General features: G+C 72.9%; 35 protein-coding genes (1 of these 35 running past the window's edge). 14 read left to right on the plus strand and 21 right to left on the minus strand.

The genetic code is table 11. The features are described 5' to 3' along the window. A protein-coding gene (locus tag Q1B24_RS18020) for a maleylpyruvate isomerase family mycothiol-dependent enzyme (protein WP_299931396.1) crosses the window boundary here: on the plus strand, positions 1 to 433 show its 3' portion. 404 nt of this gene lie to the left of the window's left edge; 433 of the gene's 837 nt are visible here — the last part of the coding sequence; its start codon lies off the left edge, out of view; the stop codon is at positions 431 to 433. Further along, a complete protein-coding gene (locus Q1B24_RS18025) occupies positions 430 to 1,356 on the plus strand; it encodes an oxidoreductase (protein WP_299931397.1) in 927 nt (308 codons plus the stop codon). Before Q1B24_RS18020 ends, Q1B24_RS18025 begins: the two co-directional genes overlap by 4 nt. Here Q1B24_RS18025 and Q1B24_RS18030 read toward each other — a convergent pair. The 4 genes from Q1B24_RS18030 to Q1B24_RS18045 all read right to left on the minus strand — a co-directional run bounded on the left by Q1B24_RS18030 (position 1,353) and on the right by Q1B24_RS18045 (position 6,292). Next, positions 1,353 to 2,855, minus strand: a complete 1,503-nt coding sequence (locus Q1B24_RS18030; RefSeq protein ID WP_299931398.1) for a hypothetical protein — start codon at positions 2,853 to 2,855, stop codon at positions 1,353 to 1,355. The genes Q1B24_RS18025 and Q1B24_RS18030 overlap by 4 nt on opposite strands. A gap of 75 nt (positions 2,856 to 2,930) precedes the next feature. After that, a complete protein-coding gene (locus tag Q1B24_RS18035) occupies positions 2,931 to 3,194 on the minus strand; it encodes a hypothetical protein (protein ID WP_299931399.1) in 264 nt (87 codons plus the stop codon). A 700-nt stretch (positions 3,195 to 3,894) separates the two neighbouring features. Beyond that, complete coding sequence (locus tag Q1B24_RS18040) at positions 3,895 to 5,127, minus strand: acyl-CoA desaturase (RefSeq protein WP_299931400.1); 1,233 nt, start codon at positions 5,125 to 5,127, stop codon at positions 3,895 to 3,897. Between the two features lie 34 nt (positions 5,128 to 5,161). After that, positions 5,162 to 6,292: a ferredoxin reductase gene (locus Q1B24_RS18045; RefSeq protein ID WP_299931401.1), complete on the minus strand. Its 1,131-nt coding sequence runs from the start codon at positions 6,290 to 6,292 to the stop codon at positions 5,162 to 5,164. A 103-nt stretch (positions 6,293 to 6,395) separates the two neighbouring features. On the opposite strand from Q1B24_RS18045, the gene Q1B24_RS18050 reads away from it, so the two are divergent. Continuing rightward, the gene (locus tag Q1B24_RS18050) at positions 6,396 to 7,577 is read left to right on the plus strand and encodes a helix-turn-helix domain-containing protein (protein WP_299931402.1); all 1,182 of its coding nucleotides are present in this window, start codon (positions 6,396 to 6,398) and stop codon (positions 7,575 to 7,577) included. 171 nt (positions 7,578 to 7,748) lie between these two features. On the opposite strand, the gene Q1B24_RS18055 is transcribed toward Q1B24_RS18050, so the two are convergent. After that, entirely contained in the window at positions 7,749 to 9,236 is a 1,488-nt protein-coding gene (locus tag Q1B24_RS18055) for an amidohydrolase family protein (RefSeq protein WP_299931403.1), read from the minus strand. Between the two features lie 32 nt (positions 9,237 to 9,268). After that, positions 9,269 to 10,507 (minus strand): amidohydrolase family protein, encoded by a 1,239-nt coding sequence (locus Q1B24_RS18060; protein ID WP_299931404.1) that lies wholly within the window; start codon positions 10,505 to 10,507, stop codon positions 9,269 to 9,271. Positions 10,508 to 10,592: 85 nt separating this feature from the next. Here Q1B24_RS18060 and Q1B24_RS18065 point away from each other — a divergent pair, with 85 nt between their 5' ends. Both Q1B24_RS18065 and Q1B24_RS18070 read left to right on the plus strand, forming a co-directional pair. Further along, positions 10,593 to 11,246, plus strand: coding sequence for a hypothetical protein (locus tag Q1B24_RS18065; RefSeq protein ID WP_299931405.1), 654 nt, complete (start codon positions 10,593 to 10,595; stop codon positions 11,244 to 11,246). 28 nt (positions 11,247 to 11,274) lie between these two features. Then, positions 11,275 to 11,904, plus strand: coding sequence for a hypothetical protein (locus tag Q1B24_RS18070; RefSeq protein ID WP_299931406.1), 630 nt, complete (start codon positions 11,275 to 11,277; stop codon positions 11,902 to 11,904). A 13-nt stretch (positions 11,905 to 11,917) separates the two neighbouring features. Here the strand turns inward: Q1B24_RS18070 and Q1B24_RS18075 are convergent, their stop codons facing one another. Further along, positions 11,918 to 13,369, minus strand: a complete 1,452-nt coding sequence (locus tag Q1B24_RS18075; protein ID WP_299931407.1) for a serine/threonine-protein kinase — start codon at positions 13,367 to 13,369, stop codon at positions 11,918 to 11,920. Between the two features lie 20 nt (positions 13,370 to 13,389). Between Q1B24_RS18075 and Q1B24_RS18080 the strand changes: the two genes are divergently transcribed. Genes Q1B24_RS18080 through Q1B24_RS18090 form a run of 3 tightly spaced genes read left to right on the plus strand, consistent with a single transcriptional unit; the run spans position 13,390 to position 16,997 of the window. After that, the gene (locus tag Q1B24_RS18080; RefSeq protein ID WP_299931408.1) at positions 13,390 to 13,968 is read left to right on the plus strand and encodes an RNA polymerase sigma factor; all 579 of its coding nucleotides are present in this window, start codon (positions 13,390 to 13,392) and stop codon (positions 13,966 to 13,968) included. A gap of 11 nt (positions 13,969 to 13,979) precedes the next feature. Next, the gene (locus Q1B24_RS18085) at positions 13,980 to 15,506 is read left to right on the plus strand and encodes a M1 family metallopeptidase (protein WP_299931409.1); all 1,527 of its coding nucleotides are present in this window, start codon (positions 13,980 to 13,982) and stop codon (positions 15,504 to 15,506) included. Positions 15,507 to 15,524: 18 nt separating this feature from the next. Next, entirely contained in the window at positions 15,525 to 16,997 is a 1,473-nt protein-coding gene (locus tag Q1B24_RS18090) for a carboxyl transferase domain-containing protein (RefSeq protein WP_299931410.1), read from the plus strand. Between the two features lie 117 nt (positions 16,998 to 17,114). On the opposite strand, the gene Q1B24_RS18095 is transcribed toward Q1B24_RS18090, so the two are convergent. Further along, positions 17,115 to 18,185: a hypothetical protein gene (locus Q1B24_RS18095; protein WP_299931411.1), complete on the minus strand. Its 1,071-nt coding sequence runs from the start codon at positions 18,183 to 18,185 to the stop codon at positions 17,115 to 17,117. Beyond that, complete coding sequence (locus Q1B24_RS18100) at positions 18,178 to 19,659, minus strand: hypothetical protein (RefSeq protein ID WP_299931412.1); 1,482 nt, start codon at positions 19,657 to 19,659, stop codon at positions 18,178 to 18,180. The genes Q1B24_RS18095 and Q1B24_RS18100 overlap by 8 nt, the downstream gene beginning before the upstream one ends. Before the next feature lie 135 nt (positions 19,660 to 19,794). Here Q1B24_RS18100 and Q1B24_RS18105 point away from each other — a divergent pair, with 135 nt between their 5' ends. After that, positions 19,795 to 20,745: an NAD-dependent epimerase/dehydratase family protein gene (locus Q1B24_RS18105; RefSeq protein WP_299931413.1), complete on the plus strand. Its 951-nt coding sequence runs from the start codon at positions 19,795 to 19,797 to the stop codon at positions 20,743 to 20,745. A gap of 113 nt (positions 20,746 to 20,858) precedes the next feature. Here the strand turns inward: Q1B24_RS18105 and Q1B24_RS18110 are convergent, their stop codons facing one another. The 8 genes from Q1B24_RS18110 to Q1B24_RS18145 form a co-directional block, all read right to left on the minus strand. Next, complete coding sequence (locus tag Q1B24_RS18110) at positions 20,859 to 22,394, minus strand: 2-oxo acid dehydrogenase subunit E2 (protein WP_299931414.1); 1,536 nt, start codon at positions 22,392 to 22,394, stop codon at positions 20,859 to 20,861. A gap of 11 nt (positions 22,395 to 22,405) precedes the next feature. After that, positions 22,406 to 23,392: an alpha-ketoacid dehydrogenase subunit beta gene (locus Q1B24_RS18115; RefSeq protein WP_299931415.1), complete on the minus strand. Its 987-nt coding sequence runs from the start codon at positions 23,390 to 23,392 to the stop codon at positions 22,406 to 22,408. Beyond that, entirely contained in the window at positions 23,389 to 24,546 is a 1,158-nt protein-coding gene (gene pdhA / locus Q1B24_RS18120; protein ID WP_299931416.1) for a pyruvate dehydrogenase (acetyl-transferring) E1 component subunit alpha, read from the minus strand. The genes Q1B24_RS18115 and pdhA overlap by 4 nt, the downstream gene beginning before the upstream one ends. Before the next feature lie 261 nt (positions 24,547 to 24,807). Continuing rightward, on the minus strand, positions 24,808 to 29,232 hold the full coding sequence (locus Q1B24_RS18125) for a prealbumin-like fold domain-containing protein (RefSeq protein WP_299931417.1): 4,425 nt from the start codon (positions 29,230 to 29,232) through the stop codon (positions 24,808 to 24,810). 337 nt (positions 29,233 to 29,569) lie between these two features. After that, complete coding sequence (locus Q1B24_RS18130; RefSeq protein ID WP_299931418.1) at positions 29,570 to 31,039, minus strand: hypothetical protein; 1,470 nt, start codon at positions 31,037 to 31,039, stop codon at positions 29,570 to 29,572. 267 nt (positions 31,040 to 31,306) lie between these two features. Next, positions 31,307 to 32,296, minus strand: coding sequence for a glutathione S-transferase C-terminal domain-containing protein (locus tag Q1B24_RS18135; protein WP_299931419.1), 990 nt, complete (start codon positions 32,294 to 32,296; stop codon positions 31,307 to 31,309). Positions 32,297 to 32,311: 15 nt separating this feature from the next. After that, positions 32,312 to 33,382, minus strand: coding sequence for a histidinol-phosphate transaminase (hisC, locus tag Q1B24_RS18140; protein ID WP_299931420.1), 1,071 nt, complete (start codon positions 33,380 to 33,382; stop codon positions 32,312 to 32,314). Positions 33,383 to 33,391: 9 nt separating this feature from the next. Continuing rightward, positions 33,392 to 33,979: a VanZ family protein gene (locus Q1B24_RS18145; RefSeq protein ID WP_299931421.1), complete on the minus strand. Its 588-nt coding sequence runs from the start codon at positions 33,977 to 33,979 to the stop codon at positions 33,392 to 33,394. Positions 33,980 to 34,156: 177 nt separating this feature from the next. Between Q1B24_RS18145 and Q1B24_RS18150 the strand changes: the two genes are divergently transcribed. From Q1B24_RS18150 to Q1B24_RS18170, 5 genes are all read left to right on the plus strand, one after another. Continuing rightward, positions 34,157 to 34,543, plus strand: a complete 387-nt coding sequence (locus Q1B24_RS18150; RefSeq protein ID WP_299931422.1) for a phage holin family protein — start codon at positions 34,157 to 34,159, stop codon at positions 34,541 to 34,543. A gap of 17 nt (positions 34,544 to 34,560) precedes the next feature. Next, a complete protein-coding gene (locus tag Q1B24_RS18155; RefSeq protein ID WP_299931423.1) occupies positions 34,561 to 35,061 on the plus strand; it encodes a low molecular weight protein-tyrosine-phosphatase in 501 nt (166 codons plus the stop codon). Continuing rightward, positions 35,061 to 35,924, plus strand: a complete 864-nt coding sequence (locus Q1B24_RS18160; protein ID WP_299931424.1) for a fructosamine kinase family protein — start codon at positions 35,061 to 35,063, stop codon at positions 35,922 to 35,924. The genes Q1B24_RS18155 and Q1B24_RS18160 overlap by 1 nt, the downstream gene beginning before the upstream one ends. 93 nt (positions 35,925 to 36,017) lie before the next feature. Then, positions 36,018 to 36,713, plus strand: a complete 696-nt coding sequence (locus tag Q1B24_RS18165; protein WP_299931425.1) for a response regulator transcription factor — start codon at positions 36,018 to 36,020, stop codon at positions 36,711 to 36,713. Positions 36,714 to 36,732: 19 nt separating this feature from the next. After that, a complete protein-coding gene (locus Q1B24_RS18170) occupies positions 36,733 to 38,121 on the plus strand; it encodes a HAMP domain-containing sensor histidine kinase (RefSeq protein WP_299931426.1) in 1,389 nt (462 codons plus the stop codon). Here Q1B24_RS18170 and Q1B24_RS18175 read toward each other — a convergent pair. The 4 genes from Q1B24_RS18175 to Q1B24_RS18190 form a co-directional block, all read right to left on the minus strand. After that, positions 38,118 to 39,413, minus strand: a complete 1,296-nt coding sequence (locus tag Q1B24_RS18175; protein WP_299931427.1) for an anthranilate synthase component I family protein — start codon at positions 39,411 to 39,413, stop codon at positions 38,118 to 38,120. The two genes, Q1B24_RS18170 and Q1B24_RS18175, sit on opposite strands and share 4 nt — an antisense overlap. Beyond that, complete coding sequence (locus Q1B24_RS18180) at positions 39,410 to 39,970, minus strand: aminodeoxychorismate/anthranilate synthase component II (RefSeq protein WP_299931428.1); 561 nt, start codon at positions 39,968 to 39,970, stop codon at positions 39,410 to 39,412. Before Q1B24_RS18180 ends, Q1B24_RS18175 begins: the two co-directional genes overlap by 4 nt. Before the next feature lie 25 nt (positions 39,971 to 39,995). Then, positions 39,996 to 41,726, minus strand: coding sequence for a sulfatase-like hydrolase/transferase (locus Q1B24_RS18185; RefSeq protein WP_299931429.1), 1,731 nt, complete (start codon positions 41,724 to 41,726; stop codon positions 39,996 to 39,998). A 201-nt stretch (positions 41,727 to 41,927) separates the two neighbouring features. Continuing rightward, the coding region (locus tag Q1B24_RS18190; protein ID WP_299931430.1) for a chorismate-binding protein at positions 41,928 to 43,814 on the minus strand (1,887 nt) is incomplete at its 5' end.

Raw genomic sequence — 43,814 nt, forward strand, 5'->3', positions numbered from 1 at the left:
CGGCGCGATCGGCTGGACGACCGGCCTGCTGCTGCGCAACCGTCCGCTCGACGTGTGGATGCACGAGCAGGACGTGCGCCGCGCGCTGGCGATGCCGGGCAACCTCGACTCGGCAGCGGCGATCCACACGGCCGACTACCTCATGGAGAGCCTGCCCTACGTCGTCGCCAAGCGCGCGCAGGCGCCGGTCGGGTCCGTCGTACGCCTCGAGGTGGCCGACCACGCGCCGGTGACCGTGACCGTCGGCGAGGACGGTCGTGGTCGTCGCGCCGAGCCCGAGGACGGCGAGCCGACCACCATCCTCTCCATGGAGCGCGAGACCTTCGTCCTGCTCGCCGGCGGGCGGCGCACCGCCGCCGCGGACGACGTACGCCTCACCGGTGACACCGAGCTCGGCGAGCGCGTCGTCGCCTCGCTCGGCGTGACGCCGTGAGCGGCGCCTGGACTCCTGCCGACATCGGCGACCTGACCGGTCGCACGGCCGTCGTCACCGGGCCGACGCTGGGCGGGCTCGGCTTCCACACCGCGCTCGAGCTCGCCCGTCACGGCGCCCGCGTGGTGCTCGCCGGTCGTACGCCGGACAAGCTGGAGGCCGCGGCCTCGGCGCTCGCGGCCGAAGTTCCCGGCGCGGCGACGGAGGCACTGGTCGTCGACCTGTCCGACCTCTCGTCCGTACGGGCGGCGGGCGCTGCGGCCACGCGCTTCGGGCCGATCCACCTGCTCGTCAACAACGCCGGTGTCATGGCTCCGCCGCTGAGCCGCACGACCGACGGGTTGGAGTCGCAGATGGCGACCAACCACTTCGGGCCGTTCCTCCTCACCGGGCTGCTGCTCGACCAGCTGGCCGCATCGGGCGACGGTCGCGTCGTGACGCTGTCCTCGCAGATGCACCGCGTCGCACGGTCCGCCCCGGTCGGCGATCCGCGGACGCCGCGCCGCCACAGCAGGTGGCACACCTACGGCCAGACCAAGCTCGCCAACCTGCTCTTCACCTTCGAGCTCGACCGCCGGCTCCGGCAGACCGGGACACCGGTGCGTGCGCTGGCCGCGCACCCGGGCTTCGCCGGCACCCACCTCGCCGTCAACGGCCAGCTCGGCACCACCCGCGGGCGTCGGGCGGCGATCCTGGACGGCGCGGTCAAGATGGTCTCCCAGTCCGCCGAGGCGGGCGCCCGGCCGACGCTGATGGCCGCGACGGCCGACCTCCCGGGATCGACCTACGTCGGGCCGAGCGGTCCCGGTGAGGCGTCCGGCCCGCCCCAGGTCGTCGGCACGGCACGGCTGGCGCGCGACGAGGTGGCGCAGCGGCGGCTGTGGGAGACCAGCGAGGAGACCGTCGGGCTGGCCTGGCCCTAGCGGCGGTCGTGCACCCGCACCAGGCCGGCCCTCGTGCCGAGGTAGGCCGAGCCGTCCCGGCCGAGCACGACGGACGAGCGACCGCTCCCGGCGAGCAGCCCGGTGCCGGCGCGCACGCCCCAGCGCCTGCGGCCGGAGTCGGCGTCGATCGCCGTGAGGTACCACGCGCTGACGCCGGTGACCGACGGCCGCTTGGCCCAGGCGTAGATCAGCCCGTTGGGGCGGCTGACCACGGCACCCGACGACGGGGACACCGCGTCGCTGGTCCAGGTCACCGCGCACCCGTCGTCGACGAGGTCCACGCGGGCGACGCCCGCCCCCGCCGTGAAGCCGAGCACCGAGCGGCGCGACGACGCGTAGCCGGCGTCGTTGGCGACCACGACCCCCGCGCCGAGGTCGGCCAACGTGCTGCGGGTGGCGCCCTCCCCCTTCTCGAACACGGACTGGCGACACACCGTCCGCCCGTCGTCGCGGGCGAGGAACCGCACCCCCAGCCGGTCGTCGACCTCGTCGGTGATCGCGACCGTCCCGCGGTCGAGAAGGACCGGCGCCGAGCCGCTCACGCCGTCGTACTCACTGCGCCAGGTGGGCTGCGGCGTGCCGTCGCCGCCGACCACGAGGCGGTGCACGGCCTCGTCGGTGACGACGTACGCCGCCCCCGCGTCGACCGCGACCTCCTGACCGACCTCCTCGCCCAGGTCGACGACGCCGACCTGGCCGGTCGCGGGGTCGATCGTCCCGACGAGCCCGGCGTGGGAGGCCCACCAGATGCGGCCGGAGAAGTCGGGCGCGACCGAGACGAGGCAGTCGCCGTAGGGCACGTAGGGCTTGAGGTCCCACGTGGCGTTGATCCCGAGGTCGGGCTCGCCCTCGTGGGACGTCCGCACGGCCAGCACCTCGCGGTCACCGGTGGGGACCACGGCCCGTTCGGCGTCGTCGAGGTAGAGGGACTCCCCGTCGCAGGGTGAGCCCTCGCGCAGGTCGGGCAGGTCCTGCGACGCCACCGGCCGCAGGGTCTGGGGGTCGACGACACGCAGCGTGCGGCTGTCGCCGGCGGCGCAGAGCGCGACGAGGAACCCGGGCGTGGTCTGCTCGAGCCGGCCGCACCGCTCGAGGCCGAACCACGCCGTGTCGACCTCGGGCTGCAGGCCGAGCGGCCCCGGACGGTCCGCCGGCTCGCCCGCGGAGCGATGGGGGTTGGGCGGGGCCTCCTCGGCCGCCACCGGGTGGGGCGAGGCCGGGCGGCCGACGTACGACGGGCCGGCCCAGGCTCCGGGGGCTGGTGGGATCGGCAGCCATCCGTCGGGGACGACCACGGCCGCGAGGCCGAGGGCCGCGACCACACCGGCCGTCCAGGCCATCACGCGGCGACTGACCTGGAGGTTGTCCTGCACCCACCAGCGGATGCGGGGGACGACGAGGAGAGCCGCGGCGAGGACCAGGACGACCGGTCCCTGCGCGAGCCACAGCAGCAGCACCGCGCCGACCAGCCAGACCACCGGGCGACTGTAGGTGAGTCACACGCGTCCCACCGGGAGGCGCATCGGGGACCACCCCGATGCGTGCGTCACACGTCAGTCAGCAGGAGGGCGGGGCAGGGGCGCGGTCACGGTGAGCTCGGCGAAGAAGCCCTGGCCGCCACCGCTGCGCAGGAACACCCGGGAGCGCCGGGGTGCTCGCCCGCGGGCGTGCGGAGCCTCGTGGATCGGGATGACGTCGGCGTCGTGGCCCTCGTCGGCCTCGGCCGCGGGCCGGGCGACCAACGAACCGGTGAACTGCTCGAGCGACTTGATGCGGCCGGTGAGATCGATCCCCTGGGTGTCTCGGTCGTGCTTCATCGGCGGACTCCTTCTGTCTCCACCTGACGGCCCCCCACGGGCCGCCTGAGAAGCACAGTAGGAGCGGCACCGACGCACTTCCTTTACTCATGGAAGTCTGCGCGAAGCCTTCGGGAGACGGTCCAGACCAGGCATGTCGAGTCCTCGGGATCCTTGACCGGCGCTCCGGTCAGGGCGCCGCCCGACACCCTGCAGGCAGTTCGCGCGCCAGCACCCGAGCCTCACGCTCAGCCGTGCGCGGCGAGCCACGGACTGCCTACATGGTGCTCATGCAAAGGACTCGCGTCGAGCGCTACGGTCCCGGACGCACGAGAGCCGGAGGCCGTGCGACGCATGTCGTACGACCTCCGGCCCGGACCGGCACTCCCCTGTGCTGTCGGTCTGGCGTTCTCAGGAGACCGGCTGGCGCACCGTGGACCCCACGTCCACGGCGCCGCGCGGCCGCGGCACCGACGGTCGCGCCTCAGCGCTGACGTCGTGGCCGGGCTCTCCCACGGAGCCGATGCGGATCATCGGGCCACACCCGATGCGCCGGTCATCCTGATGGTGGTGCTCGTGGTCATCTCGTCCTCCCCGTGTCGAGTGCTCACGACAAGAAGGATGCTCCCGGCGCCGATCTGATACATCCGTGTTTCTACCGAGGTCCAGACCAGTCGCCGGGCACGGCCGAGGGTGGCCGCGCCACGGCGCCACGCCAGCCTCAGGCAGCCGCCCGGGCCTCGCTCTCGAGCTTGCGGCCGAGCAGGCGGCGGGTGCGGCGGTCGCCGGTGGCCATCTTGTAGAGGATGGCCAGCTGCTGGGGCGCGTTCTTCTTGTTGGTCGTCGCGAGCCAGCCGTTGGGCAGCGAGAGGCGGACGACCTTGTGCCAGGCGGAGTAGACCTGCTGCGGCATCGGGCGCGCGCAGTAGGTCAGGTCGTACTTCTCGAAGAGGGCCTGCACCTTGGGCGCGACCTCGGCGTAGCGGTTGGACGGCAGGTCCGGGAAGAGGTGGTGCTCGATCTGGTGCGACAGGTTGCCGGTCATCAGGTGGAGGAACTTCGAGCCGGAGATGTTGGCGCTGCCGAGCATCTGGCGGACGTACCACTCGCCCTTGGTCTCGCCCTCGATCGAGCGCTTCTCGAAGGTCTCGACGCCCTCGGGGAAGTGGCCGCAGAGGATGACGGAGTTGGACCACAGGTTCCGCACGACGTTGGCGGTGAAGTTGGCCGCGAGGGTCGGGAGGAAGGAGCCGGTCGGGATCGACAGCGCCGGGTGGACGACGTAGTCCTTCGTCGCCTGCTTGCGGATCTTGCCGAGGACGGCCTTCACGCGGCGGCGGAACTCGGGGTCCTTGGTCTGCTTCTTCTTGATCACCGCGCCGAGCTCGAGGTCGTAGGCGGCGATGCCGTACTCGAAGAAGACGGCGTTGATGAAGCAGAAGACCGGCTGGGCGAGCGACGCAGGGGTCCAGGTCTGGTCCTCGTCGACGCGCATGATGCCGTAGCCGAGGTCGTTGTCCTTGCCGATCACGTTGGTGTAGGTGTGGTGGAGCTCGTTGTGGCTGTGCTTCCACTGCTCGGCCGGCGAGGCCATGTCCCACTCCCACGTCGAGGAGTGGATCTTGGGGTCGCGCATCCAGTCCCACTGGCCGTGGAGGATGTTGTGGCCGATCTCCATGTTGTCGAGGATCTTGGAGATGCTCAGGCCTGCGGTGCCGAGCACCCAGGCGGGCGGGAACGCGCTGAAGAGCAGCACGGCGCGCGAGCCGAGCTCGATCTTGCGCTGGGTGTCGATGACACGCCGGATGTACGCCGCGTCGCTGGCGCCGCGGCTGTCGATGACGTCCTGGCGGATGGCGTCGAGCTCGATGCCGATCTGCTCGATGTCGGCCTCGGTGAGGTGGGCGATCGGGTTGGTCTGGCCGAGCACGGCCTTCTTCTGCACGGTGGTCATGGCGCTCTCCTGGGGGTGTCGGGGAGGTCGGGGGTCAGTGGTCGATGTGGCACGGGCCGGCGGCGGCGTTGATGCAGGTCTGCACCTTGAGGTCGCCGGTCTCGCCGGGCACGGCGGTGGTGATCGCGCCGTTGCGGAGGTCGCGCACGCTGCCCTCGCGCAGGGGGATGACACAGCCCATGCAGATGCCCATCCGGCATCCGCTCGGCATCAGCATCCCGGCGTCCTCGGCGGCGTCGAGGATGGGCGTCGCACCGTCGAGCTCGAGGGTGGTGCCCGAGCTGAAGGTGACGGTGCCGCCGTCGCCGGGCTCGACGCGGGCGGTGCGGAACTGCTCGGTCGTCAGGCTCAGGCCGGCCTCGTCGTGGTGGGCGGCGAGGGCGTCGAGCAGGCCGGCCGGCCCGCAGGCGAGCGTCGCCCGCTCGGCGAGGTCGGGGACCAGGTCGGCCAGGTCGGCGACGTCGAGGACGCCGTGCTCGTCGTCGTAGCGCGCGACGAGGCGGATGGCGCCGGCGGCGTCGAGCGCCTCGAGGTCGCGGATGAAGATCGAGTGGGGGTGGCTGGGTGCGACGTGGACGACGACGATGTCGTGCACCTCGCTGCGGGGCAGCCGGAGGACGCCCTCGTCGGTGCTCGGGAAGAGGTTGCGGAGCATGCCGATGACCGGCGTGATGCCCGAGCCGGCGGTGACCATGAGGAACTTGCCGCCCTCGGGCGGGAGCACGAACTCGCCGGCCGCCTGCTCGAGGTGGACCAGCGTGCCGGGCCGCGCCTCGTGGACGAGGTGGTTGCTGACCAGGCCGTCGGGGACGGCCTTGACGGTGATCGAGATGCGACCGTCGCGACGCGGGCCGTGGGTGAGCGAGTAGGCGCGCCACTGGCGTACGCCGTCGACGTCGATGCCGATGCGGAGGTACTGGCCGGGCACGTGGCCGGCCCAGTCGGCACCGGGACGGATGACGATGGTGGCCGCGTCCGCGGTCTCCGGGTGGACCGACTCGATGCGTCCGCGGAGGTCGGCGCCGGAGCGCAGGGGCGCGAAGAGGTCCATGAAGTCGGCCGGCAGGTAGGGCGTGGTGGCGGCCTCGGCGACCCGGACGAGCTGGTCGCCCAGTCGCCTGGTGCGCGTGGCGCCGCGTGCCGGCGGCTCGAGAGTCGTGCTCATGACACCAAATCTCGCTGATCTCCAGCAGATCTTCCTGCTCCCCGCACGTGAATCGGGGTTAGACTCTTGTTCGCAGCGAACAAAACCGACCTCAGGAGTCCCGATGGTCACTCGCCCTGTGCGCCCCGCCACACAAATACAGACGATTGTCGGTCTAGACCCGAAAGTAGCGGCCGCGCTCCGGTCGCACCTCGCCGAGGTCGCCGACAGCGCCGTGCTCACGATCGTCGACGAGGTGCCCAGCTATGCCGGCGCGTGGAGCGGCCGGATGGGCGAGGTGATCCGCAACGCGGTGCAGCTCGCGCTCGGGGGCTTCCTGACCCTTGCCACCCGCCAGGACGCGGACGCACCCAAGGCGCCGGCCATCGAGGGTGCCTACCAGCTCGGTCGCGGCGAGGCGCGCAGCGGCCGGACGGTCGAGGCGCTGCTCGCGGCGTACCGGATCGGCGCCCGCGCCTCGTGGCGCGACATGTCGGGCGTGGCCGTGGAGGCGGGGGTCGACTCCGGGCAGCTCGCGAAGTTCGCCGAGCTGGTCTTCGCCTACATCGACGAGCTGTCGGCGGCCTCGGTCGCCGGGCACACCGACGAGCTGGAGAGCAGCGGCCGCGTGCGCCAGCGCAACCTCGAACGCCTGGCGCGGGCCCTGCTGACCGACGCGCCCGCCGACGCCGTCGCGGCTGCGGCCGAGCGCGCGGGCTGGGAGCCGCCCGGGTCGCTGACCGCTCTCGTGCTCCCGGAGTCGCAGGTCTCCCACGCCCTGACCACCCTCGACCCGGGCACCCTCCAGCCCAGCGACGACGTCCCGGGGCTGCCGGAGGGCCACGCCTCGTTGCTCGTGCCCGGCACCGGATCGACCGCGGCGCGACGTACGTTGCTCCGCGCGCTGCGAGGCACCGACGCGGTCGTCGGCCCGGGCGTGCCCTGGCTGGAGGCAGCGGCGTCGTACCGCCGGGCCCTGCGCTGCGCCGCACTCGACCTCGACGGGCTCGTCGACTCCGACGAGCACCTCGCCTCGCTGGTGCTCGCCGCCGACGCTTCCGCCCGGGAGGACCTGCGCGCGCGGGTGCTCGCCCCGCTCGCCGACCTGCGCCCCTCGACGGTCGAGAAGCTCACCGACACGCTCCGCAGCTGGCTGCTCCACCACGGCCGCCGCGACGCCGTCGCCGAGGAGCTCTTCGTCCACGCCCAGACGGTGCGCTACCGCGTCGGCCAGCTCCGGGAGATCTACGGCGACCGGCTCGAGGACCCGGCCTTCGTCCTCGACGCGACCCTCGCGCTCGCCTGACCGCCGCCGACGACGAGCGGTGCGTGGCGCAGGTTCTGGGCGCTGAGAACCTGCCTCACCCACCGCTCGTACGACGCCCGCCGAGGAGCGGTGCGTGGCGCAGGTTCCGGCCGTGCAGAAGCTGTCTCACGCACCGCTCACGGTGTGGCGGACGCGGTCTGACCGCCGACCTCAGTCCCTGACGTACGCCGTCTCCCCGGCGACCCAGGTCACCGCGACGCGGTCGGCGAAGGACCGGAGGCGGGCGGCGTGCTCACGATCGGAGGGGCCGTCGAGGGGGTCGGCGTCGAGGAGGACCAGGTCGGCGGGGTGACCGGCGGCCACCGTTCCCCAGCCGTCGGTGGACGCGGCGAGCGCCTCGCGGGCGGTGATCGACTGCTCGGGGTGCCACGGCTCGCGGTCGTCGCCGGAGCGGTGCACGGCCGACGCGATCGCCAGCCACGGGTCGAGCGGGGAGACCGGGGCGTCGGAGCCGAGCACGACGTCGACGCCGTCGTCGAGCATCCACCGCAGCGGGAAGCACCGCTCCGCGCGACCGGGCCAGAGCCGCTCGGTCACGTCGCGGTCGTCGAGGAGGTGGGCGGGCTGGACGCTGGCGCGCACGCCGAGCCGCGCCATGCGGCGTACGTCGTCGCGGGTGGTCAGCTGCACGTGCTCGATGCCGCCGCGGGCGCCGGTCTCCTCGAAGGCGTCGAGGGCCTCGGTGACCGCGCGGTCGCCGATGGCGTGGACCGCCACGTCGAGCCCACCGGCCGCCGCCCGGGCCAGCAGGGCGCGCAGCTCCTCGGGGGTCTGGTTGGGCTGTCCCTCCTCGAAGCCGGGGACCGCCTTGTCCGCGTAGGGCTCGCAGCACCAGGCGGTGCGGGTGTTGAGCGACCCGTCGCTGATGATCTTCAGCGGCCCCATCGTCAGGCGCGGGTCGTCGGCCAGCGGGTCACCCGAGCGCAGCCCGCGGGAGAGCACGTCGTCGAGGCCGTCGGCGTAGCAGGCGTGGCGGATCCGCAGGAGGTCCGCGCCGCCCGCCCAGCGAGCCGCCCAGTCCGCGACCCCGCCGCTGAACTCGAGGTCGACCAGCCCGACCACGCCCTGCGCGGCCGCCGCCTCCATCGACCGGCGGTAGGCGTCGGGGCCGGTGCCGTCCTGACCCAGCACCGATGCCAGCCGGCCGTAGGCCATGAACCACTCCGCCTCGCTGACGACGCTGTCGCGGATCGGCAGGGCGAGGGCGTAGAGCGCGACCGTGTTGAGCCAGCCGTGGTGGCCGTCGCCGGCGATCAGCACGATCGGCTGCTCGGTGTCGAGGGCGTCGAGGTCCGACACGGTCGGCATGTCGGGCCACGCGGTCGGCCGGTGCCCCCAGCCGATGACGGGCAGGTCGGGCCACTCCTCGAGCCGCTCCCGGACGAGAGCCACCGCCTCCGCGCTCGACCGTGCCCCGCCGAGGTCGAGGCGCGCGGAGGCCAGGGTCCACTGACCCAGGTGGACGTGCTGGTCCCACAGCCCCGGCATCAGCCAGCGACCGCCGGCGTCGTACGACGTCTCGTCCCCGCCGGCCAACGTCGGTCCGACCTCGACCACGCGGGCGCCGTCGAGGCGCATGTCGACAGGACCGGGGACGGCCTCGGTGACCGCGACGAGGCGGGCGTTGCGGATCAGCATGGCGTCACGGTAGGACGTGGCGGCGGTCGCGGTCAGGACTGGGGCAGGTCGACCGCCACGCCACCCACCCAGACGGAGGTGGGCCGCCCCAGCGCCGTCACGTCTGCGGCCACGTCGCCGTCGACCACCAGCAGGTCGGCGAGGCGCCCGGCGGCGAGCCGCCCGGCGTCGACACCGCAGTCCTCGGCGGCCACAGAGGTGGCGGTCGCGAGCGCCTCGTCCACCGGCCAGCCGCCGCGGACCAGCTCGGCGATCGAGCGCCACAGGTGACCGTGCGGCTTGGCGGGCATCGCCCCGGCGTCGAGCCCCGACACCACCCGGATCCCGTGGTCGCGCAGCTTGACGGAGTTGGCCGCGGCGCGGGCGAGGTGCTCGTCGCGGTCGGTGATGCCGATGCGCTCGAGCATCTCGAGGACGTGCGGCGGCATCGCCGACACGGGCGGGAAGCGCGAGGCGTCGTTGCCGAGCGTGGGGCACACGGTCACCCCCGCGGCCGCGACCCGGTCGAGCAGGGCCACGGGCGGGTCCGTTGCGCCCTCGGCCATGCAGGTGAAGTGCTCCAGCCCGTCGACCCCCGCGTCCAGGGCGACCTCCGCGCCGATGACGGAGTGCGCGTGGGCGACGACCCGCAGCCCGGCCGCGTGGGCCGCCTCGGCCATGCGGCGCAGCGGGACCACGTCGAACTGGGCGCCGAGCTGGTCGCTGCCGGGCGTCAGGAAGCCGCCGCTCGCCATCACCTTCACCAGGTCGACGCCGCGGCCGGCCCGCTCGACCACCGCACGGTGCAGCGCGCCGGCCTCGTCCGGATCCACGTCGCCGCCGAGGAACCAGCAGTGCCCCAGGGGGATCGTGATCGGCGGCCCCGAGGCCACCACCCGGGGCAGCCCCTCGCCCTCCCGCCCGCGGTGGTCGAGCACGCGGTAGGCCACGTCGCCGAGGTCGCGGACGCTGGTCACGCCGGCCACGACCTGGGCCCGCAGGCTGCCGGTGATCACCTCGTCCACCGCGGCGGCGGCCGCCGTGCCGGCCCACTCGAGGCTCCCCGGCGTACCCGGGAAGGCGCCCGAGGAGACGAGGTGCACGTGGCAGTCGACCAGCCCCGGCAGCAGCGTGCCGGGGACCTCGGTGACGGGTACGTCGTCCGCTGGCCGGAAGGCGGCCGCTTCCACACCGACGACCCGGTCGCCCTCGACCAGCACCGTCGCACCGCCCGGCAGGAACCGCTCGCCGTCGAACGCCCGTGCTGCCCGGACGGCCCACCGCGTGACCATCCCCCGATGGTGCGCCCCGGGGTCGGCCGGCGCACCTCGCGCGGCTGGTGGACCAGACCACCCGGCCGGCTGACATGATGGAAGCGTGGAGTGGCGGGGGCCTGTAGCACTGGTCGCGCTCCTGGCGATCGGCGTCGGGGGCGGTTTCGCCGCGTCCGCACAGACCCGGGGCGGCTCGATCGGCGCCGGCGTCCCGTCCCCGGTGCCCGCGCAGGCACCGGAGATGCCGGTCGAGGCCCCGAAGCCCCCGACCCCCGACCCGGACGACCCGGCCCTCGAGCCCGACATCGCGATGAAGCCGGCCACGCTCGGCACCGGCAAGTTCGAGATCACCTTCCCCGCCCCCGTCGGCTGGACGACCAACGCCAGCGCCAGCAACGAGTGGAAGTGGAAGAAGCCGGGCACGTCCAACAACACGTACGTGATGCGGATCGAGCAGATCAACAGCCAGGACATCACGATCGAGGACGCCATCAACATCCGGATCGAGCGCCTCCGCGAGGAGCAGGACGACGTCTTCATCGTCGACCGCGGCGCCGAGACGCTCGAGTACACCTACCGCAGCAACGAGGGCAACGCCCGGCACAGCTTCATGCGCTGGCTCGACCTCGACGCCAGCGGCCAGGCCGACGTCGAGATCGTCGTCCACGGCCGCGAGCGCGACGTGGCCGGCACGCAGGACCTCATCCGCCGGGTGGGCGACGGCATGCAGGGGGCGGGCGGCGGGCCTGTCGGCTGAGCCCACCCCCACGGGCTAGATTGCGCCCGTGAACTGGCGGGGGACGGCAGTGCTCGCGCTGCTGCTCGCCATCGGGGTCGCGGCGGGGTTCGGCGCGTCTCTGACCCTGGGCGAGAACCCGTCGGGCGGCCTCCGGGCCTCGCCCGTGCAGGCGTCCCCGAGCCTCCCGGTCGACCCGGTCCCCGAGCTGCTCCCCGACCCGGACATCCCGCCGCTCGCCACTGGGCTCCCGCTCGTGCGCCAGACGGTCGGTGCGGGCGACTTCCGGATGACCCTTCCGGTGCCGAAGGGATGGACCTTCTCCGAGAACTCGCTCAATGAGTGGCAGTGGCGACCACCGGGCCAGCCCGACTTCGGCTACGTCCTGCGCGTCGAGCAGGTGCTGAGCAACCGCCGCTCGATCGAGTGGACCCTCGACCGGCGCATCGGCGAGCTGCGCGAGGACGAGAGCAACGTCGAGGTGCTCGAGGAGACGAGGGACAGCCTGCACTTCTCCTTCGTCACCGCCAACCACCTCCGGCACGGCCACCTGCGCTGGCTCGACCTCACCGGGTCCGACAACGCCCAGGTGGAGATCGCCGTGACCGGGCGCGAGGTGGACGACCCGGGCATGGCCGAGCTCATCGCGCGCGTCGGGTCCGGCGTACGACTCGGCTGACCGCGGGAGCGGTTCAGACCCCCTTCGCCACCACGGAGTCGAGCACACTGTTCGCGACCCCGCGGTCGTCGGTGCGGATCTGGATCCACATCAGCTGGTTCTGGTTGACCTGGACGACACGCTCGACCGTGAGGTCCACGCCCGGGCACCCGCTGAAGAAGACGGTCATGATGTCGTCGCCGTCCTTCTCGTCGAAGTAGGGACCGCGCTGGACCGGGCAGGCGGCGTGGCCCGGCACGCGCGAGGGCAGCTCCTCACCGGGCAGGATGCCGACGAAGACACCCTCGCCCGGGTCGTCGTCGGAGTTCCAGCCCGACCCCGTGCCGGCCGCGACCGCCGGCTGCTCGGAGCGCCCGTCGAACGGCACCCACTGCTCGCGATCCACCTGGCCTGTCCACGCCTCGGGGACGGTGACGAAAAGCGTGCCGGTCGAGTCCTCGACCGTGCGCTCGGAGGCGGCGGTGCGCTCCAGCGCCCAGCCCGCGCCGGTGCCGGCGACCAGGGCGAGGACGGCGGCCGCGACCCACGGCCAGCGTCGGTGGCGTCGCCGGGGTGCCGGCTGGTCGCTGACCACCCCGGTGCCGTCCGGCCGGGACGCCGTGCGGGTCAGCGCGGGGTCGATCGGCACCCAGGCCGCAGGGGTCTCGTCGGCCGGCTCGCCGAGCGCCTCGACCAGCGCGGAGGTGAAGGACTCGACGTCGGGGAAACGGTCCTCGCGGTCCCGGGCCAGGCCGCGCAGGACCACGGCCTCGGCGGCGGGGTCGTCGAGGCCCATCGGCGCAGGCGGTGAGGGGTTCTCGGCGGCGGCGAGGCTCGCGTGGGAGTAGGGCTGGCGCCCGGTCAGGAGGAAGTAGCTCAGGGCCGCGAGCGAGAACTGGTCGGCCCGCGCGTCCAGCCCCTCGCCGAGGGCCTGCTCCGGGGCGACGTAGGAGGGGGTGCCGCCGGCCATGGTGAGGCGGGAGGACATGTCCATCGCCTTGCCGAGGCCCAGGTCGCCGAGCATGGCCACCACGTGCGGGCCGCGGCCGTTCTCCACGGTCCGGAACAGGACGTTGGCGGGCTTCACGTCGCGGTGCAGCACGCCGCGGTCGTGCAGGGCGCTGAGTCCGCGTCCGACCTGCGTGATGACCGCCATCGCCTGCGACCTCGGGATCGGCGAGAGCTCGACCAGGTCGGCCAGCGTGCCCTGGTCGGCGTACGCCATCACCAGGTAGGGCCGGCCGTCCTCGAGCTCGCCGGCGTCGTAGACCGAGACGACGTGGGGCGACTCGACCTTGCGGAGGAACCGGCCCTCCTCGAGGAAGCGCTGGCGGATGTGGTGGTCGTCGGTCCAGTTGTCCGCGAGGACCTTGATGGCCACGGGGCTGTCGAGGTGCTCGTCGTAGGCGAGCCACACGGTCGCGAAGGCTCCCGAACCGATGCGGCGGCGCACCGGGTAACGACCGAGACGAGTGGGAGCGGACACCCGGGCATTATCGTGCAGGGGTGAGCTATTCGGGGGACCCGGGCGACGCGTTGGCGCCGGACGACATCGACGACCTGGCGCGACGAGCACGTGACGGGGACCGTGACGCGCTCGAGCTGCTGCTCGCCGCGGTGCGTCCGCGCGTGCTCAACATCTGTCGAGGAGTGCTTCCCTACTCCGGCGACGCGGAGGACGCGTGCCAGGAGGCGATGCTCAACGCGGCCACCAAGATCGGCTCGTGGGGCGGCCGCGGCCGGTTCACCACGTGGCTGCACATCGTGTCGGTCAACAGCGCGCGCACGACGTACCGCCGGCTGAAGAACCTCGCCACGCCGACCGACTTCGAGGACGGCGCCCACGACCGTCCCGACCCGCGCACCACCAGCGTCATCGCCGGCACCCGGCTCGACCTCCTCGAGGCGATGGACACGATCGAGAAGGACCACCCGCAGTACGTCGAGCCGCTGCTGCTGCGCGACGTCTACGGCCTGCCCTACGACGAGATCGCGACGCTGGTCGACGCCCCTCTCGGCACCGTCAAGGCGCAGATCCACCACGGACGCAAGCTCGCCCGGCCGCTGCTGCGGGGCGATCGTTGACACCACACCGCGTGCGCGCGGTGCTGGCGGCGGGCCTGTCCCTCGCCGTCCTGGCCGGCTGCTCCGGTGGCTCGGGGTCCACCCCGTCCGACGCGCCGCAGGACGCGCCGTCGGCGAGCCCGTCGGCAGGCGAGTCGGCGGACGAGTCGGCAGGCGAGTCGCCGTCCGCCTCGGCGTCGGCACCGGTGGTGAGCGACCCGGTGGAGCCGGACCTCGACCTCGCCGAGTCGACCCCGCGCGAGGACAGCGTCTACCCCGGGGTGGGTGACCCCCGCGTGGACGCGCTCCACTACGACCTCGACCTGACCTGGCAGCCCCGTGCGGAGCGCCTGACCGGCCGGGCGGTGATCACGTTCCGCGCGACGCGCGACGCACCGCGCTTCCAGCTCGACCTCGGGGCGCCCCTCACCGTCGGTGAGGTCACCCTCGACGGCGAACCGGTCCGCTTCGCCCGGCGCGGGAAGGACCTCGTGCTGAGGGCGCCGATCGAGGCGGACGAGCGCCACGAGCTGGCCCTCGACTACGTCGGCACGCCCGAGCCCGCCCCCGCACCGACCACCCGCGGCGACTTCTCCGAGACGGGCTTCACCGTCACCCGCGCCGGCGAGGTGTGGACGATGCAGGAGCCCTACGGGGCGTACACCTGGTACCCGGTCAACGACCAGCCGTCCGACAAGGCGCTCTACGACATCACCGTCCACGCCCCGCCGCGGTGGACCGGCGTCGCCAACGGCGAGCTCACCGAGCTGACGTCCGACGCGGACGGCACGACCACGACGTGGCAGCTCTCCGAGCCGGCGTCGTCGTACCTCATCACCCTCGCGATCGGCGACTACGCCTGGAGCAGCAACACCTCCGCGAGCGGCCTGCGCGTGGACTACTGGACGCCGCGCGGCATGGACCGCCCGCTCGACTCGATCCGGACCGCCGCGGCGACCGTCGACTGGGTCGAGACCCGGCTCGGCGACTACCCCTTCGACTCCCTCGGCCTCGTCGTCACCGACTCGCAGAGCGCGATGGAGACCCAGACGATGGTCACCCTCGGCACCAACGACTACGTCCTGTCCCCGCAGGTGGTCGCGCACGAGATCGTCCACCAGTGGTACGGCGACCAGGTCTCGCCGTCGGACTGGCGCGACGTCTGGCTCAACGAGGGCATGACGATGCTGCTGCAGTGGGTCTACGAGGACGAGCACGGCATCCGCCCGCTGCGCCAGAGCCTGCGCAGTGCGCGCTCCGCCGACCAGCAGCTGCGCGACCAGTACGGGCCGCCCGGTGCCTACGACCGGCGCCAGTTCGGCGGCTCCAACATCTACTACCCGCCCGCGCTGATGTGGAACGAGCTCCGCGAGGACCTCGGCGACGACGAGTTCTACGCCGTCGCCCGCTCCTGGCCGGCCAACCACGACAACACCTCAGCCTCCCGCGAGCAGCTCTACGACCACTGGGAGGCCGAGACCGGGCGCGAGCTGTCGGCCTTCTTCGACGCCTGGATCATGGGCGAGCGGACGCCGGAGCCCGGGGTCCCGCAGGGCTGAGGCGACTACCCTCCCCGCATGACCCGCCTCTCCGCGCACGACCTCATCAACCTGGTCCTCGACGACGGCTCGTGGTCGTCGTGGGACACCCCGCCGGTGCGCGACGACATCAGCGAGGAGTACGCCGCCGAGCTGGCCGCCGCGGCCGAGAAGTCCGGCGTCGACGAGTCCGTGCTGACCGGTGAGGCGCGGATGCACGGACGGCGCATCGCGGTGCTGGTGGGCGAGTTCGGCTTCCTGGCCGGGTCGATCGGCCGGGCCGCTGCCGACCGGATCGTCGCCGGCATCGAGCGCGCGACCCGGGAGGGCCTCCCGCTGGTCGCCGCACCCGTGAGCGGCGGCACCCGGATGCAGGAGGGCACGCCGGCCTTCGTCCAGATGGTGCGGATCTCCGCAGCCGTCGCGGCCCACCGCACCGCGGGCCTGCCCTACCTCGTCTACCTCCGCCACCCCACCACCGGCGGCGTGATGGCGTCGTGGGGCTCGCTCGGGCACGTCACCGTCGCCGAGCCCGGCGCGCTGGTCGGCTTCCTCGGACCGCGGGTCTACGAGGCGCTCTACGACAAGCCCTTCCCCGAGGGCGTGCAGACCTCGGAGAACCTCTACGCCCACGGCATCATCGACGCCGTCCTGCCGCCCGAGGAGATCGCCGAGATCCTCGACCGCGCCCTCACCATCCTGATGGCCGCGCGCGAGGGCGTCACCCCGGTCGCCGACCCCGGCCAGGACGACGTACCGGACGTCGACACGTGGGACTGCGTGACCCGTTCGCGGCGTCCCGACCGGCCGGGCGTGCGTCGGCTGCTGCGCTACGCCGCCAGCGACGTCGTACCCCTCAACGGGACGGGGCAGGGCGAGAGCGACCCGGGGCTGCTGATCGCGCTGGCGCGCTTCGGGGACGCGCCGTGCGTCTTCCTCGGCCAGGACCGTCGCGGCCAGACCACCGACCACCCGATGGGGCCCGAGGCGCTGCGCGAGGCCCGGCGCGGGATGCGGCTGGCCTCCGAGCTCGGCCTGCCGCTGGTGACGGTCATCGACACCCAGGGGGCCGCGCTGTCCGCCGACGCGGAGAACGGTGGGCTCGCCGGCGAGATCGCCCGGTCGCTGGCCGACCTCGTCACGCTCGACGCGCCGACGCTCTGCCTGATGCTGGGCGAGGGCAACGGCGGCGGTGCGCTCGCCCTGCTGCCTGCCGACCGCGTCGTCGCCGCGCAGCACGCGTGGCTCTCGCCGCTGCCGCCCGAGGGCGCGTCCGCGATCGTCCACCGCGACCTCGACCACGCCGCCGAGATGGCGCGCGCCCAGCAGGTGCGTGCCATCGACCTGCACCGCCAAGGTGTCGTCGACCGGATCGTGGCGGAGAAGCCCGACGCCGCCGACGAGCCCGAGGACTTCTGCCGCCGGGTGGGCGCCGTGCTCGAGCACGAGCTCAGCACGCTGCTCGCCTCCGGGCCGGGGTCGGCGGCGGACCGGGCGCGCCGCTACCTCTGACACCCGGCCCCGAGCGGTGCGTGACGCAGGTTCTGCGCGCCCGGAACATGTCTCACGCACCGCCGGGTCGCCGGGCGGTGAGTGACGCACGTTTCGGGCGTCAGGAACGTGTCCTGCTCACCGCTCGGCGGGGCCCTCAGACGCATCGCCGGCAGCCGTGTCGGCCCCCGTGTCGTCCCCCGTGTCGTCCCCCGTGTCGTCCCCCGTCGTCTCCGCGCCTTCATGCGCGACGTCGCGGGCGGCGTCGGCGAGCGGGTCGCCCTGGGGCGCACCGGCGACCGGGGCGGACTCCTCGGAGAGGCCGACGACGCCGGGCACGGTGCCGCTGAGGGTGGCGAGCATCTGGCGCACGTTGGAGAGCTGGGCGTTGATGCTGTCGCGGCGCTGGCCCGCGGCGGCCAGCTCACGCTCGGACTCGGCGCGTACGCGGTCGGCGGAGGCGCGCGCCTCGGCCACCATCGTGGTCGAGCGCTCCTCGGCGTCGGCGAGCATCCGGGCGATCCGCTCCTCGGCCTCGCGGCGGTTGCGCTCGAGGGTGGCCTCGGTGTCCTTGTTGCGCGCGGCCATCGCGTCGAGCTCGGCCTGGATGGCCGCCTGCTGGGCCTGGAACTCCGCAGTGGCCTTCTGGCGCCGCTCGGCCAGCGTGGTCTCGAAGTCCGCGGCCGCCTGGGCGGCCCTGGCGCGCTGGTCCTCGTACAGGGCCTCGGCCTCGGCACGGCGCGCGGAGGCGTCCCGCTCGGCGGCGTCGCGCTCGCCGTCGGCTGCCTTCCGGGCGTCGGCGAGGATCCTGGCGCCGTCCGCGTCGGCGTCGCGGCGGGTCTCCTCGGCGTAGCGCTCGGCGTCGGCGCGCAGGGCACCCACCTCCTGCTCCGCCTCCTTGCGCAGCGTCTCGACCTCGCCGACCACCCGGTCGCGGATCTCGGCGGCCTCGGTCTCGGCCAGCGACAGGATCTGCCCGACCCGCTCGCCGAGGTGGGCGTACGTCGGCGCCTCGGGCTGCTGCGACTCCCGCGCAGCGAGCGCCTCCCGGGACGCCGCAGCCTCGCTCCTCGCCGCGTCGGCAGCCGCCTCGGCCGCCTCGAGCCGGCGGCGCAGGTCGTCTGCCTCCGCCTGCGCCTGACCGACGGCGCGCTCCACCTCGGCCGGGTCGTAGCCGCGGCGCACGGTCGTGAACATCTCTTCAGGCATCGGGGGCCTCCTGGCTCGACGGGGGTGGGGGTGGCGGGGCCGGCGGGTCGCTGGGGGGCGGGTCGTTGGTGCTGACGGGGTCGGCACCGGCCTGCTCGCGGTCGGGCACGGAGAGGGCCGCGATGACGCCGGAGAGCTGGCCGAGCTCGGTCGTGATGGTGTCGCGCTGCTCCTTGAGCTGCGCGACCTCGGCCCGGGCGCGCTCGAGGGCCCGGCGGGCGTTGTCGCGGAGCTGGTCGGCCTCGGCACGACCCTCGGCGACGAGTGCGACGGACTCCTCGCGAGCGCGACGCCGGTCCTCGGCCGCGTCCGCCCGGCTGCGGGTCACCTCCTCCGCGACGAGCGCGCGCAGGCTGGCGGCGCCGCTCTCGGCCTCGGCCCGGCGGCGTTCGAGCCGCTCGACGGCCCGCTCGGACTCGTCGGTGGCGTCGGCGATGATCCGGGCCGCCTCGGCCTGGGCCTGCTCGAGGGCGATCCTGGCCTCGGCCCGCCGCTCGGCAGCCGCGTGCGACGCGGCCTGGGTGATCTCCTCGGCCCGCTGCTCTGCCTCGGCCAGCTCGAGCGCCATCCGACCGTTGACCGCCGCGATGACGCCGTGGGCTCGTTGGCGGGCGAGCCGCGCGTGGTCCCCGGCGTCGGCGTGGGCGGCCTTGCGGATCGCCTCGGCCTCGGTGGCAGCTCCCGCGAGCACCGACTCCACGGTCTGCGTGGCCCACGCCGTCTGCTCCGCCGCGTGGCGCAGCTTCTCCTCGCTCTCGGCGCGCGCGGCCGCCAGCGTCTCCTCGGCGGCTCGGCGCATCCGGTCGACCTCCGCGCCGGTCGTGCGGCGCAGGTCCTCGACGTGGAGCGTGGCCTCGTCGCGCATCCGGGCGGACTCGGCGGACGCGGTGGCCCGCAACGACTCGGCCTCGGCGGTCGCGGAGTCGAGGTGCTGCTGACCGGTGGTGCGGGCCTCCTCGACGAGACGTGCGGCGGTCTCCTGCGCGCCGGCGATCGCGGTCGCCGCCTCGGCGCGAGCGCCCTCGACCAGCTCGGCCTTCTCGCCGGCCGCGGTGTCGCGCAGCTCCTGCGCCTCGGCGCGCAGCGCGGCCGCCTCGTCCCGCGCCTGGGCGCGCAGCTTGTCGCTCTCGGTGCGGGCGGCCTCGACCTGCTGGTCGCGGGCACCCTCCGCGGACCTCATCAGGAGCGCCGCCTGCTCGTTGGCGTCGACGACGATCGTGGCGGCCTCCTGGGAGGCGCCGGCGAGCACCTCCTCGGCCTGCCTGCGGGCCCGGCCGGCCTCGGCGCGGTCGCGCTCGGCCTCGACCGTGAGGAGGCGGGCCTGCTCCCGGAGCGTGGCGAGGTCGGCCGTGAGGCGCTCGGCCTCCTCGCGTGCCTCCCGGACCAGCTGGTCGGCCACCTGCTGCGCACGCGCCAGGAGGGCCGCCGTGGTGGGAGGCTCGCTGGAAGCAGCCGTGGCGGCGTCCTGAGCCATCCGCACACTCCTCTTCTCACCCCAACGGAGGGTCCAGTGTCGCAGTCCGCCGCCGCTGGTGACAAAGAGCCTCCCGGTTGCGCCCACAGCGAACCTCCCTTGTCGCCGGTCCCGGTCGCCCGGTGGAGTGGCCCCATGAAGCTCCTCGTCCTCGGCGGCACCCGGTTCCTCTCCCGCGAGGTGGCCGTGCAGGCCGTGGCCCGCGGGTGGGACGTCACCTGCGCCTGTCGGGGCACGTCCGGGCCCGTGCCCGACGGCGCGACCCACCTGCCCTGGGACCGCGCCGACCCGCCGCCGGCCGCGATCGCCGAGGGCGGGTGGGACGCCGTGGTCGACGTGGCGCGGCTGCCGTCGCAGGTGCGCAGCGCGGTCACCGCGACGTCGTACGCACACTGGGTCTTCGTCTCCACGATCAGCGTCTACGCCGACAACGCGTCCCCGGCGACGGAGCCGCTGCTCGAGCCGATCACCGAGGACGTCGACCTGGCAGTCGACCCGGAGGCCTACGGCGGGATGAAGGTCGCGTGCGAGCAGCTGGTGCAGGAGCACGCGACGTCCGCGGTCGTCGTACGCCCCGGGCTCATCGTCGGTCCGGGTGACCGGACGGGGCGCTTCGCCTACTGGCCGCAGCGCCTGGCCCGCGGCGGGGAGGTGCTGGCACCGGGCCGGCCCGACGACGTGGTGCAGGTGATCGACGTGCGCGACCTCGCCGCGTGGGTCCTCGACCTCGCTGAGCGTCGCACCACCGGGACCTACGACGCCGTGGGGGTCCGGGTGCCGCTCGGCGAGCTGCTGGCCCACACCGCCGCCGGGGTCGGGGCGGACTACCCCCGCCTCACCTGGGTCGACAGCTCCTTCCTCGAGGAGCAGGGCGTGGCCCACTGGGCCGGCGAGGACTCGCTGCCGCTGTGGCTGCCGCGTCCCGCGTACGACGGCATGCTCGCGCACGACCCCGGACCGGCCGTCGCCGCCGGGCTGCGGCTGCGCCCCCTGGCCGAGACCGCCCCGGGCTGCCTCGACTCCCCCGTCACCGCACTCACCCCCGAGCGGGAGGTCGAGGTGCTGGCGGCCTGGCACACACGCTGACCGGGCGCCTCCTGCCCGTCCCGGACGCCGACCGGGCGCTTCCTGCCCGTGTTGCGGCAGGAAGCGCCCGGTCGATGCGTCTGACGGGCAGGAAGCGCCCGGTCACGTGTGGTTCAGAAGAGCAGCGCCGTGCCGGGGTCCTGGAGCAGCCCGGCGACGTCGGCGAGGAAGCGCGAGCCCTTCTCGCCGTCGATGTGGCGGTGGTCGAACGACAGCGCCAGCGTGGTGACGTCGCGGACCACGATCTCACCGGTCTCCTCGTCGACCCACGGACGCTTGTTGATCGCGCCGAAGCAGAGGATCGCGGACTCGCCCGGGTTGATGATCGGGGTGCCGGCGTCGACGCCGAAGACGCCGACGTTGGTGATCGTGAACGTGCCGCCCGCCATCTCGGCCGGCTGCGTCTTCCCGTCGCGCGCGGTGGCGGTGAGCTCACCGAGCGCCGCCGCCAGCTCGGTCATCGACAGGCTGTCGGCGTCCTTGACGTTGGGCACGACCAGGCCGCGCGGCGTGGCGGCCGCGATGCCGAGGTTGACGTAGTGCTTGTGGACGACCTCCTGCGCGGCCTCGTCCCACCAGGAGTTGATCTCCGGGGTGCGCTTCATCGCGAGGATGACCGCGCGGGCGAGGACGAGCAGCGGGCTGATGCGCACGTCCTTGAGCTCGCGTCGCGCCTTCAGGCGCTCGACGAGCTGCATGGTCGCGGTCACGTCGACGGTGATCCACTCGGTGACGTGCGGGCTGGTGAAGGCCGACTGGCTCATCGCCGTCGCCATCATCTTGCGCACGCCCTTGATCGGCTCGCGGGTCTCGCGCTCCCCGGATGCCTGGTCTCGTGACGGTCGCTGGGCGACCTCCTCGACCAACGGCGTACGGGCGGAGCCGTTGGCAGCCGACTGCACGTCGTCGCGGGTGATCGAGCCCGACGGGCCCGAGCCGGTGAGGGCGGTGAGGTCGACACCGAGGTCCTTGGCGAGCTTGCGCACCGGCGGCTTCGCCAGGGCGCGTACGACGCCGGGCTCGGCCTGCGCGGCCGCCGGGACGAGCGCCTCGGCCGGGGCGGGCTGCGAGGCCCGCTGGTCGGTGGCCGGGACCGGCGACTCGTCGGCGGGCATCACCTCGTCGGACTGGGCGCCGCCCGGGGCGAACGCGCCCTGGACCTGCATCTGCGTCTGCGCCCCGGCCTCGGTGCTCGGCGAGGCCGAGCCGCGGCGGGCCCGACGCATCGGTCCGCGGTCTGCCTTGATCCGGCCGACGAGGGACGCGCCCTCCATCGAGCCGGACGCGGCCGGGTTGGAGAGGTCGATGTCGGCCGGGTCGACCTGCTGCTCGGCGGCGCCTGCCTTCTGCGCCATCCCGAGGTAGGGGTCGGACTCGGTCTGCGTGGCGGGGACGGTCGGCGCGGGCGCCTCGCCCTCGGCGCCGATCGAGATGATCGGCGTGCCGACCGGCACGGTCTCGCCCTCGGGGACGAGCAGGGCGAGGACGGTGCCCTCGTAGGGCGACGGCAGCTCGACGAGCGACTTGGCGGTCTCGATCTCGACGACCACGTCGTTGATCTCGATGGTGTCGCCGACCTTGACCTTCCAGGCCACGATCTCGGCCTCGGTGAGGCCCTCGCCGACGTCGGGGAGGAGGAATTCGGACATGACGGTTCCTCTCAGTAGGCGAAGCTGCGGTCGACGGCGTCGAGCACGCGGTCGAGGTCGGGGAGGTACTCCTCCTCGATCCGCGACGGCGGGTAGGGCGTGTCGAACGCGCCCACGCGGAGCACCGGGGCCTCGAGGGAGTAGAAGCACTCCTCGGTGACCCGGGCCGCGAGCTCGGCACCCATGCCGAGGTTGACGTGCGCCTCGTGGGTGACGACGCATCGGCCGGTGCGGCGTACGGACTCGTAGACCGGGGCCATGTCGAGCGGCGAGAGCGTGCGCAGGTCGATGACCTCGAGGCTGCGGCCCTCGGACTCGGCGGCCTCGGCGCACTTGAGCGCGGTCTTCACGGTGGGGCCGTAGGCCAGCACCGTCGCGTCGGAACCCGCGCGGACGACCCGCGAGGTGAACAGCGGCTCGGGCGTCGCGGAGTCGTCGAGCTCGGCCTTGTCGGCGTGGTACTGCCGCTTGGGCTCGAGGAAGATGACCGGGTCGTCGTGGGCGATCGCCTGCTGGATCATCCAGTAGCCGTCCACGGGGTTCGAGCAGGCCACGACCTTGAGGCCGGGGGTGTGCGCGAACTGCGCCTCCGGGCTCTCGGAGTGGTGCTCGACCGCACCGATGCCGCCGCCGAAGGGGATGCGGATGACGATCGGCATCTTCACCTTGCCCTGCGAGCGGTAGGTGTACTTCGCGACCTGGCACACGATCTGGTCGTAGGCGGGGTAGACGAAGCCGTCGAACTGGATCTCGACGACGGGGCGGTAGCCGCGCAGCGCCATGCCGACCGCGGTGCCGACGATGCCGGACTCCGCGAGCGGGCTGTCGATGACGCGGTCCTCGCCGAAGTCCTTCTGCAGGCCGTCGGTGATGCGGAAGACGCCGCCGAGCTTGCCGACGTCCTCACCCATGAGCAGGACCTTGTCGTCGTCCTCCATGGCCTTGCGCAGGCCCATGTTGAGGCCCTTGGCGAGGGTGATCTTCTGGGTCGTACTCACGAGTGGCTCCCCTCGAAGGACGCGAGGTACGCCGCGAACTCGTCGCGCTGGGCGGCGATCTCGTCGGTCATCTCGCTGAAGACGTAGCCGAACTGGTCGAGCGGCTTGGGGTCGGGCAGCGCCTTGCAGCCCTCGCGGAGGTGGTGGCCCATCTCCTTGGCCTCGGCGTCGAGGTCGTCGAAGAACTCCTGGTCGACCAGGCCGTTGCGGCGCAGGTAGACCTTGAGCCGCTCGATCGGGTCCTTGAGCTTCCAGTGCTCGAGCTCGTCGTTGAGGCGGTAGCGCGTCGGGTCGTCGGTCGTGGTGTGCGCGCCCATCCGGTAGGTGTAGGCCTCGACGAACGACGGGCCGTTGCCCTCGCGCGCCCGCTGCAGCGCGGCCTTCGTGACGGCGTACGTCGCCAGCACGTCGTTGCCGTCGACGCGGATGCCCGGGAAGCCGAAGCCCAGCGCGCGCTGGTAGAGCGGGATGCGGGTCTGGCGCTCGATCGGCTCGGAGATGGCCCACTGGTTGTTCTGGCAGAAGAACACGACGGGCGCGTTGTAGGAGGCGGCGAAGATGAACGCCTCGTTGACGTCGCCCTGCGAGGACGCGCCGTCGCCGAAGTGGGCGATCACGGCCGAGTCGCGCTCGGGGTCGCCGGTGCCGACGACGCCGTCGCGCTGCATGCCCATGGCGTAGCCCGTGGCGTGGAGGGTCTGCGCGCCGATGACGATCGTGTAGAGCCCGAAGTTGTTCTCGTTGGGGTCCCAGCCGCCCTGGTCGACGCCGCGGAACAGGCCGAGCAGCCGCAGCGGGTCGACGCCCTTGCAGTAGGCGACGCCGTGCTCGCGGTAGGTCGGGAAGACGTAGTCCTGGGGGCGCAGCGCGCGACCGGCGCCGATCTGCGCGGCCTCCTGGCCGAGCAGCTGGGCCCAGATGCCGAGCTCGCCGTGGCGCTGGAGCGCCGTGGCCTCGACGTCGATGCGGCGGGTGAGGACCATGTCGCGGTAGAGCCCGCGCAGCTCCTCGGCCGAGAAGTCGTGGTCGAACTCGGGGTGGTGGACGCGCTCACCCTCGGGCGTGAGCAGCTGGACGAGGTCGGGTCCACCGTCTGACTGGGACGGTCCGAAGACGTCCGCAAGGTCGGGGCCGAAACTCACAGGATCGGACAACGCACTCTCCTAACAACAGCTAGCGGCAGTCACGGGATCGCCGGACGCCGACGGCTTGCAAGCGTGGTCGCCGGCGTGTGTGACCCCGACCACAGGATGGGGGTCAACGTATCGGCCGCACCCACCCAGCACCAATCCCACGCGGGGCAGGACGCAGATGGGCCGGCGCCGGCAGGCCTGTGGGGGACCTGTCGACGCCGGCCCGCCTCCATGGTGGCTGGAGGCTGGGCAGCTGTCGCTACCCGGTGATGAAGGCGATCCTCACCGGCTCGTGGCACGCAGGCCGGTGTCGGGCAGGACCTCGGGGGCCGCGCACAACCCCGGGATGCGGAGCCTGTCGAGACGGGTGGAGCCGACCTTCAACGTGACCTTCGCCCTCGGCTGTCCCTGCGTCACGAACTTCTTCTTCGCGAGGGACTTCACGGTGATCCGGTGGACCTTCGCGCCGACCCGCAGCTTGTAGACGACCGTCTCCCCGGTGCGGTTGGCCAGCTTGGCGCGGACGGTGCCCTGGCAGCTCGCCCGCACCGACCCGACGGCCTTGCCGAAGGCCTGCTCGGGCAGGACCTCGGGCGGGACGACCGGCGGCACCACGGGCGGCACCACAGGCGGGACGACCGGCGGCGGGACGACCGGGGTGCAGACCAGCACCGCGGCGCTCGCCGTCGGGTCGGTGCCGACCGGCTGGTCGACCGTCGCCGTGTTGGTCCAGCTGCGGCAGGCGCCGGGAGCGCCCCCGGCCAGGGTGAGGGAGTAGCTGTAGCTGCGCACCAGACCGGCCTCCCACGTCAGCACCGGGTCGAGGACGACGCGCTGGCCGGCGACGGTCTTGTCGTCGACCACCTGCACCGTCTTGTTGGTCTCCGAGCGGACCGTGAAGGTGATCGGCTCCGTGGCCGCGGTGACCGACGCCGAGGTCGCCTCACCTGCCGGGTCCCACGTCGCGGTCACGCTCAACGTCCCGGACCCGGCCGGGGCTGAGGCGAAGGTGCAGGAGACCGGCAGCGTCGTCGAGCTGTCCTCGGCGACCACGACGTCGTCGCCACCGGTGACGGTGCAGACCGCGCCCCCGCCGAGGTCCGTCGCTGCCGTCACGTCCGCGACGAGGTCGCCGGCGGCGTACTGGTTGGGGTTGGTGACCGTCACCTCGCCCTGCAGCCGCCATCCGGACTCCGTCCGCGCACCGGCCCGCGCCGTCACCGTGTAGGTGAAGGTCGCGTTGCCGCTGGCGTCGGCCGTGCGCTGGGTCGCGTCGGCGACCTTGGCGATCGACCACGCGTGGTCACGGGCCAGGTCGGCCGTGGCCGTGGGCGCCAGCTGCAGCGGCCGCTCGACGCAGACCTCGACCGTCGCGTCGTCGGAGTCGACGTCCTTCGAGTCCGCCGCCACCACCGTCGCGGTGTTGTCGTACGTCGTGCACTCACCGGGGACGCCGTCGAAGTCCTTCGTGTAGGTGAAGGTCGTCGGGCCGTCGGACGCCCTGACCACCGCGCCGCCGGCCACCTCGCCCAGCTGGACCTGGGTGTCGGTCACGGTCGCCGTCGCGTCGGTCACCGTCGGCTTCGCGTCGGCGAAGTCGAACCCGGCCTGGCCGGACGCGGTGCCGCTCGTGCCGTAGTGCGCAGCCTTGTCCCACGTCGCGATCGCGGTGTTGGTGCCCGTCGTGGCCGCGGTCGCGTCCGGGAGGACGCACGAGTAGTCGAACGTCGACGTCCCGCTCGCGACCGCCACGGCGCCTGCGGGCTTGTCGATCGTGCACTGCCCGCCCGGGAGCGAGTCGGCCAGCTGCACCCCCGAGATGGTCGTCGCGTTGGGGTTGTCGACCGTGATCACACCGGTGACGACGAACGCCGTGTCCTCGGCCGCCGACGGGGTGACCACGACGTCGTACTCAAACGACGCCTTCGTGCCCTCCTGGATCGTCTGCGACGACTCGCCCGTGACGGACTTCCCGATCGTCCAGTCGAAGTCGCGGGCGAACGCCGGTTCAGCGGTCTTCGTCACGACCAGGTCGTCGAGGTCCACGCAGACCTCGACGGTCTCGGTGTCGGAGTCGGCGTCCTTCGAGTCGGTCGCCACCACCTTCGCGGTGTTGTCGTACGTCGTGCACGCACCCGGCACGCCGTCGAAGGCCTTCGTGTAGGTGAAGGTCCGCGGCCCGTCGGCGGCCTTCACCACGACGCCGTCGGGAGACGTGCCGTCGAGGTCGACCTGGGTGTCGGTGACCGTCGCGGTCGCGTCGGTCACCGTCGGCTTCGCGTCGGCGAAGTCGAACCCGGCCTGGCCCGATGCGGTGCCGCTCGTGCCGTAGTGAGCAGCCTTGTCCCACGTCGCGGTCGCGGTGTTGGTGCCCGTGGTGCTGGCGGTCGCGTCCGGCAGCATGCACGAGTAGTCGTAGGTCGACGTCCCGTTCGCGACCGACAGGGGGCCCGCAGGCTTGTCGATCGTGCACTGGCCACCGGGCAGCGAGTCGGTGAGCTGCACCCCGGAGATCGTCTTCTGGTTGGGGTTGTCGACCGAGATGACACCCGTCACCACGAACTGCCCGTCACCGCTGATCGACGGCGTCACCACGACGTCGTACTCGAACGACGCCTGCGTGCCCTCGTCGACCGTCTGCGAGTTCTGGTCCACCGACTTCTCGATCGTCCAGTCGTAGTCACGGGCGAACTGGGGCTTCGCGGTCTTCGTCACGACCAGGTCGTCGAGCTCCACGCACACCTCGACCGTCTGCTCCGAGGTGTCGAAGTCGTCGGTGTCGCTCTCGTCGACCCGCGCCAGGTTGTCGTAGTCACGGCACGCTCCGGCAGGGCCGCCGACGGCCGGGCTGGAGTAGGTGGCGACGACGACCCGGTGGTCGGGGGCGTTCCACACGTCGGACCACAGATAGCTCGCGGCGCCGATCGGCGTCACCTGGCCACCGTCGAACGAGTCGGTCACCGAGGCACGCTCGTCGATCTTCGGCTGCACCGTGATGTCGTACGTCGCGGTGGCGTCGGCAGAGCCCGGGTGGGCGCCGGCCTGCGGGTAGGTGCCCTGGTCCCAGCTGACCGTCGCGGTCGTCGTACCGCCGATGAGCGCGCCGGCACCCGGCTCGCACGCATAGTCGTACGACGTCGCGCCGGCGCCGACGTCGACCTGGACCCCCGCGGTGCCCGGGTCGACGTCGACGTCGTCGTTGGTCGGAAGGAAGCGGCACGGCAGGTCGCCGGTGATGCCGATCGTGGTCCGCATCGTCGGGTGCGTGGCGGCCGGGTTCGGGTTGGTCACCTGGACCGATCCGGCCACCTGCTTGTCCGTCGGCTCCCCCTGGGGCAGCGCCTCGAGCTCGACCTGGTAGTCGAACGTGGCGGTCTGCCCCTCCTCGACCGTCTTCGACGCGTCGCCGACGACGGTCTTGTGCACCCGCCAGTCGTACTCGACGCCGTAGGACCCCGACGCCTGGTTGGTCACGGCGAGGGGCTTGAAGAAGAGCTTGTTGGTGAACTCGACCTTCGCCACGCTCGTCCCCGAGCTCCCGACGACGACGTCGGTGTGGACGGTGGGGTCAGGCGCGTAGCCGGCGGGGGTCGCGATCTCCTTGACCGTGTAGGTGCCCGGCTTGGCGGGGTCGATGGTCACGGTGCCGTCGGCGACGGTGTCGAAGCCGGGAGCGGCACCGTCCTTGACGACGAGCGTGTCGGCCGCGGTGCCCGTGACGCCCGGGATCGGGTTCTTGGTGACCTCGAAGGTCGCTCCGGGGACGAGCCGGTCGAACTGGTCGCGCTTCTCGATGACCAGCTTGCCGCAGGTCGGGGGCACGGAGATGCCGATGCCGCCGACGAAGTCGAGCAGCGACGACGACACGGAGTCGCCGGCGAACGAGCGGACGTTCATCACTCCGTAGGCGCCGCGGCAGTCGCCGACCTTGTCGAAGGAGCTGAGGTTGACCGCGGCCTCGGCGAAGAGCTTGCCCTCGCCGGTCGCGCCGTCGAAGCCGGCGCCGGCGGTCGAGGTGGGACACCACGCGGACGGGGTCGCGTAGCCGGGAACCGCGAAGCATCCCGAGACGAAGGCCCCGCTCGCGGACTGGGTCCACTTGTAGGCGGCGGTGAGGGCGAAGGCCCCGTTCCCGTCCTGCTCGAAGCGGAGCAGGAGGTCGTTGACGCTGCGGTCCGGCCGGAACTGGACGGTGTCACCGGCCTCCCGGGGGAGGTTGGCCTTCTGGTTGAGCTCGGCCATGAAGGTCATCGTCCCGCTCTGGGCGATGCGCCTGAACCCGAGGAACGCCCAGCTCGACGACCCGGTGACGAAGTGCGAGTAGACGTCGGAGATGTCGCCCTGGTCGGTGCTGGTCCCGGTGCCCTCCTTCCAGTCGCTCGGGTTCTGGAACTCCTTCGAGCCACCGGTGAAGTTGCTGTCGTCGGCGGTCTTGACGGGGTCGGGCGTCGGCGCCGGGATCCCGGGGCTCGTCCAGTCGATCCCACCACCCTCGACGGAGGTGTTGCCGTCGATCTCGAACCCGGCGGTGACGCCCGCCCCCGCGGACGTCGTCGTCGCGGCCTGCACCGCGACCGTCGGGACGAGCAGGAGGAGCGCGAGCAGCCTCCTCAGTCGGCCGAGGCCGAGGTGTCGTTCGGCGGCGTGGGCCCCCCTGGCCCGCCGTCCTCGTCGTGCTGTCGTGATCGTCGTTCGAACGCGTTGCATTGCCCGCCCCCTGGCGCGAGTAGTCCCCACTGAACCCTTCGGTGACCGACGCCCCCCAGCGCTGTCGACCGTGTCGCCGTACGCCCCCGAGTGGCACGGCACGCATGTGTCGAGCAGCAGACTGGCCCGCGGTCAGCGCGACGGGAATCCGCCGCGAGGAGGCAGTGGACTACCTGCGGAGGTGCTTGACCGAATGTTGGCGAAGCGGCCCGGATAACGCCCGAGCGGACCAGACCACGTACCCAACCTGGGAGAGGGGCCGACGGTCCGGGAACGACGAACCGGCGCCGACGAGACCCGTGGGACCCGTCGACGCCGGCTCGGTGTCGTACGTCGATCAGCTGCTCGTGGGGCGCACCCCCGTGTCCGGAAGGACCTCGGGCGCGTTGCAGCGGGCGGGGATCCGGACCCGGTCGAGCCGTGTGGAGCCGACCTTGAGGACGACGACGGCCCGCGCACTGCCGTGCGTGACGAAGCGGCGGCCGGACCCGGACCTCACGGCGATGCGGTGCACCTTCGTGCCGACACGGAGCGTGTAGACGACCCGATCGCCGGAGCGGTTCGCGAGCCGTGCACGCACGGTGCCCTGGCAGGTGGCCCGGACCTTGCCGACGGCCTTGCCGGAGGCCTGCTCGGGCAGGACCTCGGGCGCGGGGACCACGGGGGGCGTCACGGGCGGGGTCACCACGGGCGGGGTCACCGGCGGCACCACTGGCGGGACGACCGGCGGGGTCACTGGCGGCGGGGGCGGCGGAGGCGGCGGGACCACCGGCGGCGTGCACGCCGTGACCGTCGCGGTGTCGCTCGGGTCCGTGCCGACGGGCTGGTCGACGGTCGCGGTGTTGGTGTGCGTCGCACAGGCACCGGCCGCACCGCCGGCGACCGCCAGTGAGTAGGTGTAGGTCTTCACGAGACCCGCGGTCCAGGTGAGCGCCGGGTCGAGGACGATCCGCTGGCCCGGGACGGTCTTGTCGTCCACGACCGCGACGGTCTTGTTCGTCTCCGAGGCGAGCGCGAACGTCAGGGGCGCCGTGGCGGTCGCGGTGGCGGTGGTCAGCGGACCCGCCGGGTCCCACGTCACGGTGGCGGTGACGGTTCCGCTGCCGGCAGGCGCGGACGAGAAGTAGCACGCGTAGTCCAGCGTCGTCGTACCTCCTGCGGGGACCACGGCGTCGTCGCCACCGGTCACCGCGCAGGACGACCCCCCGCCCAGGTTCGTCGCGACCGCGACGTCCGCGGTGACGGCGTACGCGTTGGGGTTCGTCGCGACGACCGTGCCGGACGCGGCCCAGCCGGACTCGGTGGGCGTGCCGCCCTTGACCGTGACCGTGTAGGTGAAGGTGGCCTTGCCGCTCGCGTCGACGGTGCGCGTGGTCGCGTCGACGTCCTTCTCGATCGTCCACGGGTAGGTCTTCGCCTTGGTGCCGGCGGCCTTCACCTTCGCGACCAGCGGTTTCTCCTCGGGCGCCTTGACCAGGGCGACCGAGTAGTGGCTGATGTCCTTGCCGGAGGTGTGCGTGATCGTGATCGTCCCGGCTGGAGGGTCGACGGCGTGGACCTCGATCGTCGGTCCGGCCTTCACGCACCAGCTGCTGACCAGGTAGCCGTCGGGCGCGGTGTAGGTGACGGTCTTCGTGGTGTCGTCGGGTGGTTCGATGTGCTGCCCCGGGCACACCTCCGCTCCGGCAGCGGGTGTGGCGGCCTGTGCCCCCAGCACCGCGATGGTGGGGAGCAGCAGGAGCAGGGCCGTCAGGCCCCGCCACCCTCTGCTCCGCGCGCGCGAGATCCCGGTCGTCCGTGTGTGCATGTTCCTGCCCCCTGCGAGTTGCCCCGTGTCTCCCTGCGGCAGGCCCGGACGGGTCGCTGCACGCCGGACGCCGATCCCCCCGGACGGCGCTCCGGCGACCACCATCTCCGGCCGTTACCGCACGGCAGAAGGGGCGCACGCAAGAAGCGGTCAACCTGCGGGAGGTCTGGACGAACTCTCGGGCGATTCACCCGGGTACGGCGGGTGTCGCGCCCGCGCGGACCAGACCACGTCCCCAGGTTGGGAGGTCCTACGACGGGGTGGGGGTCAGCCGCGCCCGTGCGGGGTGTGCCAGCCCGACTCGTCCGGGCCGGCCGGGACGATCTGGGTGGGGTTGATGTCGGTGTGGACGACGTAGTAGTGCTGCTTGATCTGCTCGAAGTCGACCTCGTCGGCGAAGCCGGGGGTCTGGAAGAGGTCGCGGGCGTAGCCCCAGAGGTTCGGCATCTCGGTCAGCTTGTTGCGGTTGCACTTGAAGTGCCCGTGGTAGACGGCGTCGAAGCGGACCAGCGTGGTGAAGAGCCGTACGTCGGCCTCGGTGATCGCCGCACCCATCAGGTAGCGGCGGTCGGCCAGGCGCTCCTCGAGCCAGTCGAGCGTGGTGAACAGCCGGTCGTACGCGTCCTCGTAGGCCTCCTGCGAGCCGGCGAAGCCGCAGCGGTAGACGCCGTTGTTGACCTCGGTGAAGACCCGCTTCATCACCGACTCCATCTCCTCGCGGACGTCGGCGGGCCAGAGGTCGGGGGCGTCGGGGCGCTGGTGCTCGCGCCACTCGAACGACAGGTCGTGGGTGATCTGCGGGAAGTCGTTGGTCACGACCTTGCCCGACTCGACCTCGACGATCGCCGGCACCGTGATGCCGCGCGGGTAGTCGGGCTCGCGGGCGAAGTAGGCCTCCTGCAGGCGCTCGATCCCGAGCACGGGGTCGCGGCCGCCCTCGTCGAGGTCGAAGGTCCAGCTGCGGGCGTCGTGCGTGGGCCCCGGGGCGCCCCAGGAGATGACGTCCTCGAGGCCGAGGAGCGTGCGGACGATGATCGAGCGGTGCGCCCACGGGCAGGCACGCGCGGCGACGAGCCGGTAGCGGCCGGGCTCGGCCTGCCAGACGGGCACGTCGCGCGGGCTGTCCTTCGACCCGCTGGGGAACTGCTCGTCCAGCGGGTCCGCGGAGCGCTCCCCCGCCAGCACCCGGTCGGGGAGGTAGGACATGTCGCGCTCGAAGGGCTTGCCCTTGGTGGTGTACGTCGCCGTGTCGTTCACACTTCAACCATAGCCTCAGGGGGCGAAGCGGGCGGCCACCTCCACGACACGGTCGAAGGCCTCGGCCTCGCCGATGCTGACGCGTACGCCGTCGCCGGCGAACGGGCGCACCGAGATCCCCACCTCACCGCAGGCGGCGGCGAAGTCGAGGGCGCGCTCGCCCAGCGGGAACCAGACGAAGTTGCCCTGCGCGTCCGGGAGGTCCCAGCCCACCTCGCGCAGCCGGGCGACCAGGTCGGCGCGGCGGGCGACGAGGTCCTCGACGCGCACGAAGAGCTCGGCCTGCGCCTCGAGCGAGGCGATGGCCGCCGCCTGCGCGACGTGGCTGACGCCGAAGGGCAGCGACACCGCGCGCAGGGCGGCCGCGATCGGTGCGGGAGCGACGGCGTACCCGACCCGGAAGCCGGCGAGGCCGTAGGCCTTGGAGAAGGTGCGCGTGAGCACGACGTTGTCGTGGCGGCGGTAGGTGGCGATGCCGTCGATGGCGTCGTCCATCCGCACGAACTCGAGGTAGGCCTCGTCCACCACGACCACCACGTGGGAGGGGACCTTCGCGAGGAAGGCGTCGAGCTCGGCCTGGGTGACGGCCGGGCCGGTCGGGTTGTTGGGCGTGCAGACGATGACGACCTTGGTGCGGTCGGTGACCGCCGCAGCCATCGCGTCGAGGTCGTGGCGCCCGTCGACCGTGACCGGCACCTGCACGCTGCGCGCCCCGCCGGCGGTGACCGCGATGGGGTAGGCCTCGAAGGAGCGCCAGGCGTAGACGACCTCGTCGTCCGGGTCGCAGAAGGCGTTGACGAGCTGGTAGATCAGCGCGACCGACCCGGTCGCCGCGGCGAGGTCCTCGGCCGGCACGCCCATCGTCTCGGCGAGCGCCGAGTAGAGGGCGGCGCTGCCCATGTCGGGGTAGCGGTTCATCTCCGCCGCCGCCTCGCGGGCCGCCTCGAGCACGCCCGGCAGCGGCGGGTAGGGGTTCTCGTTGGAGGAGAGCTTGTACGACGTCAGCCCGGGGCGGGCGACGGGCGGCTTGCCGGCGACGTACGCAGGGATGGCGAGCACGTTGGGCCGGGGCTGGGGAGAGCTCATGTCCGCACCCTAGTGAGCGAGCGACGTCTCCTGCGCCGGTGGGCGCGGCGGCCGCCGGTCCCGCCACGGCCTCACCACCGGGAGCAGCACCAGCCCGATGGCGCAGCCGATGCCCGCGCCGAGGACGTTGTCGACCAGGTCGGTGACGTCGCACGCCCGGTCGAGGCGGGCGAGCTGGAGCTGCGTGAGCTCGATGGCGAGGCTGTACGCCGCCAGCGCGGCGAGACCGACGGGCGCGAGCACCAGGCCCGCCCACCACCGTCCGACCGCCAGCACCAAGAACACGCCGGCCGGCACGAAGAGCAGCACGTTGAGGGTGCGCTGGTCGAGGCCGAGGACCTCGAACGCCGCCCCGGACGGCCCGCCGTAGTCCCACGAACAGGCCTCGCTGCGAGTCTCGGCCGGGACCACGCCCACGTCTGCCCGGGTGGGCACCAGGGTCACCAGGGCGATCGCGACGAGCGACCACAGCAGGCCGGCGACCGAGACCGCCGATGCGGTGCCCCACCAGCGACGCAGGACCACCGCGAGGAGCGCGGCGACGACACCGGCGGCGAGGGCGCCGAGCACCATGACGCCCGTGCCTCCGATCGTCATGCGGGGAGGGTACGCGGCGTCCCCGCACTCCGTTGGTCGAGGAGGGACGAAGTCCCGTCACGAGACCGCCCAGACCGAGACCGGGTCTCGTGACGGGCGCCAGAGCGCCCTCCTCGACCAGCGGCCGTCACTCGACCAGAGCGCCCACCCGACCCGTCGGTCGCTACTGTCATCCGCATGCGCTTCCTGATGTGGCTGCTCACCTATGCCGCGGGCCTGTCGGTCGCGGCCTGGCTGCTGGACGGCATCTGGTTCGAGGGCGCGACCAGCGGACAGGCCGAGCTGCAGGACAAGTGGCTCGAGGTGCTGGCCGTGGCGCTCATCCTCGGCCTGGTGTCGACCTTCATCGAGCCGTTCGTCAAGCTGCTGTCCCTGCCGTTCATCATCCTGACGCTGGGCTTCCTGCTGCTGGTGATCAACGCCGGGATGCTGCTGTTCACCGCCTGGGTGGCCGACCTCTTCGACCTCGGCTTCCATGTCGACGGCTTCTGGAGCGCGCTCGTCGGCTCGATCATCATCACCGTCGTCGGGTGGGGCGTCCGCATCGCCCTGCCGGGCGACTGACGGCGGGACCGGTGCGGGTGCCCGCACTCCCCGCCGCCCGCGAGCCCGGGCGCTACCGGATCGCGCTCGTCTGCCTCGGCAACATCTGCCGCTCGCCCACCGCGCACGTCGTCCTCGAGAGCCGGCTCGCCGACGCCGGCCTCGCCGACCGTGTCGAGGTGGCGTCGTCCGGCACGGGCGGCTGGCACGTCGGCAACCCGATGGACCCGCGCGCCGCGGCCACCCTGACGGCCTCCGGCTACGACCCGAGCCGGCACCGCGCCCGGCAGTACGACGCGACCTGGCCCGAGGCGTACGACCTCGTGCTCGTGATGGACGAGGCCAACCTCGCCGACGTGGGCGGGCGCAGCGACCGCGTGGGCATGTTCCGCGACCTCGATCCGGTGGATCCGGGTGGTGCCGTCCCGGACCCGTACTACGGTGGGGACGACGGGTTCGAGGAGGTGCTGGCGATGGTCGAGCGCACGAGCGATGCGATCGTGGCGGCCCTGCCGAGCGCTCTCCGGGGCACGGACTGATGGCTCGCCAGCCGCTGATTGCCAGGCGTGCCGAGGAGCTCCTCGGCACGGCCGTGGTGGCGACCTCCCCGGTGGCGGGCGGTGACATCGCCACGGCAACACGGCTGCGCCTGTCCAGCGGGCAGACGGCGCTGATGAAGACGCTGCCGCACGCGCCGGACGGCTTCTTCGAGGCCGAGGCCGCAGGGCTGCGGTGGCTCGCCGAGGTCGAGGGCGGGGTGCCCGTGCCGGAGGTGCTCGCCGCCGCCAGCGACTGCGTGGTCCTGGCCTGGGTCGAGCAGAGCCCGAAGACTCCGGTCGAGGCCGCGGTGACCTTCGGCCAGCAGCTGGCCACCACGCACGCCGCCGGCGCCGACGGCTGGGGGCTCGACCACGACGGCTTCATCGGACGGCTGCCCCTGCCCAACAAGACGGCCGACTCGTGGCCGGAGTTCTACGCCGTGCGCAGGGTCCTGCCCTACCTCAAGCTGGCCCGCGACCGGGGGGCGATCTCCGAGACCGACGCCGCCTCCGTCGAGGCCGTCGTCGGCCGGTTCACGAGCCTGCTGCCCGACGAGGCGCCCGCGCGGCTCCACGGCGACCTGTGGAACGGCAACTGCCTGTGGGGCCAGGACCTCGCCATCCACGTCATCGACCCCGCCGCCCACGGCGGCCACCGCGAGCTCGACCTGGCGATGCTGCACCTGTTCGGGCTGACGCACCTGCCGCGGGTGATGGCGGCCTACGACGAGGCGCAGCCGCTCGCCGAGGGCTGGGAGGACCGGCTCGGCATCCACCAGCTGTTCCCGCTGCTCGTGCACGCGTGCATGTTCGGCGGTGGCTACGGCGCCCGCGCCGGGGCGGTCGCGGCTCGCTACGCCTGATCCCGGGTCGAGTGCGCTCGCGGTAGTAGTCGCTGCGGGGCCGCGCACTCGACTTCTCAGCACCGCCTCAGGAGCCGGTGGCATCCTTGGCCCGTGACTGAGTCCCGGCCCCGCGTGCTGGTCGTCGACGACGACCGCGCCGTGCGCGACTCGCTGCGCCGGTCGCTGGAGTTCAACGGCTACGAGGTCGTGCTGGCCGCCGACGGCGCCGAGGGCCTGGTCGCGGTCGGGGCGCAGCACCCCGACGTCGTGGTGGTCGACGTGATGATGCCGCGGCTCGACGGGATCGAGACGACGCGTGCGCTCCGGGCGGCGGGCAACGACGTACCCATCCTGGTGCTGACCGCGCGCGACGCGGTCGGCGACCGCGTCGAGGGCCTCGACGCCGGCGCCGACGACTACCTCACCAAGCCGTTCGCGCTGGAGGAGCTGCTGGCCCGGCTCCGCGCGCTGCTGCGCCGCGTCGTGCCCGACGGGGACGGGGAGAGCGAGGTGCTCTCGTTCTCCGACCTCACCATGGACGTCGGCAGCCGCGACGTCTCCCGCGGGGGGCGCCCGATCGAGCTGACCCGCACCGAGTTCACCCTGCTCGAGATGTTCCTGCGCCGGCCGCGCCGCGTGCTCGACCGCTCGTTCATCCTCGAGGAGGTCTGGGGCTACGACTTCCCCACGAGCGCCAATTCGCTCGAGGTCTACGTCGGCTACCTGCGCCGCAAGACGGAGGCAGAGGGCGAGCCGCGGCTGATCCAGACCGTGCGCGGCGTGGGCTACGTGCTGAAGGAATCATGAACACCCCACGGGACCCCGCATGAGCACCGCCTGGCCCGACGGGCGCTGGCACTACCGCCGGTCCCTGGCCTCGCGCGTCGCGGTGCTCACCACGATCGCGCTCGGGCTCTCGATCGCCGTGATGGCGTTCACCGCCTTCGTGGTGATGCGCCAGCAGATGATGAGCTCGCTCGACCAGTCGCTGCTCAACCGCGCGCACAAGGCGACCGCGTTCACCACCCTGTCGAACATCACCGCGGGTGGGATTCCCGGTTGGGTGCTGGGCGCCGCTGACGTCCGGATCATCTTCATCACCGCCGAGGGCCAGGCGGTCACCGGCGACGACGTCCCCGACTTCACGCTCGGCCGCCCGGAGTACGAGGTCGCGACCGGCCAGCGCGAGTCCGCGGTGCGCACCCTGGTGACGAGGGAGGGTGAACGGTTCCGGGTCGCGACCGTGCGGGCCAACAGCGGCTCCGCCCTGATCCTCGCCCAGCCGCTGGCCCCCAACGACCGCACGCTGGAGAAGCTCGGCGGGGTGCTGTTCGTCTTCGGCGCGCTCGGCGTGCTGGCCGCGCTGCTCGTCGGCTGGCTGGTGGCCCGCAACGGGCTGCGACCCCTGCGCCGGCTCACCTCCCGGGTCGAGCACATCGCGATGACCGAGGACCTGCGACCGCTGCGCGTCGAGGGTGACGACGAGGTCGCCCGGCTCGCCACCGCCTTCAACCAGATGCTGCTCGCCCTCGGCGCCTCCCGCGACCGGCAGCGGCGGCTGGTCGCCGATGCCAGCCACGAGCTGCGCACCCCGCTCACCTCGCTGCGCACCAACCTCGACCTGCTCCGCCAGGCGGAGGGCAACACGGCACTGCCGGCCGAGGCCCGGCTCGAGCTGCTCGACGACGTACGCGGCCAGATCGAGGAGCTCAGCGCGCTCGTCGGCGACCTGGTCGAGCTCGCGCGCGACGAGCCGACGACCCGGGTGGTCGCCGAGGTGGACCTCGCCGACGTCGTCGAGCGGGCCGTGACGCGCGTACGCCGCCGCGCTCAGGGCGTGGCGTTCGACGTGGACCTCGACCCGTGGCCGGTCGTCGGCGACGCCAACGGCCTCGAGCGGGCGGTCACCAACCTGCTCGACAACGCCGCCAAGTGGAGCCCACCGGAGGGCACTGTCACCGTGCGACTGACCGAGGGCGTGCTCACCGTCGACGACCAGGGCGAGGGCGTCGCGGAGGCCGACCGGCCGCACGTGTTCGAGCGCTTCTACCGGGCCGAGGAGTCGCGTGCGATGCCCGGCTCCGGGCTCGGCCTGGCCATCGTGCGCCAGGTGATCGACCGCCACGGCGGCCAGCTCCAGGTCACCGACGCCCCCGGCGGCGGTGCCCGCTTCGCGCTGTGGCTGCCCGGGGTCGCCGCTGTCACGCCGGGTTAGTCGAAGACGCGGAGCAGGCGCTCGGCCTTCCACTCCGACTCCGCCCACTCCTCGGCGACGTCGGACTTGACGGTGATGCCGCCGCCCGTGCCGAGGGTCCAGGTGCCACTGCCGTCGGTCATCAGGGAGCGGATGACGACGCCGAGGTCGGCGGGACCGTCGCCGCTGATCCACCCGAACGCGCCGGCGTACGCCCCGCGCGGGGTCGACTCGACCTCCTCGATCACCTCCATGGTGCGCAGCTTGGGCGCCCCGGTCATCGAGCCGGCCGGGAAGAGCGCGCGCAGCGCGGCGACCGTGGAGACGTCGTCGCGCAGCCGCCCGCGCACGGTGGACACCAGCTGGTGCACCGACTCGTAGGTCTCGACCTGCATCAGCGCCGGCACCTCGACCGACCCGACCTCGCACACCAGCGACAGGTCGTTGCGGAGCAGGTCGACGATCATCAGGTTCTCCGCGCGGGTCTTGGGGTCGCGCGCGAGCCGCTCGCGGTGGTGCTCGTCCTCGTCCGCGCTCGCCCCGCGCGGGGTGGTGCCCTTGATCGGCTTGGTCTCGAGGTGCCGGTCGGCGGTGACGACGGCGTACCGCTCCGGCGAGCTCGACAGCAGCCACGCCCGGGCGTCGGCGACGTCGTGCTGGAGGAAGCCGCTGTACGGCGCGGGGTTGAGGTCGCGCAGCCGGAGGTAGGCCGTCACCGGGTCGAGGTCGGAGGTGCGGGTGAGGCGGTGGGTGAGGTTGACCTCGTAGGAGTTGCCGGCGTGCAGGTGCTCCTGGACGGTCGCGAACGCGGCGGCGTACGAACCTGGTGGGGAAGTCTGACGCTTCGAGGCCGTTGCAACCCCCTCCAGGTGACGGACTCCCCGCTCGAGCGGGGAGTCCCCGGAGGGCCCCACCGGGGAGTCCCCGGAACGCACGACCTCGTGTTCGAAGACCCGCACCTCCCGCGGACGCATCCAGACGGCGTCGGGGAGGGTCGGGTCGGGGGCCGCGGGCAGGTCGGTGCGCGCGGCGTAGCCGAGGTAGCCGAACCACTGCTCCCCCGCCGCGATCCGGTCCTCGAGGACGGCGAAGACGTCGTCGCCGACGACGGTGGAGACGCCGGCCGCGTGCCGGGTGACCTCGCGGCGGGCAGCCGACCACGACAGGGACACGTCGTCCTCGTCGAGCCAGCCGATGATCGACCGGCGGCCCGACCACTCGCGCGCGCCCCCGCCGTCGAGCCAGAAGCACCGCTGGTGCTGCGCCGCGACGGACCGGAAGAACTCGACGGGGTCGGCCACCGGGTCCGTCACGAGAGGAAGTTCCTGACGAGGTCCTCGCCGTGCTCGGACAGGATCGACTCGGGGTGGAACTGCACGCCCTCGAGCGGCAGCGAGGCGTGGCGCACGCCCATCACCACCCCGTCCTCGCTCCACGCGGTCGCGACGACGTCGTCGGGCAGCGAGACCGCCCCGAGCGAGTGGTAGCGCACCGCGGCGAACCCCTGCGGCAGCCCTGCGAAGACGCCCTCACCGTCGTGCCGGATCGCCGCGACCTCGCCGTGCACCGGGGGCAGGCGCCGCACCGTGCCGCCGTACGCCGTCACCAGCCCCTGCATGCCCAGGCAGACGCCCAGCACGGGGCGGGTGCCGGCCCGCAGGACCTCCGGGCCCACCGCGAAGTCCGTCGGTGACGAGGGGTGCCCGGGGCCGGGCGACAGCACGACGTGCGAGTGCCGCAGCACGTCGTCGGGCTCGACCTCGTCGTGCTGCACCACGCGCGGCAGGACGCCCGTCACCCGGACCACCAGGTGCACCAGGTTCCACGTGTAGGAGTCGTGGTGGTCGACCACGATCACGTCCGGGTGCACGCAGCGACAGTAGTGGTTCCCCGGGCTACTGGCGCACCGCGCGGCAGGCCGCCGACACCGGCTGGTCGCCGGCCTCCCGGCAGCCGTCGAACGCCTCGAGCCTGGCCATCAGTGCCGCCACCTCCGGAGCCTGCTTCTTGCTGGCGAAGGTGTTGCGCCGCTCGAACCGGTCACGCTTGTAGGAGTAGTACTCGTAGCCCCAGGTGACCTTGCCGGGCCGCGGGTCGAGGTCGAACCGCGCGAGCAGCGCCGTCCGGCTCCGCACGGCCGTGAAGGACGGGATGCGGTCGAGCTCCGTGCCGCTGAACGCCGCGTCCGGGTCGTTGCCGGTGAGCGACTGCTGGGTGTGCTCGAGGAAGGCGTGGGACTGCCGCACCAGCGCGGGGTCGGACAGGGTGGGCACGAGAGAGAGCCCGCTGCGGTAGGGCGCGGGCACGAGCCCGGCGAGCTCCTCGAACGTCGGCGCGAGGTCGATGTTGCTGGTGACCTCCCGCCGCTTGCCCGGCACCACCCCCGGCCCGGTGACCAGCAGCGGCACGCGGACGTCGGTGTCGTACGGCGTCCCCTTGCCGCGGCCCATGCCGTTCTGGCCGAGGTGGAAGCCGTTGTCGGAGGTGAGCACGACATAGGTGTTCGGACCCACCGACCGGAGGATCCGCTTCACGAGCCGGTCCGCCGACTGCGCCATCCGCGCGCGGTCGCGGAGGTCGCGGACGGCGGCCGCGGCGGGCAGGGTGCGGGTGGTGTTCCACGCGCGGGCCCGCTTGCCGTTGGCCCGGAGCGGTCGGTTGTCCTTGCGGAGGTCCCCGAAGCCGGGGAGGTCATCGACGGTCAGCTTGCCGCAGGCCACGCGGCCGCAGCTGCGCTTGCCCGTCCGGTCGCGGAACATCGGCGGGAAGAGCGGGTCGTCGGCGTAGTGGCCCTTCGGGTTGGTGCGGTTGTGCGGCGCGTAGAGAGCCACCTCGAGGAAGTACGGCGCGCCGGACGCCTCGTTGGTGGCGAGGAAGTCCATCGCCAGGTCGCCGATCACCGCACCGGCGTACGCCTTGTCCTTGGCCGCGTTGCTCGCGCTCGCCGGCGGCGCCGGGTGCTGCACGAGGCTCAGGCGCTGGTCGACGATCGACGTGCTGGCGAAGTCCCAGCCGTCGTAGGCGGATCCGAAGACGGTGTTGAAGGTCGACCAGCCCGGCACGACCGGCGGCAGCGCGCGACCCGGCGACCACTCGTACTCGTTGAGGAACTTGCCGACGAAGCCGGTCTGGTAGCCGGCCTCCTGCAGCCGCACGTTGAACGCGCGCTCGGGGTTGCCGTTGGTGTCGAAGGCGGGCCAGCCGCCGAGCTTGGACGTCCCCTTGTTGGAGGTGTTGGTGTGCACGCCCGTCTGGTGCGGGTACTGCCCGGTGAAGAAGCTCGACCGCGACACGCAGCACAGGGAGTCGGTGACGAACGAGTGCGGGTAGCTCGCACCCGCCTTGCGCATCCGCTGCACCGACCGCATCGTCTGGACCAGGTCCATCGAGAAGTCGTCGAGCATCACCACGACGATGTTGGGCCGTTCGTCGCGGGCCGCGGCCGGCTGGAGGTCGGCGACCGCGGAACGGTCGCTCGTTGCCTCACGCGGTACGTCGTCGGCGCGGGGCAGGCCGTCGCTCGACCCGCCCGTCGCCCCGCACGCCATCAGTGCGAACAGGCACACGCCTGCCCACGTCCCCTTGAAGTACTTCACTGCTCCCCCGTCGTGTCCCCAGCTGGTCACCAAGGGTGACGTCCTGCGCGACCGATTCGTTGCCTCCCACGCCGAACTGATGTCTACACGTCGGCTCGACATCTGCGGTCAGCGGTCGTCGGCCGCTCACCGCTGACCCCTCCCCGGTATCTAGGGACGATTTGGTGGGCGATTCGGCGCGGGTGCCCCCAGATCGTCCCTAGATACCCGCTCGGGGAGGGCGTCAGGGGGTCAGGGGGCGAGGAGGTCGCGCACCGCCGTGTGCAGCAGGTCGTAGCCGTTCTCGGTGAGGATCGACTCGGCGTGGAACTGGATGCCGCGGTAGTGCGGCCCGACGACTGCGTGGATGTCGCCGGTGGCCTCGTCGGCCTCGATGCGTACGCCGTCCGGCAGCTGCGCGCCGTCGGGGACCCGGCCGACGAAGGTGTTGTAGAAGCCCACCCGCTCGGTGCGGCCGTCGAGCCGCACCGGCGACTGGGTGCCCTGGAAGACGACGTCCTTGTAGCCGAGGTCGAGGCCGAGGCGCTGGCAGAGCGTCTGGTGGCCCAGGCACACGGCGAGGAACGGCTGCCCCGAGGCGAGCAGGTCGTCGACGGCACGTCGGAACGACGCGATCTTGGGGTGGTCGCCCTCGCGCGGGTCGCCGGGGCCGGGCCCGACGATGACCAGGTCGGCGCCGTCGAAGTCGCCGGTCGCGTAGTCCTCGTGCCGCACCACGCGCGAGGTCATCCCGAAGACGCCGAGCACGTGGACGAGCATGTTCACGAAGTCGTCCTCGCCGTGGAGGATGACCACCGACTTCCCGGCCAGCCCCGGATCGGCCGGCTCGCCGGCCTGGTCGGTCAGCCAGAAGGGCGAGAGCCGCTGGTTGCGCGTGCCCAGCGCGAGTACGACGTCCTCGTCGCGCGCGAGCTCGGCGATGTCGGTGCCGTCGGACGTCGCCCGCGGCGCCAGCCCGAAGGCGCTGAGGATGCCGCCGGCCTTGGCCCGGGTCTCGGCCACCTCGTACGCCGCGTCGGAGTCGCGCACCAGCGTCGCCCCCGCGGTGACCTTGAGCTCGCCGGCCGGCGAGACGTCGGCGGTGCGGATGAGGATCGGGCTGTCCATCGTCGGCGTGCCGTCGGGCGAGCGGCCGAAGAGGGCGAGCGCGGCGCCGTAGTAGCCGCGGCCCTCGGGCTCGTAGTCGGCGATCAGCCGGCAGGCGTTCTCGACCGGCGCGCCCGTCACGGTCGCGGCGTACATCGTGTCGCGCAGGATCTCGCGGTGGTCGCGGTCGGAGCGGCCGGCGAGGAGGTACTCGGTGTGGATCAGGTGCGTCATCGGCTTGAGGAACGGCCCGAGCACCTGGCCGCCCTCGTGGCAGATGTCGCACATCATCTTGAGCTCCTCGTCGACCACCATGAAGAGCTCGAAGACCTCCTTCTCGTCGGCGAGGAAGTCGAGCAGCCGCTCCTTGAGCGCGTCACCGTGTCCCGCGACCCGGAACGTCCCCGAGATCGGGTTCATCCGGACGTCGCCCTGGCGCACCGAGACGTGCCGCTCGGGGCTGGCGCCGATGAGGAACCGCTCGCCGGTGAAGAAGCAGAAGGTCCAGTACGCCCCGCGCTCGCGCTCCATCAGCCGCCGCAGCACCGTCAGCGCGCGCGAGGCGTCCCAGTCGGCGACGACGGCGCGGTAGTGGCGGCCGATGACGAGGTTCGCGCCCTCGCCCTGCCCGATCTCGTCGCGGATGATCGCCTCGACGACCTCGCCGTAGTCCTCGTCGCTGGTTGCGAAGCCGCCCCGGTCGGCGAACTCGACCGGTACGTCGGGCAGCGCCGCGAGCAGGTCGTCGACCGACACCTCGTGCTCGGCCTCGATGTCGACCACCGTCAGCGGCGTGCCGTCGTCGATGGCGGCGAAGCCACGCTCGCGCACCTGCCGGAACGGCACGGCCACCAGCCGGTCCGCGCTCCGGCCCGGCTCAGGCGCTCCGCTCTCGAGCGGGATGTCGAGCAGACTCGCGACCTCGTGCGGCGTGCCGCCGATCAGGCCCGCAGTCGGCGAAGCCTTGCGCCGGATGACCGCCCACGCCCCGTACCCCTGGACCTGCTCCAGGAGGTCGCGGACGGCGGGGGG

The sequence above is a fragment of the uncultured Nocardioides sp. genome (genome assembly GCF_947488025.1).
In the GTDB taxonomy this organism is placed as follows: domain Bacteria; phylum Actinomycetota; class Actinomycetes; order Propionibacteriales; family Nocardioidaceae; genus Nocardioides.

Bases quoted from the DNA above. Each gene is read 5' to 3' on its own strand.
- Q1B24_RS18035 (WP_299931399.1), bottom strand. From the start codon at position 3,194: ATGAAGCACGACCGAGACACCCAGGGGATCGATCTCACCGGCCGCATC.
- Q1B24_RS18040 (WP_299931400.1), bottom strand. From the start codon at position 5,127: ATGACCACCGTGCAGAAGAAGGCCGTGCTCGGCCAGACCAACCCGATC.
- Q1B24_RS18045 (WP_299931401.1), bottom strand. From the start codon at position 6,292: ATGAGCACGACTCTCGAGCCGCCGGCACGCGGCGCCACGCGCACCAGG.
- Q1B24_RS18050 (WP_299931402.1), top strand. From the start codon at position 6,396: ATGGTCACTCGCCCTGTGCGCCCCGCCACACAAATACAGACGATTGTC.
- Q1B24_RS18055 (WP_299931403.1), bottom strand. From the start codon at position 9,236: ATGCTGATCCGCAACGCCCGCCTCGTCGCGGTCACCGAGGCCGTCCCC.
- Q1B24_RS18060 (WP_299931404.1), bottom strand. From the start codon at position 10,507: ATGGTCACGCGGTGGGCCGTCCGGGCAGCACGGGCGTTCGACGGCGAG.
- Q1B24_RS18090 (WP_299931410.1), top strand. From the start codon at position 15,525: ATGACCCGCCTCTCCGCGCACGACCTCATCAACCTGGTCCTCGACGAC.
- Q1B24_RS18095 (WP_299931411.1), bottom strand. From the start codon at position 18,185: ATGCCTGAAGAGATGTTCACGACCGTGCGCCGCGGCTACGACCCGGCC.
- Q1B24_RS18100 (WP_299931412.1), bottom strand. From the start codon at position 19,659: ATGGCTCAGGACGCCGCCACGGCTGCTTCCAGCGAGCCTCCCACCACG.
- Q1B24_RS18105 (WP_299931413.1), top strand. From the start codon at position 19,795: ATGAAGCTCCTCGTCCTCGGCGGCACCCGGTTCCTCTCCCGCGAGGTG.
- Q1B24_RS18110 (WP_299931414.1), bottom strand. From the start codon at position 22,394: ATGTCCGAATTCCTCCTCCCCGACGTCGGCGAGGGCCTCACCGAGGCC.
- Q1B24_RS18125 (WP_299931417.1), bottom strand. From the start codon at position 29,232: ATGCAACGCGTTCGAACGACGATCACGACAGCACGACGAGGACGGCGG.
- Q1B24_RS18130 (WP_299931418.1), bottom strand. From the start codon at position 31,039: ATGCACACACGGACGACCGGGATCTCGCGCGCGCGGAGCAGAGGGTGG.
- hisC (WP_299931420.1), bottom strand. From the start codon at position 33,382: ATGAGCTCTCCCCAGCCCCGGCCCAACGTGCTCGCCATCCCTGCGTAC.
- Q1B24_RS18145 (WP_299931421.1), bottom strand. From the start codon at position 33,979: ATGACGATCGGAGGCACGGGCGTCATGGTGCTCGGCGCCCTCGCCGCC.
- Q1B24_RS18150 (WP_299931422.1), top strand. From the start codon at position 34,157: ATGCGCTTCCTGATGTGGCTGCTCACCTATGCCGCGGGCCTGTCGGTC.
- Q1B24_RS18160 (WP_299931424.1), top strand. From the start codon at position 35,061: ATGGCTCGCCAGCCGCTGATTGCCAGGCGTGCCGAGGAGCTCCTCGGC.
- Q1B24_RS18170 (WP_299931426.1), top strand. From the start codon at position 36,733: ATGAGCACCGCCTGGCCCGACGGGCGCTGGCACTACCGCCGGTCCCTG.